Source organism: Luteimonas sp. Soil_C_5 (assembly GCF_057656615.1).
Map to the genome: position 1 here is coordinate 686,010 of NZ_JBDGKA010000003.1, position 55,788 is coordinate 741,797.

General features: G+C 68.8%; 57 protein-coding genes and 1 tRNA gene (2 of these 58 running past the window's edge). 25 read left to right on the plus strand and 33 right to left on the minus strand.

What is annotated here, in order from left to right; genetic code table 11:
* The 4 genes in view from AC3A5K_RS11465 to AC3A5K_RS11480 are tightly spaced (each overlapping or abutting the next) and all read left to right on the plus strand, a layout consistent with a single transcriptional unit that may run on beyond the window.
* On the plus strand, positions 1 to 760 hold the final stretch of the coding sequence (locus AC3A5K_RS11465) for a monovalent cation/H+ antiporter subunit D (RefSeq protein WP_487617645.1). The gene continues 770 nt to the left of window position 1, outside the view; only the last 760 of its 1,530 coding nucleotides appear in the window; its start codon lies beyond the left edge, outside the window; the stop codon is at positions 758 to 760.
* Positions 757 to 1,242, plus strand: a complete 486-nt coding sequence (locus tag AC3A5K_RS11470) for a Na+/H+ antiporter subunit E (protein WP_487617646.1) — start codon at positions 757 to 759, stop codon at positions 1,240 to 1,242. The genes AC3A5K_RS11465 and AC3A5K_RS11470 overlap by 4 nt, the downstream gene beginning before the upstream one ends.
* Positions 1,239 to 1,508: a K+/H+ antiporter subunit F gene (locus tag AC3A5K_RS11475; RefSeq protein WP_487617647.1), complete on the plus strand. Its 270-nt coding sequence runs from the start codon at positions 1,239 to 1,241 to the stop codon at positions 1,506 to 1,508. Before AC3A5K_RS11470 ends, AC3A5K_RS11475 begins: the two co-directional genes overlap by 4 nt.
* The gene (locus tag AC3A5K_RS11480) at positions 1,505 to 1,891 is read left to right on the plus strand and encodes a monovalent cation/H(+) antiporter subunit G (protein ID WP_487617648.1); all 387 of its coding nucleotides are present in this window, start codon (positions 1,505 to 1,507) and stop codon (positions 1,889 to 1,891) included. Before AC3A5K_RS11475 ends, AC3A5K_RS11480 begins: the two co-directional genes overlap by 4 nt.
* A 12-nt stretch (positions 1,892 to 1,903) precedes the next feature.
* Here AC3A5K_RS11480 and mnhG read toward each other — a convergent pair whose 3' ends face one another.
* The 10 genes from mnhG to AC3A5K_RS11530 form a co-directional block, all read right to left on the minus strand.
* Entirely contained in the window at positions 1,904 to 2,236 is a 333-nt protein-coding gene (gene mnhG / locus AC3A5K_RS11485; RefSeq protein ID WP_487617649.1) for a monovalent cation/H(+) antiporter subunit G, read from the minus strand.
* Position 2,237: 1 nt separating this feature from the next.
* On the minus strand, positions 2,238 to 2,516 hold the full coding sequence (locus AC3A5K_RS11490) for an MrpF/PhaF family protein (protein ID WP_487617650.1): 279 nt from the start codon (positions 2,514 to 2,516) through the stop codon (positions 2,238 to 2,240).
* Entirely contained in the window at positions 2,509 to 2,856 is a 348-nt protein-coding gene (locus tag AC3A5K_RS11495) for a Na+/H+ antiporter subunit E (RefSeq protein ID WP_487617651.1), read from the minus strand. Before AC3A5K_RS11495 ends, AC3A5K_RS11490 begins: the two co-directional genes overlap by 8 nt.
* On the minus strand, positions 2,853 to 4,313 hold the full coding sequence (locus AC3A5K_RS11500) for a proton-conducting transporter transmembrane domain-containing protein (RefSeq protein ID WP_487617652.1): 1,461 nt from the start codon (positions 4,311 to 4,313) through the stop codon (positions 2,853 to 2,855). Before AC3A5K_RS11500 ends, AC3A5K_RS11495 begins: the two co-directional genes overlap by 4 nt.
* Complete coding sequence (locus tag AC3A5K_RS11505) at positions 4,310 to 4,699, minus strand: sodium:proton antiporter (protein WP_487617653.1); 390 nt, start codon at positions 4,697 to 4,699, stop codon at positions 4,310 to 4,312. Before AC3A5K_RS11505 ends, AC3A5K_RS11500 begins: the two co-directional genes overlap by 4 nt.
* 11 nt (positions 4,700 to 4,710) lie before the next feature.
* Positions 4,711 to 5,142: an MnhB domain-containing protein gene (locus AC3A5K_RS11510; protein WP_487617654.1), complete on the minus strand. Its 432-nt coding sequence runs from the start codon at positions 5,140 to 5,142 to the stop codon at positions 4,711 to 4,713.
* Entirely contained in the window at positions 5,139 to 7,424 is a 2,286-nt protein-coding gene (gene mbhE, locus AC3A5K_RS11515) for a hydrogen gas-evolving membrane-bound hydrogenase subunit E (RefSeq protein ID WP_487617655.1), read from the minus strand. Before mbhE ends, AC3A5K_RS11510 begins: the two co-directional genes overlap by 4 nt.
* A gap of 123 nt (positions 7,425 to 7,547) precedes the next feature.
* Complete coding sequence (locus AC3A5K_RS11520) at positions 7,548 to 8,225, minus strand: potassium channel family protein (RefSeq protein ID WP_487617656.1); 678 nt, start codon at positions 8,223 to 8,225, stop codon at positions 7,548 to 7,550.
* The gene (locus AC3A5K_RS11525) at positions 8,218 to 9,468 is read right to left on the minus strand and encodes a TrkH family potassium uptake protein (RefSeq protein WP_487617657.1); all 1,251 of its coding nucleotides are present in this window, start codon (positions 9,466 to 9,468) and stop codon (positions 8,218 to 8,220) included. Before AC3A5K_RS11525 ends, AC3A5K_RS11520 begins: the two co-directional genes overlap by 8 nt.
* A 209-nt stretch (positions 9,469 to 9,677) precedes the next feature.
* Positions 9,678 to 10,316: a hypothetical protein gene (locus AC3A5K_RS11530; protein WP_487617658.1), complete on the minus strand. Its 639-nt coding sequence runs from the start codon at positions 10,314 to 10,316 to the stop codon at positions 9,678 to 9,680.
* A 129-nt stretch (positions 10,317 to 10,445) separates the two neighbouring features.
* Between AC3A5K_RS11530 and AC3A5K_RS11535 the strand changes: the two genes are divergently transcribed.
* Positions 10,446 to 11,003, plus strand: coding sequence for a hypothetical protein (locus tag AC3A5K_RS11535; protein ID WP_487617659.1), 558 nt, complete (start codon positions 10,446 to 10,448; stop codon positions 11,001 to 11,003).
* Here the strand turns inward: AC3A5K_RS11535 and hmgA are convergent.
* Positions 11,000 to 12,313 carry a homogentisate 1,2-dioxygenase gene (gene hmgA / locus AC3A5K_RS11540; protein ID WP_487617660.1) on the minus strand — a complete coding sequence of 438 codons (1,314 nt, stop codon included), beginning with the start codon at positions 12,311 to 12,313 and terminating at the stop codon, positions 11,000 to 11,002. The two genes, AC3A5K_RS11535 and hmgA, sit on opposite strands and share 4 nt — an antisense overlap.
* Before the next feature lie 102 nt (positions 12,314 to 12,415).
* Here hmgA and AC3A5K_RS11545 point away from each other — a divergent pair, with 102 nt between their 5' ends.
* Positions 12,416 to 12,760, plus strand: a complete 345-nt coding sequence (locus tag AC3A5K_RS11545) for a DUF5362 family protein (RefSeq protein ID WP_487617661.1) — start codon at positions 12,416 to 12,418, stop codon at positions 12,758 to 12,760.
* Positions 12,761 to 12,841: 81 nt separating this feature from the next.
* On the opposite strand, the gene hppD is transcribed toward AC3A5K_RS11545, so the two are convergent.
* Entirely contained in the window at positions 12,842 to 13,951 is a 1,110-nt protein-coding gene (gene hppD, locus AC3A5K_RS11550; RefSeq protein WP_487617662.1) for a 4-hydroxyphenylpyruvate dioxygenase, read from the minus strand.
* Between the two features lie 95 nt (positions 13,952 to 14,046).
* Here hppD and AC3A5K_RS11555 point away from each other — a divergent pair, with 95 nt between their 5' ends.
* Complete coding sequence (locus AC3A5K_RS11555) at positions 14,047 to 14,550, plus strand: MarR family winged helix-turn-helix transcriptional regulator (protein ID WP_487617663.1); 504 nt, start codon at positions 14,047 to 14,049, stop codon at positions 14,548 to 14,550.
* A gap of 85 nt (positions 14,551 to 14,635) precedes the next feature.
* On the opposite strand, the gene AC3A5K_RS11560 is transcribed toward AC3A5K_RS11555, so the two are convergent.
* The 3 genes from AC3A5K_RS11560 to AC3A5K_RS11570 all read right to left on the minus strand — a co-directional run bounded on the left by AC3A5K_RS11560 (position 14,636) and on the right by AC3A5K_RS11570 (position 21,668).
* Positions 14,636 to 16,213 carry a peptide MFS transporter gene (locus AC3A5K_RS11560; protein WP_487617744.1) on the minus strand — a complete coding sequence of 526 codons (1,578 nt, stop codon included), beginning with the start codon at positions 16,211 to 16,213 and terminating at the stop codon, positions 14,636 to 14,638.
* A gap of 158 nt (positions 16,214 to 16,371) precedes the next feature.
* Complete coding sequence (locus AC3A5K_RS11565) at positions 16,372 to 17,946, minus strand: AbgT family transporter (protein WP_487617664.1); 1,575 nt, start codon at positions 17,944 to 17,946, stop codon at positions 16,372 to 16,374.
* A gap of 158 nt (positions 17,947 to 18,104) precedes the next feature.
* Positions 18,105 to 21,668: a Calx-beta domain-containing protein gene (locus AC3A5K_RS11570; protein WP_487617665.1), complete on the minus strand. Its 3,564-nt coding sequence runs from the start codon at positions 21,666 to 21,668 to the stop codon at positions 18,105 to 18,107.
* A 137-nt stretch (positions 21,669 to 21,805) separates the two neighbouring features.
* On the opposite strand from AC3A5K_RS11570, the gene AC3A5K_RS11575 reads away from it, so the two are divergent.
* From AC3A5K_RS11575 to AC3A5K_RS11605, 7 genes are all read left to right on the plus strand, one after another.
* Positions 21,806 to 22,678 carry a tryptophan 2,3-dioxygenase gene (locus AC3A5K_RS11575; protein ID WP_487617666.1) on the plus strand — a complete coding sequence of 291 codons (873 nt, stop codon included), beginning with the start codon at positions 21,806 to 21,808 and terminating at the stop codon, positions 22,676 to 22,678.
* A gap of 111 nt (positions 22,679 to 22,789) precedes the next feature.
* The gene (gene pdhA / locus AC3A5K_RS11580) at positions 22,790 to 23,863 is read left to right on the plus strand and encodes a pyruvate dehydrogenase (acetyl-transferring) E1 component subunit alpha (RefSeq protein WP_487617667.1); all 1,074 of its coding nucleotides are present in this window, start codon (positions 22,790 to 22,792) and stop codon (positions 23,861 to 23,863) included.
* Positions 23,860 to 24,891, plus strand: coding sequence for an alpha-ketoacid dehydrogenase subunit beta (locus tag AC3A5K_RS11585; protein ID WP_487617668.1), 1,032 nt, complete (start codon positions 23,860 to 23,862; stop codon positions 24,889 to 24,891). Before pdhA ends, AC3A5K_RS11585 begins: the two co-directional genes overlap by 4 nt.
* A 6-nt stretch (positions 24,892 to 24,897) precedes the next feature.
* Entirely contained in the window at positions 24,898 to 25,275 is a 378-nt protein-coding gene (locus AC3A5K_RS11590) for an SH3 domain-containing protein (RefSeq protein WP_487617669.1), read from the plus strand.
* An 11-nt stretch (positions 25,276 to 25,286) separates the two neighbouring features.
* A complete protein-coding gene (locus AC3A5K_RS11595; RefSeq protein ID WP_487617670.1) occupies positions 25,287 to 26,732 on the plus strand; it encodes a dihydrolipoamide acetyltransferase family protein in 1,446 nt (481 codons plus the stop codon).
* Positions 26,733 to 26,736: 4 nt separating this feature from the next.
* Positions 26,737 to 27,507 carry an SDR family NAD(P)-dependent oxidoreductase gene (locus AC3A5K_RS11600; protein ID WP_487617671.1) on the plus strand — a complete coding sequence of 257 codons (771 nt, stop codon included), beginning with the start codon at positions 26,737 to 26,739 and terminating at the stop codon, positions 27,505 to 27,507.
* A 48-nt stretch (positions 27,508 to 27,555) separates the two neighbouring features.
* Positions 27,556 to 27,939 (plus strand): VOC family protein, encoded by a 384-nt coding sequence (locus tag AC3A5K_RS11605; protein WP_487617672.1) that lies wholly within the window; start codon positions 27,556 to 27,558, stop codon positions 27,937 to 27,939.
* Positions 27,940 to 28,022: 83 nt separating this feature from the next.
* Here AC3A5K_RS11605 and AC3A5K_RS11610 read toward each other — a convergent pair whose 3' ends face one another.
* From AC3A5K_RS11610 to AC3A5K_RS11620, 3 genes are all read right to left on the minus strand, one after another.
* Positions 28,023 to 28,958, minus strand: a complete 936-nt coding sequence (locus AC3A5K_RS11610) for an MBL fold metallo-hydrolase (RefSeq protein WP_487617673.1) — start codon at positions 28,956 to 28,958, stop codon at positions 28,023 to 28,025.
* Positions 28,959 to 29,145: 187 nt separating this feature from the next.
* Positions 29,146 to 29,454 (minus strand): hypothetical protein, encoded by a 309-nt coding sequence (locus tag AC3A5K_RS11615; RefSeq protein ID WP_487617674.1) that lies wholly within the window; start codon positions 29,452 to 29,454, stop codon positions 29,146 to 29,148.
* Positions 29,451 to 30,770 (minus strand): tryptophan--tRNA ligase, encoded by a 1,320-nt coding sequence (locus AC3A5K_RS11620; protein ID WP_487617675.1) that lies wholly within the window; start codon positions 30,768 to 30,770, stop codon positions 29,451 to 29,453. Before AC3A5K_RS11620 ends, AC3A5K_RS11615 begins: the two co-directional genes overlap by 4 nt.
* 134 nt (positions 30,771 to 30,904) lie before the next feature.
* On the opposite strand from AC3A5K_RS11620, the gene AC3A5K_RS11625 reads away from it, so the two are divergent.
* Positions 30,905 to 31,750, plus strand: a complete 846-nt coding sequence (locus tag AC3A5K_RS11625) for a hypothetical protein (RefSeq protein ID WP_487617676.1) — start codon at positions 30,905 to 30,907, stop codon at positions 31,748 to 31,750.
* 62 nt (positions 31,751 to 31,812) lie between these two features.
* On the opposite strand, the gene AC3A5K_RS11630 is transcribed toward AC3A5K_RS11625, so the two are convergent.
* The 7 genes from AC3A5K_RS11630 to birA form a co-directional block, all read right to left on the minus strand.
* Positions 31,813 to 32,016 (minus strand): CsbD family protein, encoded by a 204-nt coding sequence (locus tag AC3A5K_RS11630; protein ID WP_487617677.1) that lies wholly within the window; start codon positions 32,014 to 32,016, stop codon positions 31,813 to 31,815.
* A gap of 238 nt (positions 32,017 to 32,254) precedes the next feature.
* A complete protein-coding gene (locus AC3A5K_RS11635; protein ID WP_487617678.1) occupies positions 32,255 to 32,413 on the minus strand; it encodes an entericidin A/B family lipoprotein in 159 nt (52 codons plus the stop codon).
* A 156-nt stretch (positions 32,414 to 32,569) separates the two neighbouring features.
* A complete protein-coding gene (gene rocF / locus AC3A5K_RS11640; protein WP_487617679.1) occupies positions 32,570 to 33,493 on the minus strand; it encodes an arginase in 924 nt (307 codons plus the stop codon).
* 110 nt (positions 33,494 to 33,603) lie between these two features.
* Positions 33,604 to 33,679: transfer RNA gene (locus AC3A5K_RS11645), tRNA-Thr, on the minus strand.
* A gap of 31 nt (positions 33,680 to 33,710) precedes the next feature.
* The gene (locus tag AC3A5K_RS11650) at positions 33,711 to 34,445 is read right to left on the minus strand and encodes a hypothetical protein (protein ID WP_487617680.1); all 735 of its coding nucleotides are present in this window, start codon (positions 34,443 to 34,445) and stop codon (positions 33,711 to 33,713) included.
* Between the two features lie 9 nt (positions 34,446 to 34,454).
* A complete protein-coding gene (locus AC3A5K_RS11655) occupies positions 34,455 to 35,198 on the minus strand; it encodes a type III pantothenate kinase (protein ID WP_487617681.1) in 744 nt (247 codons plus the stop codon).
* On the minus strand, positions 35,195 to 36,190 hold the full coding sequence (gene birA, locus AC3A5K_RS11660; protein WP_487617682.1) for a bifunctional biotin--[acetyl-CoA-carboxylase] ligase/biotin operon repressor BirA: 996 nt from the start codon (positions 36,188 to 36,190) through the stop codon (positions 35,195 to 35,197). Before birA ends, AC3A5K_RS11655 begins: the two co-directional genes overlap by 4 nt.
* A gap of 257 nt (positions 36,191 to 36,447) precedes the next feature.
* Between birA and AC3A5K_RS11665 the strand changes: the two genes are divergently transcribed.
* A complete protein-coding gene (locus AC3A5K_RS11665; protein WP_487617683.1) occupies positions 36,448 to 36,723 on the plus strand; it encodes a hypothetical protein in 276 nt (91 codons plus the stop codon).
* Positions 36,724 to 36,739: 16 nt separating this feature from the next.
* Positions 36,740 to 37,492 carry a M90 family metallopeptidase gene (locus tag AC3A5K_RS11670; protein ID WP_487617684.1) on the plus strand — a complete coding sequence of 251 codons (753 nt, stop codon included), beginning with the start codon at positions 36,740 to 36,742 and terminating at the stop codon, positions 37,490 to 37,492.
* Positions 37,493 to 37,656: 164 nt separating this feature from the next.
* On the opposite strand, the gene AC3A5K_RS11675 is transcribed toward AC3A5K_RS11670, so the two are convergent.
* The 5 genes from AC3A5K_RS11675 to dusA all read right to left on the minus strand — a co-directional run bounded on the left by AC3A5K_RS11675 (position 37,657) and on the right by dusA (position 42,294).
* Complete coding sequence (locus AC3A5K_RS11675; protein ID WP_487617685.1) at positions 37,657 to 39,075, minus strand: ATP-binding protein; 1,419 nt, start codon at positions 39,073 to 39,075, stop codon at positions 37,657 to 37,659.
* A 77-nt stretch (positions 39,076 to 39,152) separates the two neighbouring features.
* Positions 39,153 to 39,839, minus strand: a complete 687-nt coding sequence (locus AC3A5K_RS11680) for a response regulator transcription factor (protein ID WP_487617686.1) — start codon at positions 39,837 to 39,839, stop codon at positions 39,153 to 39,155.
* A gap of 55 nt (positions 39,840 to 39,894) precedes the next feature.
* Complete coding sequence (locus AC3A5K_RS11685; protein ID WP_487617687.1) at positions 39,895 to 40,383, minus strand: PepSY domain-containing protein; 489 nt, start codon at positions 40,381 to 40,383, stop codon at positions 39,895 to 39,897.
* Positions 40,384 to 40,390: 7 nt separating this feature from the next.
* Positions 40,391 to 41,302, minus strand: coding sequence for an arginine deiminase-related protein (locus AC3A5K_RS11690; protein WP_487617688.1), 912 nt, complete (start codon positions 41,300 to 41,302; stop codon positions 40,391 to 40,393).
* Positions 41,299 to 42,294 (minus strand): tRNA dihydrouridine(20/20a) synthase DusA, encoded by a 996-nt coding sequence (dusA, locus tag AC3A5K_RS11695; RefSeq protein WP_487617689.1) that lies wholly within the window; start codon positions 42,292 to 42,294, stop codon positions 41,299 to 41,301. Before dusA ends, AC3A5K_RS11690 begins: the two co-directional genes overlap by 4 nt.
* A 150-nt stretch (positions 42,295 to 42,444) precedes the next feature.
* On the opposite strand from dusA, the gene AC3A5K_RS11700 reads away from it, so the two are divergent.
* The 3 genes from AC3A5K_RS11700 to AC3A5K_RS11710 all read left to right on the plus strand — a co-directional run bounded on the left by AC3A5K_RS11700 (position 42,445) and on the right by AC3A5K_RS11710 (position 48,204).
* On the plus strand, positions 42,445 to 42,852 hold the full coding sequence (locus AC3A5K_RS11700; protein WP_487617690.1) for a hypothetical protein: 408 nt from the start codon (positions 42,445 to 42,447) through the stop codon (positions 42,850 to 42,852).
* 328 nt (positions 42,853 to 43,180) lie between these two features.
* Positions 43,181 to 45,979 (plus strand): TonB-dependent receptor, encoded by a 2,799-nt coding sequence (locus tag AC3A5K_RS11705; protein WP_487617691.1) that lies wholly within the window; start codon positions 43,181 to 43,183, stop codon positions 45,977 to 45,979.
* A 152-nt stretch (positions 45,980 to 46,131) separates the two neighbouring features.
* Positions 46,132 to 48,204, plus strand: coding sequence for a metallophosphoesterase (locus AC3A5K_RS11710; protein WP_487617692.1), 2,073 nt, complete (start codon positions 46,132 to 46,134; stop codon positions 48,202 to 48,204).
* A 45-nt stretch (positions 48,205 to 48,249) separates the two neighbouring features.
* Here AC3A5K_RS11710 and AC3A5K_RS11715 read toward each other — a convergent pair whose 3' ends face one another.
* Positions 48,250 to 48,702, minus strand: coding sequence for a hypothetical protein (locus AC3A5K_RS11715; RefSeq protein WP_487617693.1), 453 nt, complete (start codon positions 48,700 to 48,702; stop codon positions 48,250 to 48,252).
* Positions 48,699 to 49,472, minus strand: a complete 774-nt coding sequence (locus tag AC3A5K_RS11720; RefSeq protein ID WP_487617694.1) for a hypothetical protein — start codon at positions 49,470 to 49,472, stop codon at positions 48,699 to 48,701. Before AC3A5K_RS11720 ends, AC3A5K_RS11715 begins: the two co-directional genes overlap by 4 nt.
* Positions 49,473 to 50,047: 575 nt before the next feature.
* On the opposite strand from AC3A5K_RS11720, the gene prmA reads away from it, so the two are divergent.
* The 5 genes from prmA (at position 50,048) to AC3A5K_RS11745 (ending at position 55,336) form a co-directional block, all read left to right on the plus strand.
* Positions 50,048 to 50,962 carry a 50S ribosomal protein L11 methyltransferase gene (gene prmA, locus AC3A5K_RS11725; RefSeq protein WP_487617695.1) on the plus strand — a complete coding sequence of 305 codons (915 nt, stop codon included), beginning with the start codon at positions 50,048 to 50,050 and terminating at the stop codon, positions 50,960 to 50,962.
* A 39-nt stretch (positions 50,963 to 51,001) separates the two neighbouring features.
* Complete coding sequence (locus tag AC3A5K_RS11730; protein WP_487617696.1) at positions 51,002 to 52,087, plus strand: DUF3426 domain-containing protein; 1,086 nt, start codon at positions 51,002 to 51,004, stop codon at positions 52,085 to 52,087.
* Between the two features lie 118 nt (positions 52,088 to 52,205).
* The gene (gene fis / locus AC3A5K_RS11735) at positions 52,206 to 52,475 is read left to right on the plus strand and encodes a DNA-binding transcriptional regulator Fis (RefSeq protein WP_487617697.1); all 270 of its coding nucleotides are present in this window, start codon (positions 52,206 to 52,208) and stop codon (positions 52,473 to 52,475) included.
* 274 nt (positions 52,476 to 52,749) lie between these two features.
* Positions 52,750 to 54,351, plus strand: coding sequence for a bifunctional phosphoribosylaminoimidazolecarboxamide formyltransferase/IMP cyclohydrolase (gene purH, locus AC3A5K_RS11740; protein ID WP_487617698.1), 1,602 nt, complete (start codon positions 52,750 to 52,752; stop codon positions 54,349 to 54,351).
* 91 nt (positions 54,352 to 54,442) lie between these two features.
* The gene (locus AC3A5K_RS11745) at positions 54,443 to 55,336 is read left to right on the plus strand and encodes a hypothetical protein (RefSeq protein WP_487617699.1); all 894 of its coding nucleotides are present in this window, start codon (positions 54,443 to 54,445) and stop codon (positions 55,334 to 55,336) included.
* A gap of 85 nt (positions 55,337 to 55,421) precedes the next feature.
* Here the strand turns inward: AC3A5K_RS11745 and AC3A5K_RS11750 are convergent, their stop codons facing one another.
* A protein-coding gene (locus AC3A5K_RS11750; RefSeq protein WP_487617700.1) for an alanine/glycine:cation symporter family protein crosses the window boundary here: on the minus strand, positions 55,422 to 55,788 show its 3' end. Its footprint extends 1,109 nt past the window's final position; only the last 367 of its 1,476 coding nucleotides appear in the window; its start codon lies off the right edge, out of view; the stop codon is at positions 55,422 to 55,424.

The window sequence follows — 55,788 nt, forward strand, 5'->3', positions numbered from 1 at the left end:
GCTGCGCGTCGGCACGCTGGTGTTCGGCGCGGGCGCAGGCCTGCTCGCGGATTTCGCCTGGTCCTGGCTGTTGCCCGCGGGTGCGGCGACCCTGGTGCTGGCGGCGCTCGGCGTCGTCGGTGCACCGCGGCTGCGCATTGCCGTGGCTTATCTCGTGCTGATGTCGGCAGGCATGCTGTTCGTCGCATTCTCGCTGGGGACGGCGGGCGGTATCGCGGCCGGCCTGTACTACCTGCCGCACAGTGTCTTCGTCACCGCAGCGCTTTTCCTGCTTTCCGACATCATCCAGCGCCACCGTGGCGGTACCGGCGACTACTTGATGCCGATCGCCTCGATGCCCGGCAAGACGCTGCCTGCGATCCTGTTTCTGGTCGCCGCGGTGTCGGTAACCGGCCTGCCACCGCTGTCCGGGTTCATCGGCAAGCTGCAGCTGCTCAATTCGGTGCCTGAAGCCGTCATCGGCTGGGTCTGGGCCGCCGTGCTCGGCAGCGGGCTGATGGCGCTGATCGGGCTGTCACGCAGCGGTACGCGCCTGTTCTGGCGCGTCGACCCTGCGCCCGTAGGCGTCAAACCGCCGCCGCTGCGTCGCTCCGAGCTCGCCGCGACGATGCTGCTGATCGGCTACGGCATCGCGATGACGGTATTCGCGAGTCCGCTGCTGCGCTACACAGAAGCGACGGCGGCGCAGTTGCTCGACACGGATGCGATCATCGAGCGCGTCGGCGGCACGACACCGCTGCTGCGGGAGCCCTCGCGATGAGACGCCTGTTTCCCTCCATCCCGCAGAGCCTCATGGTCTTCGCCTTCTGGCTGCTGATGGCCGAGGACTACAGCCTCAGCGCCATCGCCATGGGGACGCTGCTCGCGTTCCTGATGCCGCTGGTCGCTGCGCGTTTGGAACGTGAATTCGCACAACTGGGGCGCCTGGGCATTCTGCCCCGCCTCGGTGTGATGCTGATCGGCGACATCATCAAGGCGAACGTGACGGTGGCGCTGCAGGTGCTCAACCGCGAGTCCAGACTCAAGTCAGATTTCGTCTGGGTGCCGCTGGACCTGACCAACATTCACGCCATCTCCGCACTGGCGGCGGTCATCACACTCACGCCCGGCACCGTCACTGCGCAGCTTTCGGCCGACCGGCGTTATCTGTTGATCCACTGCCTCAACGTGGACGATCCGGAGGCCACGATCGCCGACATCAAACGGCGTTACGAGGCACCGCTGAAGGAGGTTTTCCCATGATCGAGATCGCCATCGTGGTGGCGCTCCACGTCGTCGGGCTGTCGATGCTGCTCGCGCTGTGGCGCCTGCTGCGCGGCCCCACCGCGCCGGACCGCATCCTTGCGCTGGACACGCTTTACGTCAGCACCATCGCGCAGCTGATCCTGTTCGGGATGCACCTCAACACGGAGATCTATTTCGAGGTCGCGTTGATCATCGCCATGCTCGGCTTCGTGGGCACCGTGGTACTGAGCAAGTACGTGATCCGCCGGGACATCGTCGGATGAGCACGCTGGTCGACATCCTGCTGGTCCTGATGCTCGCGGCCGGCTCGTTCTTCATCTTGCTCGGCGCGTTCTCGCTGGTGAAGCTGTCGAGCTTCTTCCGCCGTATCCACGGCCCGACGAAGGCGAGCGTGCTCGGCGTGGGCTGCATCCTGATCGTGTCGATCGTCTATCACATGCTGCACGGTGCCGGCTTCCATCCGCGCGAATTGCTGATCACGCTGTTCGTGTTCCTGACTGCGCCGGTCAGCGCGATCCTGATGTCACAGGCCGCGCTGTCGCGGATGGACAGCGACAAGCCACTGGATCCGTCGCACACGCCCGATCCGGAGGCGCCGGTTAAGGAAGACGCCGACAACCGCAACCGGCGACGCGACGGCCACTGAGCGACTGTCGCGTCAGTCGGCGCGGTCGTTCGTTACCGTACCGGTTTCGGCATCCACGACCTTGCGCAGATCCTCAGGCCGATATGCGTGACGCGTGGCCGCTCGGGCCAACATGTGCGATGCGACCGGCAATGTAATCAGCAGCATCAGCAGAATCACGGCGATACGCCCCCACCAGGCGGCGTCGTTGAACTGCACACCCACGCCCAGCAGGATCAGGCCCAGCGCGAGGGTCGCGGATTTGGTCGCCGCGTGCTGGCGCGACAGCGCATCGCGGAGCAGGAACAGGCCCAGCGCCGACACCAGCAGCAGCACCACACCGAGCACGATCAGGACGGCGGCCATCTCAGTCTCCGTCCACAGGCGAGGCATCGATCAATCGCGACCAGACGATGGTCGCGACGAAGCCGACGACCGACAGGCCGATCGCCACGTCCAGGAACAGTACCCGGCCACTGACCAGCGCCGCAGCGGCGGCCAATGCGATCGAGGCGGAGAAGACAACGTCCAGTGCGACGACGCGATCCGCCTGAGTCGGGCCGCGCAGCAGGCGCGCGAGCGCGAGGAACAGGGCGCCTAGCGCACCGGCCACGATCGTCGTGGTCATCCAGCCTCCCTCAAACATGGTGCTGCTCCTTTGCGGGAAACATGCGCTGCAGCGGCGCTTCGAATTCCTTGCGGATACCGGCCACCGCGCCGGCCGGATCCGAGGCGTCGAGCATGTGCAACAGCAGCTCGCCGCGCGCCGTGTCGACATCGACCGTGGTCGTACCCGGTGTGAGCGTGATCAGGCAACCGAGCACGGTGACGCCAACATCGTCGAGATTCGAGTAACGCATTCGTACGAGGGCGGGAACCGGCCGACGACCAGGCCGGACGATCCACCACGCGGTGGTGAAGCCGGACACGACCACTTGCCACAGGAAGCGTGCGGCCAGCTTCAGCAGCTCGATGACGAACCTCACGGCGTGCCTCCCATCGCACGCGCAGCCGCCTCGGCGAACATGTAAAGCGGCTGCGGCATCAGGCCGATCGCCACGGTGATCAGCGCCAGGCCGATCGTCACGCACCACGCCGGGCCCAGGCGTACGCCCCCCGGCAGCGCCCAGTCGCGGTCCGGGTGCGGCGACCAGAAGGCTTGCATCCAGATCTTCATCATCGAATACAGGGTCAGGAACCCGACCAGCAGTGCGGCTGCCGCCCACACCGCATGCCCTTGGGTGATCGCTTCACGCACGACGATGTACTTCGCCCAGAAGCCCGACAGCGGCGGAATGCCGACCAGCGACAGCGCCGGCACGAGGAACAGGACGCCGAGCCACGGCCGGGTCTTCCAGAGGCCGCCGACCCGGCGCAGGTCATAACTGCCCGCGAGCGCGAACACGATCGCGCCGATCAGGAACAGGTTCGCCTTCACCACGATGTGGTGGAGGATGTAGAACACCGTGCCGATGGTGCCCTGCGTCGACGCCAGCGCGATACCTAGCAGCATGTAACCGATCTGGCTGACGATGTGGAACGAGAGGATGCGCCGGATATCCCAGTGGTACGCCGCGCCAAGCACGCCGGTGACCATCGTCGCCACCGCGACCCAGCCCAGCGCTTCGTAGGCAATGGCCGGCGTCACGACGAACACGTCGGCGAGCATGCGAAGCACCGCGTAGACGCCGACCTTGGTGAGCAGGCCGGCGAACAGCGCCAGCAGCGGCGCCGGCAGGGTGTGGTAGCTCGAGGGCAACCACGCGAACACCGGGAACGCGCCGGCCTTGATCAGGAACGCCAGGCACACCAGCGCGATCACCGGCATCAGGCGCATCGGCTCGACGCCCGCGGCCGCGCCTGCGAGCGCGTCGTAATTGACGTGCCCCGTTAGCGCGTACACACCGGCGATGCCGATCAGGAACAGCAGCGTGCCCACTGCGTTGAGCACGAAGTACTTCAGGGTGGCCTCGAAGTGCCGTCGCGCCATGCCCAGTGCGAGCAGGCCCAGTGACGCCAGCAGCATCACTTCGAACCACACGTACAGGTTGAACAGATCGCCGGTCACGAACGCGCCGCCGACGCCGGCCAGCAGGGCGTGCACGAGCGGGTGCAGGGTCGGCCCCTCCGGCGCGGGATCGGCGTCCGAGCGCTGGAACACCAGTGCCGCGACACCCATCAGCGCGGTGATCACCGCCATGCTCGCGCTCAGCGGATCGACGACGAACTCGATGCCGTACGGCGCATCCCAGCCGCCGAACGCACTGCGCTGAGTGCCGTGTTCGATCACCGTCACCAGAAGAGCGAGGGTCGAAACCAGTAGCGCGGTTGCGCCGACCAGGCTCAGCTGCGCCACAAACCGCGGACGGGTATGGAACAGCGTTGTGAGCAGCGCGAAGGCTAGCGGCACGACCACGGGCGCGGCGACGAGGAACCCGTTCATGCGCGTTCTCCGTCGTCATCGCGGTCATCGAGCACTGACGGCTTGCCGTCGGCGCCAGACGGTGGTTCGGCCACGTCGAGTGCATCCGCATCGCTGCGGCCGCCGGACTGGCGCACGACGAGCGCCAGGATCAGCGAGAAGCACGTCAGCGCAAAACCGATGACGATTGCCGTCAGCACCAGCGCCTGCGGCAATGGATTCGTCCCGCCGACCAGCGCGACCGATCCAGCCTCGATCACCGGCGGAGCGCCGCCCAGTCGGCCGGACACGAATAGCATCAGGTTGGCGGCCGCGCCGACCAAGGAGACGCCTACTACGATACGCAGCAGGTTGCGCGACATCGCAAGAAACAGGCCGGCCGCAAGCACCGCGCCGATGGCGATCACCAGCACCCAGCTCATCGCGCGTCCTCGTCGATCGCGACCGCGCCCGCGCACAGCCCGCCGAGCGCGCCCCAGACCGCCGCGAACACACCGATATCGAACAGCAGCACAGTCGAAAGCTTCAGATCGGTGAATCCGAGCGGCACGCTCGCCCACAAATGGGTCATGTACGGCATTCCGAGCCACAGCGCCGGCACGCCACTGAGCAGCGCCAGCAGGACGCCCGCGCTCGCCATGCGCATGGCACCGCCGGGCAGTTTGCCGAGTGCGGTATCCGCGCCATGCGCGACCGCCAGCATCGAGGTCGCCGAGACCGCGACCATCCCGCCGATGAAGCCACCGCCCGGTTCGTTGTGCCCGCGCAGCAGGATCCACACCGACATCAGCAGCATCAGCGGATAGATCATCCGTGCCGCGACGACCAGAATCAGCGCGCGCGGCGTCACGGTGTCTCTCCCTTCGGCGCGCGCCGACGCAGCAGCGCGAGCAGCGGCAGCAGTGCGAGCAGCGCGATCGCGACCACTGCGATCTCGCCCATGGTGTCAACCGCGCGGAAGTCCACAAGGATCACGTTGACCACGTTGCGCCCGTGCGCCTCCGGATAACTGGCGGTGGCGAAGAAGTCGGGCAGCGTCGTGTCGAGCGGACCGGCCATGCCGCTGAGCAGCACCAGCATCAGCACGACCGCGCCCGCGACCGCCACCAGCGCCCGCGGCCAGACCGGCGCATCGTCGCCCGCGTCGACACCGAGGCGCCGCATGCGCAGCAGCACCGCGGCGATCACGACCACGAAGGCCACCTCCACCGCGAACTGGGTGAACGCCAGATCCGGCGCCGCGAGGAACAGGAACATCAGCGCCGAACTCAAGCCGACGAAGCCGGACACCAGCAGCATCACGAATGCGTCGCGGATCAGGCACACCCCGATCGCGGCGACGATCATGGCCACCGCGGCGCCCGCGACGGCCAGCGACGGCGTGTCCATGACCGGCATCGACAGGGGCGCCGCCCACCAGAGCGGCAGCGCGACCGCGGCCAGCAGCGACAGCACGAGCAGCAGCATCGCCGTGGTCATCCGCCCGTTCTGCAGACGACGGGTGCTCGCGGCGGCGAGCGCAGGGATCGCGGCCATCAGGCGGTCGTACCAGGCGATGGCCGATACGGTGTCGACGCGCAACAGGATGCGTTCGATCAGGCGATGCAGGCGATCCCAGAACAGGAACACCACCGTACCCAGCGCCGCCGCGATCGCGATGGCGGTCCAGGCATGGAAGTGCGTCACCGCCATCTCGACGCCGTCAAAATCGGCGGTGGGATCACGCGACGTCACGGTGCCGCCGATCAGCGGATCGAGCAGCCAGGGCAGAATGCCGAGCGCGATGCCGAGGGCCGCGACGATCAGCGGCGGCCAGCGCATCGCGAGGCCGGCCTCGTGGATGTCACCCGGAATCCGTTCACCACCGCGGTGCCAGAACACGCGGATCGCCGCCACGGCGGCCACGGCCACGGTGACCGCGTTGACGAACACACTGCTATAGCTGATCCAGAACAAGGCACCGCCGTCGGTCTTGGCGATGTCGATCAGGTCCTTGGCCACGAAGCCCATCGAGAACGGCATGCCGGCCATCGAGACCGCCGCCAGGGCCGCCGCAGCCGCGGTCCACGGCATCCGCGGTGCGAGGCCGGCGATGCGACCGATGTTACGGGTGCCGGTGCAGTGATCGATGTTGCCGGCCACGAAGAAGAGCGGGGCCTTGTACAGGGCATGCGCCAGCAGGAACGTGCCCATGGCGGCCGCCGCGGCGTCGCCCGGCAGCCCGACCAGCATCACCAGCGTGCCGAGCGCCGACACCGTCGACCAGGCGAGGATGCGCTTGAGGTCGCGTTCGCGCAGGGTGAGCAACATCGCCCACGCGGCCGTCGCAGCACCGACCGGGACCAGGATCTGCTGCCACAGCGCGAGGTCGTCGAACGCGGGATCCAGCCGCGCGAGCAGGTAAACGCCCAGCTTCACCATCGTCGCCGAATGCAGGTACGCACTCACCGGCGTCGGCGCCGCCATGGCGTTCGGCAGCCAGAAATGGAAAGGCAGCTGCGCCGACTTGGTGAACGCGCCGATGCACACCAGCACGATCGCCGTGGCGACGCGCGGATCGTCGCGCCATTGCGGCGCGGTTGCGATCAGCTCGGAAATCGTCAGCGTGCCTGCGATGTTGCCGAGCACGATGAACCCTGCCAGCAGCACCAGACCGCCACCTGCGGTCACCATGAGCGCCTGCTGCGCGGACCTGCGCGACGCCTCGTACTCGTGCTTGAACCCGACCAGCAAGAAGGACGTGAGGCTGGTCATCTCCCAGAACAGAAACAGCACCAGCAGATTGTCACTGGTGACGCAGCCCAGCATCGCCACCATGAACAGCAACAGGCACACGAACAGGCGCTCGCGCTGTGCCATGCCGGCCATGTATCCCCCCGCATACACCATCACCATCGTGCCGATACCGGTGATCAGCAGGACGAACTGGAGCGCGAGCCCGTCGAGAAGGAAATGGAGGTCGATTCCGGCAGAAGGAAACCAGCGCGCTTGGAGCGTCAAGGCAGGCTGGTCGCCAATCAGCTGGTAGAGCGCCAGGCCGAACAGCGTCAGCGGCAGGAGGGCCAGCCAGCCGAGCCGCGACGCGCGATGCTGGGGCGGCGACGAAGCGCTGTGGGTCTCGGCCTCGGCCATAGGTCTCCAGACACGGATGTAAAAGAAAAGCGCCCGGACGGGGCCCGGTCAAGCAACCGATGGTACCAAACGTGCTGTTTTTGCAGGAAAGCGCGACATCAGCGTCGGGTGTTCGCGATGCGCTCAGGTCAACGCGGCGAAGCGTTCCACGCGGTCGGTGGCGCCAGACACGATCAGGATGTCGCCCGATTCGATGATGGTGTTCTCGCGGGCATACGCGAAGTCGGCCCGACCGCGCTTGTATCCCACGATGGTGACGCCGTAGCGCGTCCGTAACGCTGATTCAGTCAGGGTCTTGCCGGCGGCTTCGCGCGGCGCACGCGTCTTGGCAATCGCGAATCCGTCATCGAATTCAATGAAGTCGATCATCTTGCCGGTCACCAGATGCGCGACCCGCTCACCCATCGCCGCTTCCGGATACACGACATGGTGCGCGCCGGTGCGCTGCAGGATCAGCCCATGCTTGTCGCTGTTGGCCTTGGCCCAGATGTCGGGCACGCCGATTTCCTCCAGGGCAAGAACCGTCAGCACGCTGGCCTCGATGTCGGAGCCGATACCAACGACGGCACGTGCGGTCTCGTGAACGCCGAGCTGGCGAAGGGCCTGCACGCTGGTGCTGTCGGCCTGCACGACGTGAGTCAGACGGTCAGCCCATTTCTGGACGGTATCAGCGTCCTCGTCGATACCCAGAACCTCGTGACCCAACCTCAACAACGACGTCGCCACCGCGCTGCCGAACCGGCCGAGTCCAATGACCACGACGCCATCGTCGCGCCTCACATTCGAGTTGCGATTAACCAACGATGGGTTGCTCCTCTGGATAGCGATAGGCAGTAGGCGCCCGGCGGAGTGCCAGTGCGGTTACCAGCGTCACCGAACCGACACGGCCGACGAACATCAGCGCGACGAGAATAGCCTGCCCAGCCGGTGGCAGGTCCGCGGTGATGCCTGTCGACATGCCTACAGTCGCCGACGCGGAGATGGCTTCGAAGATTGCATCTTCGACCGCCACATCCGTCACGCTCAACAGGCCGAGCACGCCGAACGCCAGCACCGTGAGCGCCATCAGCACCACCGCCAGCGCCAGCCGCAGCGTCTGATGCGGCACACGGCGCCGGAAAACCACGGTGTCCCGGCTGCCGCGCACCTCGGCCCAGACTGCATAGCCCAACAGCATGAATGTCGTGATCTTGATGCCGCCGGCAGTGCCGGCACTACCGCCACCGATGAACATCAGCACCCAGTTGACCGTCTGCGTCTCCACCTGCATCGCGCCCACATCGACAGTGTTGAAGCCTGCAGTACGGGCCGCGACCGAATGGAACATGGCACCCAACACGCGTTCCGCTCCCTCGAGTCCGCCGAAGGTGGCGGGATTGCGCCACTCGTAAAGCCCGATCAGCAGAGCACCTCCGCCGAGAAGCAACCCGCTGCCATAGAGGGTGAGACGGGTGTGCATCGACCACCGGCGCCAGTCGAGCGGGCGCCGCCGCAACTCGTTGAGCACGGGGAAGCCGAAGCCCCCGAGCAGGACCGTCACGGTGATGGGGACGATCACGAAGGCGTCGCCCGCCCATCCCGTCAGACTGTCGGATCGGGTAGAGAACCCAGCGTTATTGAACGCGGAGACCGCATGGAAAAATCCGTCCCACAACGCCTGACCCCAGGATGCGTCGTAGCCAAATCTGAAGCGGAGCGTCAGCATCAAAGCAAGAACTGCTTCCACGACCAGGGTCAGCAGCAGGACGAGGCGCAACACGTCGCGCAGATCGCCAAGTTGCACACCGCGCGTCTCAGATTGCACCGCAAGCCGCGACTCCAACCCGAGGCGACCGGCCACAAAAAGACCCAGCACGGTAGCCCCGGTCATGATGCCGAACCCGCCAACCTGGAACAGCCCCAGAATTACCCATTGACCGAACAGCGACCAGTACATCGATGTATCGACGACCACAAGGCCCGTCACACACACTGCCGACGTCGCGGTAAACAACGCGGTGAGCCAAGGCGCAGCTTCCTCGCCCGCGCGTGACACGGGCAGCATCAGTAGACAGGTGCCTAGCGCGATCAGCGACGCGAAACCCAGCGGAACCAGACGCGCAGGATGGCGTAAACCTCGTGGCAAGGGCTTGTCCGTGACGACGCGACGATTCGTGCGGCATGCATTGTAGGCCGGTGATGCCAGGCACTTCAGCGCCCCCTCCTACAGCCAGCTGCCCTGCGATGCTGCCTGGAGGGCTTGCACCTGCGATTTCAGCCGCAGCCTTCGACGTAATCGACCTGCGGCGGCGTGCCGACGCGCCATTCGGTGACCTTGCCCGACGGGTCGGTCTCGAACACCAGCGCGTTGTCGCCGTCGCGCACGCGCAGGTACTGGGCACCATCGACGTACTTGTGCGGGGTGGCCTCGAGTCGACCGGTGTACAGGCGCTCGATCTCCGCGCGGTCCATGCCGACCTTGCCGCCACCCGGGGCCGCGTAGCCGTCATTGCGTACGTCGATCCGCGAGAAGCGGTCGCCGTCGATCATGAAGGCGATGTTGTAGCCCGCCGTGCCCAGCGGCTGCGGCGTCAGGTAATAGCAGCCGCCCGGCTCGGCCGGCTGCGCATCGCCGAGGTCGTTGCCCCAGGCCATGCGGACCTGTTCCTGGTCGGCGCCGAATGTGGCCGGGCCGAACCCCTGGAAGGTGATGACGTCCTCGACGACTTCCGGAATATTGCTGCCGGCCGCGTTCGTGGGCGGAACCGGTGCGTCCGTGGCCGAGACCGCAGGCGCGGGTTCGGCCTGTGCGGTGGGCGCAGGGACGCCGGGATCGGCGGGTGGCGCGTCGCGCTGGCAGGCAGCGAGGGCCAGGACGGCGATGGCAGGCATGATGAGCTGGGCACGGCGCATGGGCATCTCCTCGAAGGGGTCGGCTGCGAGACTAGCGCGGGCGCGTGAACGGCCGGTTCCGGCGCCGCGGCTGTCATCGGGGTTTCATCGCGGCTTCCCATGCTGCAACACCTCTGCAGGAATGCCGCCGTGCCCGCGCACAAGACCGATCTCGCCCGTCAGGCCCTGGCCTCGCATGGCGCGGCGCTGGACCTCCGGCAGCGCCGCGCGCTGATCCTGTGCGACGGGCGGCGCACCGACGCCGAACTTGTCCGCCTGCTCGGCACAGATACGCCCGCGCTGTTGCAGCAGCTGCGCAGCGCCGGCTATCTCGAAAGCCTCGAGTCCGCGCACGAGGTGCCGGCGGCCGTCGCTGCCGCCCCGACGGCTGTTGTGATGCCGACACCCACCGCGTCGGCACCGGCCGCGCGTCGCCGCTCGCTCAGTGCGGCGCGCATCTACCTGCAGGGCATGCTCGACCTGCAGCGCGCGCCCGCGGCGCAGGCGCTGCGCACGCAACTGGTCGGCGCGACGGACGAAGCCGCGACGATCGCGGCGATCGTCGATATCCTCGCGGCGTTGCCGGCGATGACCCGGCCCGGTTACGCGCAGCGGGTCTGCGAGCGCGTGGCCGAAGTGATGCCGGAAGCCCATCTGCCGGCACTCGCGGCGCTCGACCTGATGCCCGCCGCCAGCGACGTCGCCTAGCGCGTCCGGAAGTCCGGACGCAGCCCCTGCCACACCGCCTGGTAGTCGACCTGGCGATGCGCGGCCGCCAGTGCCTGCAGGGTCGGCCGGATCACCGCACGCGTCTCAAACATGAAGGCCATCGTCTCGGCAATCACGTCGGGCTTCGACAGGTCGGCGGCGCTGGCCTTGTCGAAGGTCGCCGCGTCCGGACCATGCCCGCTCATGCAGTTGTGCAGCGAACACGCGCCGGGCGCGAAGCCGTCGGCCTTGGCGTCGTACTGGCCATGCACCAGACCCATGAACTCGCTGGCGATGTTGCGGTGGAACCACGGCGGCCGGAACGTGTGCTGCGCGACCAGCCAGCGCGGCGGGAAGATCGCGAAATCCATGTTCGCGGTGCCCGGCGATTCGCTCGGCGAGGTCAGCACGGTGAAGATCGACGGATCGGGATGGTCGAAGCTGATCGAGCCGATGGTGTTGAAGCGGCGCAGGTCGTATTTGTAGGGCGCGTAGTTGCCATGCCAGCCGACGACATCGAGCGGCGAATGGTCGATCGGCGCCTGCCACAGGTGGCCCTGGAACTTGGCGATCAACTTGAAGTCGCCGTCGATGTCCTCGTAGGCCGCCACCGGCGTCAGGAAGTCGCGCGGATTGGCCAGGCCGTTGGCGCCGATCGGACCGAGATCCGGCAGGCGCAGCGCGCGGCCCTGGTTCTCGCACACGTAGCCGCGGCTCGGCCCGTCCGGCAGTTCGACGCGGAAGCGGATACCGCGCGGGATCACCGCGATCTCCTGCGGCTCGACCTCGAGCACGCCGAGTTCGGTCGCCAGCACCAGGCGTCCCTGCTGCGGCACGATCAGCAGTTCGCCGTCGGCGCTGTAGAAGAAACGATCGGTCATCGACGTGTTCGCCGCATAGACGTGGATGCCCACGCCCTCGTGCGCGCCGGCGCCGCCGGTGCCGGCCACCGAATACAGGCCGTCGATGAAATCGACCGGCGTTTCCGGAATCGGGATCGGGCTCCAGCGCAGCTGGTCCGGCGACACCGGGCCGCGATCGAAACCGTCGTGGAAATGTCCCGCGCAGCCGGGCGCCTGTTCGAACGGCACGAAGCCGCCGTGCATCACCGCAGGACGGATGCGGTAGAGCCAGCTGCGCCGGTTTTCGCCGCGCGGCGCGGTGAATGCCGTACCCGACAACTGTTCGGCATAGAGCCCATGCGCCACGCGCTGCGGCGAGTTCTGACCGACCGGCAGCGTGCCGGGTTCGGCCTCGGTCGCGAATTCGTTGCCGAAGCCGGACATGTACGCCGGAGTGGATGGAGTCATGGCGCGTTCCTTTCAGACAATGCAGCGGCTAACCTGCGCGGACCGCCGAAGGAAAGGCGGCATTCAAGGGGAAAACATTTGATAGACACGACGGACAACGCCGTGCGGGCAATCGTGCGTCCGCTGTTGAACGGCAAGCTGTGGATGAAGTTGCTGGGCGTGATGCTGATGATCTCGGGCGCGCTGCAAGTGCTCAGCATCATCGGCATCCTCTGGGCCTGGGTCCCGATCTGGTTGGGCGTGCTGCTGTTCCAGGCAGCCAGTGCCGCGGAAGAAGCCGCCGCGACAGGACGGCTCGATGCCGCCGTCCGTTCGACCGACAAGCTGCGCCTGTTCTTCATGATCCAGGGCATCCTGCTGCTGATCGCACTGCTCATCATGGGTGCGTTCTTCCTGCTCGGCGGTGCGGCACTGCTGGCAGGTCTGGCGGGCATGGCGAACGCCTGATCGCCAGCACCGGCGCAGCGCTGTCGCGCTTCATCCGAAGGCGGCTCCGGCACGTTCCGGGGCCGCCTTGCCTGCACTGCGTCAGAGCACGCCGCGCTGCATCTGGTCGCGTTCGATGCTCTCGAACAGCGCCTGGAAGTTGCCTTCGCCGAAGCCTTCGTTGCCCTTGCGCTGGATGATCTCGAAGAAGATCGGGCCGAACGCGTTCTTGGTGAAGATCTGCAGCAGCTTGCGCTGCTTGGTTTCGGGATCGGCGTCGATCAGGATCTTGTTGCGCTGCAGACGCGCGACGTCTTCGCCGTGGTCCGGAATGCGCTGGTCGATGACGTCGAAGTAGGTCTCCGGCGTGTCGAGGAAGTCGATGCCCTTTTCGCGCATCTGCTCGATCGACGCATAGATGTCGTCGGTGAAGCAGGCGATGTGCTGGATGCCCTCGCCCTTGTAGGCGTCGAGATATTCGTTGATCTGCGACTTGGGATCATTCGACTCGTTGAGCGGAATGCGCACCACGCCATCCGGCGCAGTCATCGCCTTCGACTTCAGGCCGGTCTTCGCGCCCTTGATGTCGAAGTAGCGGATCTCGCGGAAGTTGAACAGCTTCTCGTAATAGTCCGACCACTTCTGCATGTTGCCGAAGTAGAGGTTGTGCGTGAGGTGGTCGATGAAGGTCAGGCCGAACCCGGTCGGGTTCTGGTCGGCGCCTTCGATCGCGACATAGTCGTCGCCGTAGATCGAACCCGACGCGCCGTAGCGGTCGACCAGATACAGCATGCAGTCGCCGATGCCCTTGACCACCGGCGCGTCGACAGCCTTGCTCGATTCGCGCGCACCGATCGCTTCGCCGCCATTGCCCAGCACCTTGCCGTAGACATCGCCTGCCGGCTGCTGGAAGCGGATCGCGAAGCCGCAGGCCGAGGGGCCGTGCGCTTTCGCGAAATCGGCCGCGAAAGAATCCGGATCCTCGTTGAGCAGGAAGTTCACCCCGCCCTGGCGGTACACGGTGATCGCCCGCGTCCTGTGCTTGAGCACCGCGGAAAAGCCCATGTTGCGGAAGTACGCATGCATGAAATCCGCCTGGCCTGCGGGCGCGGCGAACTCGACGAATTCGAAGCCGTCGATGCCCATCGGGTTCTCGAACGTGGTCACTTCCATGCCGAGATTGGGACCGGGATTCTGTGCTTGGGCGCTCATGGGATACTCCGTCGCGATGGGGCCGCGGCAGGGGACGCGGCTTCAGACCTTCCTTTGTAGTTTCACGTGCAACCAATTGCAAGGCGCACCGCACCATGACGCAGCCGGCTTCCACCGCGTCCGCCTCCGCCGCTCCGGCAGGGCGCGACCACGCGGGTCACGACCACGCAGAACTCGATCTCGACCAGTTCCTGCCCTATCGCCTGAGCGTGCTCACCAACCGCATCAGCGGCGGCCTGGCCGAACTCTATTCGGAACGCTTCGGCATCAGCGTCACCGAATGGCGGGTCATCGCGGTCCTCGGGCGGTATCCGGGCCTGTCGGCGAACAAGGTGGCCGAGCGCACGGCGATGGACAAGGTCGCGGTGAGCCGCGCGGTGGCGCGCCTGCTGGAACGCGATCTGCTGCTGCGCGAGATGCACGACACCGATCGCCGTCGTTCGGTGCTGGAACTCAGCGAGGCCGGCTACGCGGTCTACGACGTGATCGTGCCGCTGGCGCTCGACTACCAGCGCCGTGTGCTGGCGCCGCTGGATGCGGACGAGCGCGCGCAGCTGGTGGACCTGATGGCGAAGCTCGAAGGCCCGCTGTCCGACTGAGCCCGCCTGCCCGGCGCCACGTCCGGACCGCACAGACGAAAACAGCGCCCGAGGGCGCTGTTTTCGTGTCGGAACGACCGTCCCGTTACGGACGGCGTTCCTGGTCCAGCGTGGTTCCGGCCGCGATCGGCTCGCCGATCCCGTCCTGGCCCGCCAGCGACGGCTCGTCGTCCTTGAGCGTGTCGAGATGCATCAGGCGACGGATCAGCGGGGAGACGAGCATCATCAGGATGCCCACGCCCACCGCCAGCCAACCCACGTTCGAGTAAACCTCAAGCACGCGGCCCGGACCTGCACCTTCACCGCCTGTGGCGGCCGAGATCAGGCCCGCGGCGAAGTTGCCGGTCGCCGAGGCGAAGAACCACGTACCCATGATCAGGCTGGCCATGTGCGCCGGAGCCAGCCGGTTCATCGCCGACAGACCGACCGGAGACAGGCACAGCTCACCCGTCGTGTGGATCAGATAGATCAGGAAGATGAAGACCACCGGCGTCATCTGGCCCGGGCCGACGCTGTTAGCGCCCCACACCAGGATCAGGAAGCCGAGGCCGACCTGCACCACCGCGAACGCGAACTTCATCGGCGTCGACGGTTCCCAGCCGCGGCGGCCAAGCCACAGCCACAGCATCGCGAACAGCGGCGCAAGCAGGATGATGTAGATCGAGTTCAGCGCCTGGAACATCGCCGCCGGAACAGGCCAGCCGAAGAGATGACGGTCCACCGAGCGATCGGTGTACAGATTCAGCGACGCACCCGCCTGTTCGAACAGCGCCCAGAACAGGATCGAACCGACGATCAGGATCAGGGCCGCGAAGATGCGGTTGCGCGCCTCGCGCTCGAGCTTGAACACGGCCGTGTACAGCACGTAGCCCATCAGCAGCGCACCGGTGCCCATCAACAGGCCGCCGACCAGCTTCTGATACTGGATGAGGAACCAGACCACGCCGACGGCCAGCACGCCGAAGACGTACAGCAGCCACTCGAAGCGGATGCCCATGACCGGCGCCGCGAGACGCTCGGGCACCTTGGACTCGCCGCGGCCCATCAGCAGCGGCTTGCCGAGCACGAACACGATCAGGCCCAGCAGCATGCCCACGCCCGCCGCGCCGAAGCCGTAGGCCCAGCCGTAGGTCTGGCCGAGATAGCCGGCGATCAACGCGCCCATCGCCGCGCCGAGATTGATGCCCATGTAGAAGATCGTGTACGCCGGGTCCCGACGGATGTCGGTACGCGGATACAGCTGACCGACCATCACCGAGATATTGGCCTTCAGGAAGCCCGAACCCACGATGATGAAAGCCAGCGCCAGCCAGAAGATGTTGATCTCGGCCGCGGACTGGCCGCCGTCACCTTCGAACGCCATCAGGAAGTGACCGAACGTCAGCAGCACGGCGCCGAACACCACCGCCTTGCGTTGTCCCAGATAACGGTCGGCCAGATAGCCGCCGACCACCGGCGCGATGTAGACCAGCGCCGTGTAGGCGCCGTAGATCACCGACGCCTCGGAGTCCGAGTACATCCAGTGCTGCACGAGATAGAAGATCAGCAGCGCGCGCATGCCGTAGTAGGAGAACCGCTCCCACATTTCGGCGAAGAACAGCACGAACAGGCCGCGCGGATGGCCGAGGATGGTTTTCTTTTCCTCGGCGGCGTACGGATTCATTGACACGTAGGGCGACTCCTGACGTTGATCGATGCCACGGACCGGGCCGGGCGACGCGCTAACTTAGCCGCGCCCGGACCGCATGGAAAGTGACCATTGCCACCCCTGCCCCGTGATCGCGTGCCCGCCCGGCGACGCGATCCGACGGTGTTGCGTATTCAGACTGCCGGGTAGACGTAGCTCGCGCCAACGCCCAGCGGCAGGCCGAGCGCCCAGAAGCCCAGCAGGAACGCCGACCACACGATCAGCAGCGTGATCGAGAACGGCAGCATCAGCGCTAGCAATGTGCCGATGCCGCTGGACTTCACGTAGCGCTGGCAGAACACCACGATCAGTGGAAAGTACGGCAGCAGCGGCGTGATGATGTTGGTGCTGGAATCGCCAACGCGATACGCCGCCTGGGTGAGGTCGGGCGAGATACCCAGCTGCATCAGCATCGGCACCATGATCGCGCCGATCAGCGCCCACTTCGCCGATGCCGAGCCCACCAGCAGGTTGACGAAGCCCGACAGCAGCACGATGCCGATCAGGGTCACGCCGGTCGGCATCCCCAGCGCCTGCAGGCCATTCGCTCCCTTGATCGCCAGGAGCGCGCCAAGATTGCTCTGGCCGAAGGCATAGATGAACTGCGCCGCGAAGAACGCCATGACGATGTAGTAGCCCATGCCGCTCATCGCCTTGCTCATGCCGGCGATGATGTCGCGATGTGATTTCACCGCGCCTGACGCGTAGCCGTAAACGATGCCGGGCACAACGAACAGGATGAAGATCAGCGGCACGATCGACTGCATCAGCGGCGCGTTGGCCACCAGGAGTTCACCGGCCCCGGTCGCCGCGTCCGCAGGCGCGCGCCACGCCGAACCGGCACCCAGTGCCGTCGTCGCGACCGCAACCGCAACCATGACCATCGCCAACACCGCCAGCCACAAACCACGACGCTCGCCCGCGGTCAGCGCCGACATCGTCGGCATGTCGCTGGCATCGCCGTCGACGATCGTGTTGCGCAGGCGCGGCTCGATGACGCGATCCGTGAGGAACCAGCCGACCAGCACGATCAGGCCGGTCGAAGCGGTGGTGAAGTAATAGTTGTTGAGTGGGTTGACGATCACCGACGGGTCGATCAGGTTCGCCGCTTCTTGGGTCAGGCCCGCCAGCAGCGGATCGAGACTCGAGGGAATGAACGTCGCCGAGAAGCCACCCGACACGCCGGCGAACGCGGCCGCGATGCCGGCCAGCGGATGGCGACCGGCGGCATAGAAGATCACCGCGCCCAGCGGGATCACCAGCACATAGCCCGCGTCCACTGCGACGTGGCTGAAAATGCCGACTGCAATCAGCATCGGCGTCAGCAGCATCTTCGGGGTCACCGACAGCACCGCGCGCAACGCCGCGTTGATGAAGCCGGTGTGCTCGGCGACACCCAGGCCCAGCATCGCAACCAGCACCACGCCCAGCGGCGCGAACGTCACGAAGGTGCGGACCATGTCCGCCATGAACGTGGTGAAGCTGGTGCCAGCGAGCAGGTTGCGGATCTGCAGCGGATCGCCGCTGCGCGGATCGATCTCGGCAAAGCTGACATTGGCCAGCAGCGCGGAGACCACCCACACCAGCAGCATCAGGCCCAGGAACAGCACCGCCGGATCCGGCAGTTTGTTGCCGACCCGCTCGACGGCGTCGAGGAAGCGGGCGACGGCACCGCGCGGGGCGGCGACTTCTGGAGTGGGCTGACTCATTCGGCGGGATCCCCTGCTGGCATGCGATGCGACCCCGAATCCTACCAGCACGAAACCGGCGCCCGCCCCGGCGCGGACGGCGCGCGTAGCCGGATCCGCCTCGCCCGAAACGCAAAACCCCCGGCACCGGGCCGGGGGCCTGCGTCGCGCCGCGTGGCTCAGGGCGTGTAGCTGGCGCGGATCAACAGCCGCTCGAATGCACGCTCGCCCTGCACGCGCACATACCAGGTGCCCGCCTCCGGCACCGCGCGCTGCACGACTTCGTTGTTGCCCGGCCGCTGCGAACGCAGCTGCCAGGCATCCGCGGTCGGCAGCGCCTCGTGGCTGGCGTACAGCGTGACGTCGCCGCTGCCGCCCGCGGTCAGGATGCGCAGGTTGCGCGCGCCGGTCGGCACCTCGATGCGGAACAGCAACGACCCGCCGGCATCGGCCGACAGGCCGGTGACCTGTTCGCCGTTGACCAGCGGCTGCGCGGCCGACTGCGGGTCCTCGACCACCGCGATCGCCGCGACCGCGCTGTTGTCGGACGCATCCGGATCACCGGTCTGCGATGCGGCGGCGACGGTCATCGTCACCGCACGCCCGATCGCGGCCTCGGACGCGGTCGCCGTCAGTGCGAACAAGGCCTCCGCGTCGGCCGCCAGCGTGTCGTGGCTGCAGGAGACCGTCGTCGTGCCGTCGGCGACCGTCGGTGCATCGCAGGTCCAGCCGGCCGGCGCCGAGATCGCGAGATCGTCGACCTCGAGATCCAGCACCGCGCCCATGCCCGGGAAGCGCGCGGCGTCCGGACCGGCATTGCGCAGGGTCGCCGAGAACGCCAGCGCGTCGCCCGCGAACACCTCGGCATTGGCCGCGGTCGCGGTGATGCCCAGATCGGCGATCTCCACCGGCGCAAGCCGCAACAGCAGCACCGTCGGGTCGTGATCCGAGAGGCGCGTCGGCGTGGCCGCATCGTTGCGCGCGACTTCGGGGAAGTCGGCATTGATGCGCGCGTGGCTGACGTCGAGACCGACGACCAGCGGCGAGTCGACAACGGCCTGGTTCACCAGCACGTGGTCGAGCGACTGCGCCTGGTAGTCGAAGACGAAGGAATAGCGTTCGTCGTTGGCCGCTTCCAGGGTCATGTTGAGCAGCGAGGGCGACACCAGCACCGCGCCGTCGCCGTCGATCGCGGTCTCGCCGTCGGGCGACGGCAGACCGGTGACCACGCCCATCGCATCGACATAGCCGTCGTTGAACTCGAAGGCGTTGAAGTCGCCCAACACCACGATGTGCCGCGCCGGGTCGGCCTGCTGCATGCCCTGGATCAGCGTGGCCAGGAATTCGGCCTGCTTCTGGCGCTTGTCGCGCACGCGGGCGCCGCCGCTGGGCCAGCCGTTGCTGCCGCCGTCGTCGGCCTCGATGCCGCTGAGCGAACGCTGGTGCACCACGATCGCGGTCAGCGGGAAGGTGCGGCCGTCGGCGAAATGCGCGACGCCGTCGAGCACCAGCGGCGGCCGGTCGTTGAGCACGCTGGTCGAGCCGTTCGGATTCTGCAGCAGCGCGTCGGCGCCTTCCTGGACGACGCGGGTGACCGCGATGCGGGCCACACCCGCGCCTACTTCAGCGGTGCGCACCAGGAAACCGACATCGATGCCGCCGACGTCGAAGCCTTCCTCCAGATACGCGACGTAACGCGGATCCGGCTGCCCGGCCGCGACCGCATCGGCATTGATGCGCGTCGCCAGCGTCTGCAGCACCGACAGGTTCTCGACCTCGGTGACACCGACGATGTCGGGCGCGTGCAGATAGGCGCGGATGCCCAGCGAGGCCTTGGCCAGCCGGCGCTCGAGCGCTTCTGCGGTCAGCGTCGGCCCGCTGTTGGCGTCGTTCACCGTGTCGAAGAACCGCTGCAGGTTGTAGGTCGCGAACGTCACGTGGTCGGGGCCCGGCGCCATCGACGGCCGCACTTCGCCCGCGCCACTGCAGTCGCTCTGCAGTTCGCCTTCGGGATAGATCGTGTAGCGGCGGAAGGTGTAGTCCAGCGGCCCGGTCAGCGAGCCGTCGACGATGCGGCAGCCGGCGGCGAGATCCGCGGCCGGTGCGCCGATCGTGCTGCTGTTGACGACGATGGTCTCGGGATTGAAATCCCAGCGCGGGATCGACGGCGCGCTGCTGCCCAGCGGATCGGGATTGGGCGTGGCGATGCCGGGCTCGCGGAACGGCCGCGGCGTGCCGGTGACGACGACCGCGAACCGGCCGTTGCTGGTCGCCGTGGCCTGGGCCTCGTTGACGTTGCCGCCGGTCGGCGCGACCACGGTGAAGCTGGGCGCGGTCACGCGCATGCCTTCCAGATGTTCCAGCTGGCCGAGGCCGCCGTCGGCGCTGGGCATCGCGGTGGTGAGCACCACCGGCGCGGGCAGCGCATGGCCCTGCGACAGCATCACCACCGAAGCATCGGTGATCTCGGTGAGCGGCAGCTGGTGCGGATCGGCGGCCGGCACGTATTCGATGACCGTGCCCTGCACCAGCACCTGGTTGCCGACCGCGGCATCGGCCGGCGGCGCGCTGCCGGTGAACACGAACAGGCCTTCGGACGTCGCCGGATCGCCATCGTCCTCGCCGTCCGGCGTCTGGATGAAGAAGCCGTTGTTCTTGCGGCCGGTCACGATACCGGTCGTCGCCACCGGCTGGTTCTCGTAGGGCGAGCGCTCGCCGCTGCCCTGGATGGCGTGGATCGCCAGCGTGGTCATATCGTCGTTGACGATCGTGCCGGTGCCGCGCGCCTTGGCGATCAGCGCGCCGTCGGCGTTGTCGAGATCGACGTAGAACACCTCGTCCGGTTCCACGGTCTCGTCGCCGACGACCTCGACGTGGATCGTCATCTCGCGCTGGCCTTCGGCAAAGGTCACCGTGCCGCTCTTGGCGATGTAGTCGTTGTCGGCCACCGTCGCGGTACCGTCGGCGGTCGCGTAGTCCACGCGGACGCCTTCGGCGCCGGCAGGCTGGTTGAGGCTGACGGTGAAGAAGAACGGTGTCGTGCCGCTGTCGCCCTCGGCGCCGCTGGCGTCGCCGATGCTCAGATACAGCGTGCCGCCGCCACTGCAGATGTTGGGGACGCTGGCGCCATTGCGCGGCGCCGGTGCGCCGGCGCTGAAGTCGGCCGCGTTGTTGTCGGTATCGGTGCAGCCGTCGCCGGCGCGGAACACGGCCGTGGTGTTGCTGGCCGCCGGTGCGGGCGCGGCGCCTTCGAAGAAGTTCGCACTGCCGAAGCCGACCAGATCCAGGATCAGCGCCTGCTGCGCAGGCGTACACGCGGTGCTGCCGCCGTTGCAGCCGAGGCTCGACGTGGTGTTGGCCAGCGCGACCTTGCCCGCGGTGCCGGACATGTTGATGGTGCCGCTGGCGTCGGGTGCCGGCAGCGGCACGCCATTGGCGCCGCCGGCCAGGCCGACGAGGAAATAGCCGCCCGCGGGAATCTCGACCCCGGGCAGCACCACGATCTGGCCGGCGGACGCGCCGAAGTTCCCGGTGCCGCTGGCGCTGGTGTACTGGACCGATGTGCCCGCCAGCGACACCGGCAGGTCGCCGGTGTTGAACAGCTCGACGTAGTCCGCGTTGTAGGGCGCACCGCTGTTGCCGCCACCGCCGTAGACCTGGCTGATGACGACCTCCGCGTGCGCCAGTCCCGCGCCCCCGCACAGCAGCAACGCCGACAGCAGCCGGCCGTGGAATCTGGTCATGTCGTGTGTGTCCCTTCGCGCCCCGGGCCCGATGCCCCGGACCGAGTGTGCCGCCATTCCGTGTCGCTTGCATGACGCGCAGCGACACATGTCGCCGCCCGGGGTCACCCGCTCGGACCATGGAGTACGCTTGCCCGATGACGATCGATCGCAACCAGCGCCCGCTCGAAGCGGGCATCCACCGCGACCTCTCGGGCCGCGTGACCTACGGCGGTTACCTGCGCCTGGACCTGCTGCTGGCCGCCCAGCAGCCGCTGTCCGATCCGCCGCAGCACGACGAGATGCTGTTCGTCGTCCAGCACCAGGTGTCGGAGCTGTGGCTGAAGCTGATGATCCACGAACTGTCGGCGGCGATCGGCCACCTGCGGCGCGACGAGGTCTGGCGCTGCCGCAAGGTGCTGGCGCGCTGCAAGCAGGTGCTGCGGCAGCTGACCGAGCAGTGGTCGGTGCTGGAGACGATGACGCCGGCCGAGTACATGGAATTCCGCGACGTGCTGGGTCCCTCGTCCGGCTTCCAGTCGCTGCAGTACCGCACGGTCGAGTTCCTGCTGGGCAACAAGAACGCGGCGATGCTGGACGTGTTCGCCCACGATCCCGAGGGCCAGGCGGGCCTGGCGGCCGCGCTGGACGCACCGGGTCTGTACGACGAGTTCCTGCGCTATCTCGGACGCTGGGGGCACCCGGTCGACGCCCGTCATCTGGAACGCGCCTGGCGCGAGCCGCATGCGCACGACGAGGCCCTGGTGCCGGTGTTCGAAACCATCTACGAGGACACCGACCGCTACTGGCGCGAGTACGCCCTGTGCGAGGACCTGGTGGATCTGGAAACCCAGTTCCAGCTGTGGCGCTTCCGCCACATGCGCACCGTCATGCGGATCATCGGATTCAAGCGCGGCACCGGCGGCTCGAGCGGCGTGGGCTTCCTGAAGCAGGCGCTGGAGCTGACGTTCTTCCCGGAGCTGTTCGAGGTCCGCACCCACATCGGCCCCGGACGCGGCAGCGACGCCTGAACGCCTCGCGCATACGCGATCGACGGCACCGCCGTCATGCGGCAGCGCGCAACGGGCGTTAACGGGCCCGCCGGTATCATCGGCAACCATTGTCCCTGACCGGTTTGCACGATGACCGTTGTCGCGAAATTCGAAATCGAATACCTGCAGTACCTCGGTGCCGACGGCACGCCCGTCGCCGAGTTTCCCGAGGCCTTTTCCGATCCCGCCACGCTGCTGCCGCTGTTCAAGCAGATGCTGTTCGTGCGCACCTTCGACAGCAAGGCGATCGCCCTGCAGCGCACCGGCAAGCTGGGCACCTATGCCGCCTGCCTGGGCCACGAGGCGACGCACGTCGGCATCGGCGCGGCGATGCGTCCCGAGGATGTCTTCGCCCCCAGCTACCGCGAGTACGGCGCGCAGATCATGCGTGGCGTGCAGCTGCGCGAGATCCTGATGTACTGGGGCGGCGACGAGCGCGGCAACGACTTCCAGCACCAGCCGCACGATTTCCCGTGGTGCGTGCCGATCGCCACCCAGTGCCTGCACGCCGCCGGCGCCGCGCTGTCGTTCAAGCTGCGCAAGGAACCGCGGGTCGCGGTGACCTGCTGCGGCGATGGCGGCAGTTCGAAGACCGACACCTACGCCGCGATCAACTCGGCCGGTGCCTACGCGCTGCCGTTCGTGCAATGCATCATCAACAACGGCTGGGCGATTTCGGTACCGCGCAAGTCGCAGACCGGTGCGCCGACGCTGGCGCAGAAGGGCCTGGCCGGCGGCCTGCACTGCCTGCAGGTCGACGGCAACGATCTGATCGCCGTGCTCGAAGGCATGCGCCGCGCGCTCGAGCGCGCACGCAGCGGCGAAGGCGGCAGCGTCATCGAGTTCATGACCTATCGCCTGCACGACCACACCACCGCCGACGACGCGCGCCGCTACCGCGACGATGCCGAGGTCAAGGACGCCTGGACGCGTGATCCGATGACGCGCCTGCGCACGTATCTCACCGCGCGGAAGCTGTGGGACGAGGACCAGGAGAAAGCCTGGATCGCCGACTGCACCCAGCGCATCGACGTCGAGATCAACGCCTATCTGGAACTGAAGGTGCAGCCGGTGGAAGCGATGTTCGATTACCTCTACGCCGATCCGCCGCCGGACCTGCTGGAACAGCGCGCCAAGGCGATCGCCGCGGAGGGCCGCGCATGAACGTCGCCGTCAGCAAGACCACGGCCGCCGTCGCGAAGTCCGACACGCCCGCCGCGATCACGTTGATCGAGGCGATCACCCAGGCGCTCGCCTACGAGCTGCGCGCCGACGATTCGGTCGTCGTGCTCGGCGAGGACGTCGGCGTCAACGGCGGCGTGTTCCGCGCGACCGCCGGCCTGCAGGCGCAGTTCGGCGCCGAGCGCGTGCTCGACACGCCGCTCGACGAGACCACAATCGCCGGCCTGACCGTCGGCATGGCCGCGATGGGCATGAAGCCCGTCGCCGAAGCCCAGTTCGACGGCTTCATGTACCCGATGGTCGACCACATCATCTGCCACGCGGCGCGCTTCCGGTACCGCACCCGCGGCCGCCTGACCTGCCCGATGGTGCTGCGCGTGCCGTGGGGCGGTGGCATCCGTGCGCCGGAGCACCACAGCGAGGCCAACGAATCCATCTTCACCAACGTGCCCGGCCTGCGCGTGGTCATGCCCTCGTCGCCGGCGCGTGCCTACGGCCTGCTGCTGGCCGCGATCCGCGAGCCGGATCCGGTGATCTACTTCGAGCCCAAGCGCATCTACCGCCAGTACAAGGAAGTGGTGCCGGACGACGGCGAGGCATTGCCGCTCGACGTCTGCTACGTGCTGCGCGACGGCACCGACGTCACGCTGATCAGCTGGGGCGCGCAGGTCAAGGAAGCGCTGGAAGCGGCCGAGAAGCTGGCCCAGGACGGCATCAGCGCCGAGGTCATCGACGTCGCCACGCTGAAGCCGCTGGACTTCGCGACGATCGCCGAATCGGTGTCGCGCACGGGCCGTTGCGTCATCGTGCACGAGGCCCCGAAGACCGCGGGCTTCGGCGCCGAGATCGCCGCGCGCCTGGCCGAGGAGTCGATGTACGACCTCGTCGCGCCGGTCGAGCGCGTTACCGGTTACGACACGCACATCCCGCTGTTCCGCCTGGAAATGAAATACCTGCCGAGCGTCGAGAAGATCGTCGCCGCGGCGAAGCGGGCGATGGCGGCGGGCTGAGACGCGATGGCCGCGCCGGTCGTTGCCCGTGTCGCCACTGCGCACCGCGCCCCCGGTCACCCGCCGATCCGGGTGACCGCCGGCGAGGTGCTGACGCCGGGGCGCGTGGACACCGACTGGCCGGCTTTCACCTGGGTCGTCCGCGCGGACGGCGCAGGGGGCTGGATGCCCACCGCCCTGCTGCAGCGCGCGCCCGGCACGCCGGCGCATGCGGTCGCGAGCGCGGATTACGACACGACGGAACTGGAAGTGGACCCGGGCGACCGGGTCCGGCTCCATCGCCTGCTCGCCGACTGGTGGTGGGCGGAAGACGACACGGGCACGCGCGGCTGGCTTCCCGCCCGCGTGCTCGCACCGCCGGCCCCCGCCGGCACGACCGATTGAGGACTGCACGCATGGCCAACACGACTTCCTTCCGCCTTCCCGATCTCGGCGAAGGTCTGCCCGATGCCACGATCGTCGAATGGGCGGTCAAGGTCGGCGACACGATCCGCCTCGACGATGCCCTGGTGTCGATGGAAACCGCGAAGGCGGTCGTCGACGTGCCGTCACCGGTCTCTGGAAAAATCCTCAGGCTCGCGGGCGAGGCCGGCGACATCATCGAGACCGGCGCCGTGCTGGCCGAGTTCGAAATCGACGCCTCGGCGCCGCAGCGCGCGGAAGGCCAGGACACCGGCCACCACCACGGGCCGCCCAAGGACGCGCCCGGCAAGAGCGTGGGCAGTCAGGATCCTGCGCCGGACGACAAGGTCGTCGCCTCCACCGAAGGCGGCGCGATCGCCGAAGGTGACGGCGCCCAGCCCGAAGCCAAGTCCGAAGCCGGCGGCCAGCGCGCCGACACCGGCACCGTGGTCGGCGCGATGCAGTCCTCGGATACGGTCCACAGCGAACAGGCCAGCTCGGCCGGCGGCGTCAAGGCGATGCCGGCGGTGCGCGCACTGGCGCGCAAGCTCAAGGTCGACATCGCGCGCGTGCGCGGCACCGGCGCCGATGGCGTGGTGACGATGGCCGACGTCAAGCAGGCCGCCGCGGACGGCTCGGCCGTGCCCGGCACCGGCGCTGCACCGGCGCCGCGTGCGGGGGAACTGCGGGTCACCCAGGCCGCGCCCGCGCCGCGCGCCGAGACGCGCCAGGCCGGCGAGCGCACCGCGCTGTCGGCCTCCGGCAAGCCGATGCGCACGCAGCCGCCGTCGGTCAGTGCATCGGGCCAGCCCGAGCCGCTGAAGGGCGTGCGTCGCAACATGGCGCGCGTCATGGCCGATGCACATGCCAAGGTCGTGCCGACCACGCTCAGCGACGATGCCGACATCCACGCCTGGGCACCGGGCAACGACGTCACCGGACGGCTGATCCGCGGCATCTGCGTCGCCGCGCGCGCCGTACCGGCCCTCAATGCCTGGTTCGACGGCGACAAGCTCACGCGCACGCTGCATCCGCATGTCGACATCGGCATCGCGGTCGACACCGATGACGGCCTGTTCGTGCCCGCACTGCGCAATGCCGACGTGCTCGATGCCCGCGGCGTGCGCGAGGGCATCAACCGCCTGCGCGCGCAGGTCGAGGACCGCAGCATTCCGGCCAGCGAACTGAGCGGCTACACGATCTCGCTGTCGAACTTCGGCATGTTCGCCGGTCGCTACGCGACGCCGGTCGTGGTGCCGCCGTGCGTGGCGATCGTCGCCGCGGGCCGCGGCCGTCACCAGATCACTCCGGTGATCGGCGGTTTCGAATCGCACAAGGTCATTCCGCTGTCGGTGACGTTCGACCACCGCGCCGCGACTGGCGGCGAGGCGGCGCGCTTCCTCAAGGCGCTGATCGACGATCTCGCGCTGCCGAACTGAGCCGATGACCGACGCTGCGGCCACGCCCTCGTTCACCGGTCGCCGCGTGCTGGTGGCCGGCGGCAGCCGCGGCATCGGATTCGCGATCGCCGATGCGTTCGCGCAGGCAGGCGCCGCCGTATCACTGTGCGCGCGTGATGCGAACCGGCTGCGGGACGCGTCCGATGCGCTGTCCCGCCACGGCGGCACCGTCCACCCGGTCGTCTGCGATCTGGCCGATGCCGCGCAGATCGACGCCTGGATTGCGGAGGCCGCCGACGCGCTCGGCGGCATCGACATCGTGGTCAACAACGCATCGGCGCTGTCGCACGCGCAGGGCGATGCCGCGTGGCAGGCCGGCTTCGACGTCGACCTGATGGCCGCCGTACGCTGCAACCGCGCCGCCCTGCCGCACCTGCAGCGCAGCCGAGCGCCGGCGATCCTCAACATCAGCTCGATCAACGCCCTGAATCCGACGCCGCGCGCGCCGGCCTATTCGACGTTCAAGGCCGCGCTGAACTACTACACGACGACCCTGGCCGCGGACCTCGCGCGCACACGCATCCGCGTCAACGCCATCGCCCCCGGCTCCATCGAATTTCCGGACGGCCTGTGGGAACGACGCGCCGACAGCGACCTGGCGCTGTACGCACGCATCCGCGACTCGATTCCCTTCGGCGGCTTCGGCGCGGTGGAGGATGTCGCTGGCGCCGCGCTGTTCCTGTGCGGGCCGCAGGCGCGCTGGATCACCGGCCAGGTGCTCGCGGTCGACGGCGGGCAGTCCCTGGGCGTGTAATGGCCCTCTGCGGCGGCCGGTGCCGTCGCGCGCGCCAGGAGACCCGCCATGCCGCATCGCAGCCGCCTGTCCACGTTCGTCCTCGACTGCGAGGTCGACGATCTCGCACCCCATGTCGAATTCTGGAGCCGCGCGCTCGGCAAGCCGGTCAAGGCCGCCGACGAGGACGGCGACGGCCGCTACGCAGTGCTCGACACCGCCGACGACGAACCCATCCTGCTGCTGCAGAAAGTGGACCACGCGTCGCGCATCCATCTCGACATCGAGGCCGACGACATCGATGCCGAGGCCGACCGGCTGGCGCGCCTGGGCGCGAAGAAGATCGCCTTCGTCAAACGCTGGTGGGTGATGGAAGCGCCCAGCGGCCATCGCTTCTGCGTGGTGCGCCCACAGCGCGCGACCCTCGGGCCGCACACCAACCACTGGGATTGACGCAGCGATCGCGCCGCACCGGTGCGTCGACGCGCCGCCGCAAACCGGGACGTCCGCGCGTCACGCCGCGGACGCCGAAATGCTCAGCGCGACGCGCGATCCAGCCACACCGCCAGGCCCTGGGCGTTGATCTCGATATCGTTGCCCAGCACCTCGGCCACACGCGCGGACGCGTCTTCGACGCCGTGGTCGCGGGCGCGCCCGGTGTAGAGGCTGGTCAGCCCGTCGACGATGCGCGCGTGACGATCGGCGTGCCCGTGCGCGGCGCGGGCGATGGCGACCATCGCATCGATCTGTTCGTGCAGGTCCGCGCCCAGGCGCACGCAATCGTCGACTTCGCCGTAGTGCGCGATGCGGATGGTCTCCGGCGCACGCGCGAGCAGCGTCTGGATGGAGTCGTGCATCTGCTGCGGATCGAACTGCACCGGCGAGGTCGTCGGCACCGTGAACGCACCGGCCGAGGTATCGAGTTCCCGGTACGACAGCCCGAAGGTGTCGCCGGCGAACCAGCTGCGCGTGGCGGCGTCCCAAACGCTGTAATGGTGCAGTGCATGGCCGGGCGTATCGACGCACAGCAGCGGACGCCCGGCGAGTTCGACGACGTGGCCGTCCTCGGCGATCACCACGCGCGCCGCGTCGACCGGCAGCATGCCGGCGTGGTCGCGCTCGAACATCGCCTCGCCGTACACCGCCTTCGCGCCGGCGATGAGCTTGGTGGGATCGATCATGTGCGGCGCACCGCGCGGGTGGACGACGAGCCGTGCGTTCGGCAGCGCCTGCATCAGCGGCCCCGCCGCGCCGGCGTGGTCCAGGTGCACGTGCGTGACCATCAGCCAGTCGACCGCATCGCGCGCGACGCCGGCGGCGTCGATCGCATCGAGTACCGTCTGCGCGCAGGTCGCGGTGCCGCAGTCGATCAGCGCCGCGCGCCCGCCGGATTCGACGAGATACGCCGCGCACAGGTTCGGACGGACATAGCCGGTGTCGATGATCGTGATGGCGTGTGTCGGATCGGTCATCGCATCGCTCCTGCTGACTGGACCCGCAGTCTAGGCCGGGGATGCGCGCGGGCGAACCCGGCTTTGGTCGATGGGCCGCAGTCCCGTCGAACGCTGGTGCAGCGCAGTGGGAGCGGCCTTGGCCGCGATTCCCGCATTGCCGTGCGCGGACACGCCTGCGGAATCGCGCGCAAGCGCGCTCCCACGGTCAGTGCGCGCGCAGTACGCGTCGGCGCAGCGCGAAGGCGGTACCGAGCACCGCGAGAAACACGCCGTAGCCGGTGGCCGTCGCCAGGATCTGCGCCCACATCGTGCCGTGACCGCGGTCGGCGACCGCGTGCGCCCAGTGGATCGATAGCAGGAACGCGATCACCGACAGCGCAAGACTGACGAGATCGAACAGCACGCGGCGCGCACCGCGCGGCTGGCGCGGATACACCCAGAACAGCACGCCCAGAATCAGGAACCATGGCAGGAACAGCAGCAGCGCCAGATTCTGGGCGACAGTCGGGTTCACGAGGCGGCCTTCTCGGCATCGGCGGCGGCCAGCGCATCGAATGCGGCCTGCACGGTCGCGGCGTCGACGCCGTCGCCGAGCGTGGCCGGTGCGTCGGCGAGCGCGAGTTCACCGCGGCGCAGGCGCGCGATCGTCTGGCCCGCATCGCGCGGCGCATCGAAGGCCGCGCTCTGCAGCAGCACGCGTTCGCCGTCGACGAGCTTGAAATAGAACTTCCCGTCGGCTTCGCGGTACTGCTTGAACACCGGCGGCGCAGCCTTGGCGGATGCCGGCGCATCCGATGGAATCGACGCCGCGCTGCCGAGGTTGCGCAGGCCGACCGCGTCGCGCAGTTCGCGCAGCAATGGAATTGCATAACGCTCGCGCAGGCGCTGGCCGCCATCGCGCAGGATGTCCTCGATGTCACCCGGCTTCGCGATCAGGTCTTCATAGCGTTCGCGCATCGGCGCGATCTCGCGTTCGACCACATCGAACAGCTGCTGCTTCGCATCGCCCCAGCCGATGCCGTCCGCGAATGCCGCCGCGAAACCCGCGGTTTCGTCCGGCGTCGCGAAGGCCTGGTAGAGCTGGAACAGCGCCGAGCCGTCGGTCGATTTCGCTTCGCCCGGCATCTTCGAATCGGTGAGGATCGAGAACACCAGCTTCTTCAGCTGCGCCTGCGGCACGAACAGCGGAATGGTGTTGTCGTAGCTCTTGCTCATCTTGCGGCCGTCGAGACCCGGCAGCGTCGCCACGTTGTCGTCGATCGCCGCTTCCGGCAGGTTGAACCAGTCGCGGCCGTAGACGTGATTGAAGCGCTGGGCGAAATCGCGCGCCATCTCGATGTGCTGGATCTGGTCGCGACCCACCGGCACCCGGTCGGCGTTGAAGATCAGGATGTCGGCGGCCATCAGCACCGGGTACATGAAGAGGCCGGCCGTCACCGCGGCATCGTCGTCCTCGCCGTCGGCGCGGTTCTTGTCGACCGCGGCCTTGTAGGCGTGCGCGCGGTTGAGGATGCCCTTGCCGGCCACGCAGGTCAGCAGCCACATCAGCTCGGTCGTCTCCGGCACATCGCTCTGGCGGTAGAACCAGACCTTCGACGGATCCAGTCCGGCCGCGAGCCACGTCGCCGCGATCTCCAGCGTCGAGCGCTGGGTACGCGCCGGGTCCTGCGCCTTGATCAGGCTGTGCAGGTCGGCGAGGAAGTAGAAGCTCTCGGTGTTGGGCGCGCGGCTGGCGTTGATCGCCGGACGCACGGCGCCGACGTAGTTGCCGAGGTGCGGCGTGCCGGACGTGGTGATGCCGGTGAGGACGCGCTGGGGACGCTGGGACATGGGTGGCGAACGGCTTGAAAAACAGGCGTCCAGTCTAACCGCTGGGGTCGATGGACCGGCCCCGCCACCCGCGCCTCGACCCCGCGCGCCGCGCCCGGGCGTTCAAGTCAGGACCCGCCACCCGGAGCACCGCCATGCACCCTCGTCCCCTCCGCCGCCCCGTCTTCACCGCTGTCGCCGTCCTGGCCCTCGCCCTGCTGCTGCCGGCCGCGACCCAGGCCCGGCGCCCGATGCCCGAGCCCGATCCGCTGGTCGCGATGACCCTGATCGATCGCGACACCGGCGCGTCGCTCGTCACCGCGTCGCAGCGGGGCACGCACTGGGTCGCCGGCGAACCCGGCCGCCCCTATGCCATCCGCCTGACCAACACCACCGATGCACGGCTGCTGGTGGTGCTGTCGGTCGACGGCATCAATGCGGTCTCGGGCGACACCGCGGATCCGTCGCAGGCCGGCTACGTGCTGGCGCCGCGACAGACGACCGAAATCGCAGGCTGGCGCAAGTCCTATGACGACATCGCGGCCTTCGTCTTCACCGCCCTGCCCGACAGTTATGCCGCCCGCACCGGGCGTCCCGACAACGTCGGCGCCATCGGCATCGCGGTCTTCCACGAACGGGCGGTGCCACGCCCCGCAAACCCGGCGCCGATCGCGCGTGGACAGGCGGACGCCATGCGCGCGCCTGCCCCGGCGTCCGAAGCCGCATCGGCTTCGCAGCCATCCGGCGATGCGCGTATGGAACGCGCGATGCCGGCCCAGCGCATCGGCACCGGCCACGGCGCGCGCGAATGGGCCCCGGTCACGCAGACCGCCTTCGTGCGCGCGACGCGTCACCCGGCACAGGTCTCCACCCTGCGTTACGACGCCCCCGATGTGCTGGCACGCATGGGGCTGCAGCCCTGGGCACGCGACCGCACCTCCGTCGCGGCGCCGCGCGCGTTTCCCGGCGGCTTCGTCGCCGATCCGCCTTCGCGCTACTGAGCCCCGGAACGCAAACGGGCCGGCGTAAAAGCCGGCCCGTCTGGAGGGATCAAACAGTCGCGTCAGTCGTTGAGCGTCTTCTCGAAGTCCGCCACTTCCTTCTCGGCGCGATCGCGTTCCCAGCCGTACTTCTCCTGCAGCTTGCCCGCGAGATACTTGCTGTCGCCGGCTGCGACATCGAACACGTCGTCGGTGAGGTCGCCCCACTTGGCCTGCGCCTTGCCTTTCACCTGGGTCCACTTGCCGGCAATGATGTCTTTGTTCATGGCGATTTCGTCCTGTCTTGGATTGAAGGGCAACGCGGGCGCTGGAAATGCGCACTGCGACGTCGCGATGCCATCCTTGCGCACGCACCATCAAACGGGAGTCGTGGAAACGTAAGGCGGCTCGTCACCTCGCTGAGCAACGTCGTCACGCTCTGCAGTCCGCAGCCGAAGACCTTCCGGGCGCGCAAAGAAAAAGGCCGGCAATGCCGGCCTTTTTCATGCGATGAATTGCGTTGGATCAGGGGCGCGTGGTGGTGCCGCCGGTGTTGTTGGCGCTGTCTTCCACCTTTTCACCCACCTTCTGAACGTCCTGGCCAGCACCCTTCATGGTGTTGCAGGCACTCAGGGTGCCAACGGTGAACAGGGCAAGCAGCATCAGTGCGGTCAAACGCTTCATTGGATTCTCCAGGGATTCCGGTTTTCGTTGCGAACAGCTGCGGACCTCCGCAACCATGGCGCGACTATAGGAACCTGCCTCGTGAAAGCCGCGTGCATCGCACGCCGTGCGTGGCGCCCTGTTCAACCAGGCGCGCACCGCGTGAAGCCGAGGGCCTCAGTCGCGCATCAAGGTCGACTTGCCGAACAGGCTTTCGACCAGGTCGACCGCCAGTTCCGCCGTCGTATTGCCATGGTCCAACGCGGTGTTGACCTCGACGATGTCGAGCGAGCCCAGACGACCGGTGTCGGCGATCATCTCCATCACCAGCTGGGCCTCGCGATAGTTGATGCCGCCCGGTACCGGCGTGCCCGTGCCGGGCGCGATCGTCGGATCGAGGATGTCGACGTCGAAGCTGACGTGCAGATGCGTGTTCGCATCCATGCCGTCGAGTGCCTGGGTCAGCACCTGGCGCATGCCGACTTCGTCGATGTAGCGCATGTCGTAGATGTCGAGCCCGTGCGCCTTGACCATGCGCTTCTCTTCCGGATCCACCGAACGGATGCCGATCTGCCGGATCTGCCCCGGCGTGATCGCCGGCACGTGGCCGCCGATGCGGGTGAGCACGTCCGGTCCGATGCCGCACAGGCAGGCGACCGGCATGCCGTGGATGTTGCCCGACGGGGTGATCTGCGAGGTGTTGAAATCCGTGTGCGCATCCAGCCACAGCACGCGCAGCGTCTTGCCCTGCGCGCGGCAGTGGTTGGCGACCGCCGCGATCGAGCCGATCGCCAGGCAATGGTCGCCGCCCAGCATCACCGGCATCCGGCCCTGGGCGAGTTCGGCCGTCGACGCCTCCAGCACCGCGGTGTTCCAGGCGATGACCTCGTCGAGATGCCGGTAGCCGGCATCCGGACCCAGCCAGGGATTCTTCGGCCCCTTGAGGTCGCCGCGGTCCACCACGTCGACGCCGCGCGACGCCAGCGCCTCGACGAGGCCGGCCACACGCAGGCCTTCGGGGCCCATCGATGCACCACGGCGGCCGGCGCCGACATCGGTGGGCACGCCGAAGATCGAAACGGGTCGGTAGGACTGCTGCATGGCGTCTCCTCGGAATGGGGCGCTGACGCAGCAGGCGCCGTCGACTGGACGGCGGGCATCGGTGGGCGATGCGGCGCGCCAGGTGCGGCACGCGTAGGGCTGCGTCGGAATGGTGCCGGCACCCGGATTCGAACTGGGGACCTACCGCTTACAAGGCGGTTGCTCTACCAACTGAGCTATGCCGGCGTCGACATGCGGCCGGAGCCGCGCGGGAATTCTAACCCGCAAGCCAGGATGCGTTGCAGTCCCGCGACTCGACGCGCGCGGCGCCGACCTGCGACCGCAGGGTTTCCGCGGACGCGCCTTCGGCGGCCATGACGTCGAGCCAGTGGCGTACGAGCACGCTGCCCAGCGGCTGCGCCTCGGCTTCGAATCCGGCGTCGCGCAGTGCCCCGGCGCGCGACCGCGCGGGGGCCTCGCTGCCGAAACGGCCCAGCGCGACGCCATTGGCTTCGTCGCCGTCGCCGATCACGTAGTAGTCGTTGAAACCGGCCGCGAGCAGACGCACGACCACCGCATCGGCCGCGGCGCGATCGGGCAAGGGCGCCATCCAGACCCGCCAGCCGCGCGGCGTCTCGCTGACGTCGCGCAGGGCCGTCCGCACGGCGATGCCGTCGAGGCGATCGCGGGCGGCCGCCTGTGCGGTGGCATCGGCGAACGGGCCGAGGGCGAAACATCGCGGGGGATCGGCAGCGACGCGGGCCGGCACCGGTTCGGGCGCTGGCGCAGGGGGCGGCTCCGCCGCAGTCGCCACATCGGCGGTGGACGCGTGTCCAGCCGCGTCCGTCGGCCCGGGCGTTGCGACATCGACCGGCTCGCTGGCCAGCAGCAGCGTGCCCGGATCGCTGGCGGCGAGCGCATGCGCATCGCCCGCGTCGCCGCGCACCGCCCACCAGGCGGCGACACCGAAATTGAGGATGACCAGCAGAACGAGCAGCGCGCGCAGCAGCATGTGGCGATCCTAGGCCGTGGCGGCGGGGTTGGCGCGGTACCAGCGAGCCAGGCCGTCGAGCACCAGATCCGGGCGCATGCGCGCGGTCGGCAGATGCGCATGCAGCTCGCGGGCACCGCCGCCGTGCAGCAGCAGCGCGGGACGCCCGCCGACACGCGCGGTCGCCTGCACCAGGCTGCGTTCGACCAGCGCGACCGCCGCGCCTTCGCAGCCGGACGCGAGCGCATCGTCGGTGTCGAGCGCGAACTCGGCATAGGCGCCGCCCGCCGGCGCCAGTTGCGCGACGCGGCGATGCAGGGCTTCGCGCATCAGCGTCGGCGACGGCGCGATGCGTCCGCCGAGATGGCGTCCGTCGACGTCGACCAGATCGATCGTCAACGCGGTCCCGACGCCCGCCACGACGACGGGCCCCGGCGATTCGGCGCGCGCGGCCAGCAATGCGAGGAACCGGTCGACCCCCAGGCGCGCGGGATCGGCGTAGGCGATCGTCAGGCCATCGAGGACAGCGTGGGTGCGGGCAGCGATCACCTGCGCGCCGCGCGCGGCGAGCGCATCCAGCAGCACCGCACGGAGCGCCGGCGAGGCCACGCTGGCGACCACCGCGGTGTCGACCCGCAGCGGCAGCGCCTCCAGCCACTCCGGATCCAGGCCACCGGCGGCATGCGCCGTGCCGGACACCGGGCCGATGCCGTTTTCGTGCAGCGGCGCGTACTTCAGCCGCGTATTGCCCAGATCGAACAGCCAGACCGTCATTCCCGAACTCCTGTACGGACACTCACTTCGCCGGCGTGGAACGCCTGCACCTCTCCATCCGGACCGCGCAGCGCGAAGGCGCCATCCACCGCGACGCCCGCCGCCACACCGACGATGTGCCCGCGCCCGGTCTGCACCGTGACTTCGCGCCCCTGCAATGCATCGATGGCCGCGAACCGCGGCAGGAACGGCGCCAGGCCTTCGCGGTCGAACTGCGCCAGCGCCGGCAGCCACGCACCGAGCAACGCGGCAACCACTGTATTGCGCGGTGGCGGCACACCGCCGCCCAGTGCCGACAGATCGATCCAGGGCTGATCGATCGCCGCCGCGTCCGCCTGCGGCATGCGCACGTTGAGGCCGATGCCGAGCACCGCGCGTACAGGGCCCGCATGTTCGCCGCCGCCTTCGACCAGCACACCGCCGAGCTTGCGCAGCGTGGTCCCGTCAGCCACGACCAGATCATTGGGCCACTTCAGTCGCACACTATCGATACCGAGCCCGTGCATCGCCTCGACGGCTGCAATGCCGGCGACCAGGCTCAACCCGCCCAGCCGCGCCAGGCCGCCTTCGAAACCACGCTGCACCGACAGATACACGTGCGCGGCCAGCGGCGATTGCCAGTGGCGCCCGCGGCGACCGCGGCCACCGGTCTGGCGTTCGGCCAGCAGGACTTCGGCCTGCGCACCCGGCATCGGCCGGCGCAGCAATTCGGCATTGGTCGAATCGAGCGTCCAGGCGACTTCGAGCCCGGTCATGGCAGCACGGGCATCATTCGACATCGCAGCCCGGATCGCGTCGGCATCGAGCAGGTCCAGCGGATGCTGCAGTGCGTACCCGTGGCCACGCCGCGCGACGATCGCCACGCCCGCATCGCGCAGCAGCGCGATGCGCTTCCACACGGCGGCCCGGGTCTGCCCGCTTTCTTTCGCAAGCGCATCGCCCGACACCGGGCCATCGATCAGACGCTGCAGCAGCGCGCGTTCCGCATTCACCCGCGTCGCTCCAGGCGCGGCGCGACACGAAGCTGCGCGGTGACGCGCGAGGGCGGAAGACGGACAGGCATGGCCCCGATTATCGACGAGTGGGCGCGCGCTGTCGCCGGCGCGGCAGGCGCGACCGGGCGTGTCTCCGATCCGGATCGCGGCCCGGGCCAGGCCTTGCACGTCCGCTTCGCGACGGACCTGCGGGTGCAAGCGGCCTGCGCTATAGTGCCGGGCTGTACGCGCTCGTTCTCTCGCCGGGGTGCTCGATGTCCGTTCGACCGATCTTCTGCGGATTGCTGCTCGCGGCCTGCCTGCCGGCCGCCGCACGTGATGCGCGTGCCCCCGACGCGGCCGATGCCCCGCCCTGTCCGTCGGGCTCTGCCAATGTGGCCGACGCCAGCGAGCCGGCGTTCTCCGGCCATCGCCGCGCCCCCGCAGGCAGTGCCTCCAAGGCCCGACCGGCCGCGAGCGGTGGCGTCGACGGCGAAAGCCCGACCCGCGGTCCGCGCTGGCACAGCTTCCTGCCGGGCATGTTCCGCTGATCGAGGCTGTGGCGTGGTGAGGTCCCTGTTCCGTCGGCTGTGGTCCAGCGCGCCGCCCGCGATCGCGCCGCAGGACTGGTCACCGGTCGTGCGTCGCCTGCCCTGGGTTGCAGCGCTGGATGCACCGCGCGCGGCGCGACTGGCGACCCTTGCGGCCACGTTTCTGCATCGCAAGACGATCACGCCGATCGGCGACCTCGTGCTGTCGGACCAGGACCGCATCGCACTCGCCGCGCTGTGCTGCCTGCCATTGCTGGAATTCGGCGAGGAAGGCCTGCATGGCTGGTCGCAGCTGATCGTCTATCCCGACGCCTTCCGCGTGAACCGCACCCACGTCGATGCGGCCGGCGTGATGCACGAATGGGACGACGAACTGATCGGCGAATCCTGGGACAGCGGACCGCTGGTGCTGTCCTGGGCCGACGTGCAATCCGACATCGCCGAGCCCGACGCGGGCTTCTGCGTGGCGGTGCACGAGATGGTGCACAAGCTCGATGCGCTGGACGGCCTGCTCGACGGCACGCCGCCGCTGCCGCGCGACTGGCAGAGCACCTGGGCGCGGGATTTCCAGCAGGCCTTCGATGACTTCGTCGCCCGGGTCGATGCCGGCGAGACCCCCGCCCTCGATCCCTATGCGGCCGAGGCGCCGGAAGAATTCTTCGCCGTGTGCAGCGAGTATCACTTCAGTGCGCCTGCTGTGCTGCGCGAAACGCTGCCGCAGGTCGCCGCGCATCTCGAACGTTTCTACGGGCCGTCGTCGCTGGCTTGATGGGGCCGCGCATGTTCCTGCGGCACGTCTATCTCCGCGCGCTCGCGCTGCCCTCGGCAGAAACGCTGGACGGCCTGGTCGATTCGTGGATGACGCGTTTCCGAGCGCACGCCAATGGCTCGTCGTCTGCGCGGGAATGACCTCCCCGCCGACGCAGCGTTGCCTCAGAAGCCGGGCGGCAGACGGACCGAGAAACAGGCGCCGCCGAGTTCGTCCGACCGTCCGACCTGCAGTTCGCCGCGGTAGCTGTGCACGATGTCCTGCACGATCGACAGGCCGATGCCGTGACCCTGCACGCGTTCGTCGCCGCGCACACCACGCTGCAGCACCGATGACACCCGGTCCGCCGGAATGCCCGGACCGTCGTCCTCGACGATCAGCACCAGCCCCGGCCGGCGGTTCGGCGCGCTCTCGCCTTCCTTGACCGTCAGCAGCACCCGCCCGCGCGCCCACTTGAAGGCGTTCTCGAGCAGATTGCCGAGCAGTTCCTGCAGGTCGCCGGCCTCGCCGTGGAAGCGCGCGGCAGGATCGATCTCGAACTCGCAGACCGCGCCCTTGGCCGTATAGATCTTCTCCAGGCCGCGCACGATCTGCTCGGCATGCGGCTCGATCTCGATCGCCGCCGAAAACAGTTGATGGCCGCTGGAGGCCGCGCGCGCCAGCTGGTAGGTCACCAGATCGGTCATGCGCTGCAGCTGCGCTTCGACTTCCTCGCGCAGCTCGGCTTCGCCGGTGCCGGCGTCGAGGCGCGAACGCAGTACCGCGAGCGGCGTCTTCAGACTGTGCGCGAGGTCGGACATCGTGTTGCGCTGACGCGCGAGGTGCTCGCGCTCGCTTTCGATCAGCGCATTGATGCTCTCGGTCAGCGGCTGCAGTTCGCGCGGATGCTGCATGCCCATGCGATCCGCCTGGCCACGCTGCACGCGCACGAGTTCGTGTTCGACCCGGCGCAGCGGCCACAGGCTCCAGCGCACGATCAGCGCCTGCAACAACAGCAGGATCACGCCGGCGATACCGAGGTTGACCCACAGCGCCGCGCGGAACACGCGCACCTGGCGCGGCACGATGCCCGCATCCTCCATCACGTAGATCGTGTAGGCGAATTCGGTATCCGGGCGTCCTTCGGGCGACCACAGCAGGCCGATGCCGTAGCGATAGACCTCGCCGGCCGTGCCATCGCTGCGCACCATCGGCAGCGGGCCGTCGAAGCGTTCTTCGCGGGCGCCCAGCATCACCGCCTCGGGCAGTTCCTGGCCGGAAGCCGAGCGCGACGACCAGGCGTCGTTCGGCAGCACTACCTCGGCATAGAGGCCGCTACCGGGCCGCGAGAAGCGATCGTCGGGCGGGGATTCGGAGGGATAGATCTCGCCGCCACGCAGGAACTCGATGTCGCCTGCGTAGGCGTACACGTAGTTCTTCAGTCGTTCGCGCTGACCTTCGCCAGCCACGTCGATAAAGGCCCGGTCGAGCGCGTAGCCCGCCAGCGCCAGAAACGCGAGCAGGCCGACACTGGCGGCCAGCACCTGGCGCGCCTGCAACGAACGGGGGCGCCAGCGCGAGGGGCGTCGTCGATCACCAGCCATGGGACATCATAGTCCGGCCGCCGCACGCGCTGCCGATGCACGCGGCACGGCAGACGCGGTGGCACACCGGAATGCGATCAACCCTCGGTATTGCGCGGGATCGCGAAGCGATAGCCGCGGCCGCGCACGGTCTCGATCGGCTTCAGCGCGCCATCGGGATCCAGCTTCTTGCGCAGGCGACCGATGAAAACTTCCAGCACGTTCGAATCGCGATCGAAATCCTGCTGGTAGATGTGCTCGGTCAGATCGGCCTTCGAGACCAGCTCACCGGCATGCATCATCAGGTACTCGAGCACCTTGTACTCGTAGCTCGTCAGATCGACGTTCTTGCCGTCGACGCTCACGGTCTGCGCCGCGAGATCCAGCGTCACCGTGCCGCATTCCAGCGTCGGCTTGCTCCAGCCGGCAGCGCGGCGGACCAGCGCGTTGATACGCGCCAGCAGCTCTTCGACGTGGAAGGGCTTGACCAGATAATCGTCGGCGCCCTGCTTGAGGCCGTCGACCTTGTCCTGCCAGCTCGAACGCGCGGTCAGGATCAGCACCGGAAACTGCTTGCCTTCCTCACGCAGGGCCTTGATCAGCTCCATGCCCGACATTTTCGGCAGGCCGAGATCGATGATGCCGACGTCGAACGGCACCTCGCGTCCCATGTACAGGCCTTCCTCGCCATCCTGGGCAGCATCGACGGCAAAGCCTTCGCGCTTCAGGCGCGCGGCGAGCGTTTCGCGCAGTGGGGCTTCGTCTTCGACGAGCAGGATACGCATGAGTCAACTCCGGTCGAACGGCCGAACCGGCCGTGAATGGGGCGAGAATGCAGGATCAATCGTCGTCGCCGCGTGCACGCACCGCACGGCGGCGCTGCTGCGGGTCATCGACGTAGATCCTGACGCGGCCGCTGTCGTCCATCACCTTGACCCGGTTGAGGTCGCGCCCTTCGGAGTGCATGCGCTCGACGCTGAGGACGCGTCCGCGGGTGCTGCGCTCGATGCGCCGCACCGAGTCGGACATCGAGTCCTGCACGCGTCCGCGGCCGGCATCGGGTCGCGACATCGAGGCGCGCATGTCCGGCGTGGTCCGCGCACCTGCCGGCGGCGGCGTGTCGAAACCGGCCGCCTGCACCGCTCCCGATGCCACGAGGAGGGCGGCCAGCAGACATCGGGACGACAGATGGCACGACGGGACGGGCACGGCCGCTCCTGGGAAATGACGGAGATAACGTATTGAATGGTCGAGCAAAAGCGGTGAATCCGTCCTTAACTTTTCGTTGACATTGCTGTCCTCGTTCAGCTTCGGCCGCGATTCGATCATGTGCGCCTCAGTAGATTTCCGCAATGCAGCACCGGAGCGAGCCGCCGGCGGCCTCGATCGCATCCAGCGGCACCGCCTCGATTTCGAAGCCGGCGGCAGCGATCGCCTGGCGCGTCCCGGCATCCAGGGACGCCGCTGCGCCGGCGCTCATCCATACCCGCTCCGGAGTGAGCGCGATCGCATTGGCGGCGAACGCCGCCTGCTGGCGGCCGTCGAGTGCGATGCCATGCGGCGCGTAGCCGTCGACGATGGCGTCGGCCACCGCCGGATCGGCGAAGCCGTCGCGGCAGACCAGCGCCGCGCGCCCGGCCAGTACCGCCAGGACGACATTGGTGTGGTATTCGCCCGGCGCCAGATCGAACACCAGCGTCGCGCGCAGGCCGAAGGCGTCGTGCATCAGACGTGCGCCCTCGGCATCGCAGCGCGATGACAGTCCGCAGAAGCCGAGTCCGCGGGCACGGTCGACGACCAGCGAACCCGTCAGTTCGCAGGCGTGCGGCTGCTGCGACAGGTCGATCAGCCGGTAGCTCATCAGCTCGCGGAGGAACCCGCGGATGTCCTCGCGTGCGGCTTCGCGCTGTCGCACCGGGTGATGCATGCGGCCGACGATCGCATGCCCGGGCACGGTGGCGAACACGTTGTTGGGAAACAGGCCGTCCGGCGCATCGTCCGCGCCGGGAAAACAGAGCGTCGGCAAGGCGTCGGCCATGCGGCGATGCAGGGCGCGGTGCTGGGCGTGCGCACTGCCGGCGTCGAACGCCGCGGCCTCGGCCATGTAACGGTTGTCGCGCGCCGAATCGTCGGCGCGGACGAAGCGGTCCGGAGACACCAGAAAAGCGCCTCGCGGTGTCGCCGCCGCGGCATCGGCCGCGAGGCCTGCGGCGACGGCGAAGAACGCGACGGGATCGCGCGTGATCATGCGGCGGTGCGCGTGCGCACGTCTTCGGTCGCCGCGATGGCGCGTTCGACCAGTGACCAGTCCGCGCCGGGACGGTGCCCTCCTTCGCTGAGCACCTGGCGGAACATGCGGCCGCCGGGCTGACCCTGGAACAGGCCGAGCACGTGACGGACGATGTGCTTGAGCGCGACGCCTTCGGCCATCTGCGCCTCGGTATACGGGCGCAGCGCGCGCAGCAGATCCGCGCGCGGACGCGGCGCACGTCCGGTCATCGTCGCGTCCGCCACATGCAGCAGATAGGGATCGTGATAGGCCGCGCGCCCCAGCATCACGCCGTCGACGAGACCCGCCTGCGCCTGGATGGCTGCCAGCGTCGCGATGCCGCCGTTGAGCACCACCGGCAACGCCGGACGCTCCTGCTTGAGTCGATACGCCCAGTCGTAGCGCAGCGGCGGCACGTCGCGGTTTTCCTTCGGCGACAGGCCCTGCAGCCAGGCGTTGCGCGCGTGCACGACGATCATCGCCGCGCCGGCCGCCACGGCGCCGTCTACGAAGGCGCGGAATACGGTGTAGTCGTCGTCCTCGTCCACGCCCAGCCGGCACTTCACGGTCACCGGCACGTCGCTCGCGGCCGCCATCGCCGCGACGCAGTCGGCGACCAGGGCCGGCTCGCGCATCAGACAGGCGCCGAAGCGCCCGGCCTGCACCCGGTCGGAGGGACAGCCGCAATTGAGGTTGATCTCGTCGAATCCGTGCTCGGCCGCGATCCGCGAGGCTTCGGCCAGCGACGCCGGCTCGCTGCCGCCGAGCTGCAGCGCCAGCGGCGCCTGCTCGGGCGTGGCGGCCAGCAATCGCGAACGGTCGCCATGGATCACCGCCCGGGCGTGCACCATTTCGGTGTACAGCCGCGCCTGCGGCGCGAGGATGCGGTGGAACTGACGGCAGTGCACGTCGGTCCAGTCCATCATCGGCGCGACCGAGAGCCGGATCGTTTCGAGGTCCACCACGTTCATCGGTTTCCTGGTTCCAGAGACGAGATCCGCACGGACGACACGCCCGGCGATGCCTCGGGCACACCCGGTGTGGCAGGGTGCCCGCGCGCCGGACGTCCGGCGCAGGCGGCCCGGATGGCGGCCTGCAAGTCTGCGACCCGGGAGCTGTACATGGTATTTCTCTACGCCTTTGCTGTGTTCGCCCTCGTCTGGAGCCTGGCTGCGATCCAGCTCGCGCCGCGCGTGCGCAATGCCGGCACGCTGCTCGCGTGGGTTGCCGGTGGACTGGCCCTGGCCACGGCCGCCTGCGTCGTCTACGGCGCCTACGGCATCGCGCGTGACGGCGACTGGCTGTCGATCTCCACGGCCCAGGCGCTGCACACGTTGCTCGGCGAAGGCAGCCTGGCCATGCGCCGCTCCGGCTGGACCGCGCTCAATCGCGCCGCCGGGATCTATCTCAACGCGAACATCGGCTGGACGCTGCTGGCGCTGTGCCTCGTGCAGTTCCAGTCGATCGGCTTCTGGTCGCGCATCGCCGAAGCGCGGCGTACGCGTCGACGTCGCGCAGCGCGCGGCTGATCCCGACAGCGCCTGCGCGTCGGCGTCACCGCTTGGCGCATCGCGCATCGCGCATCCACAACAGATGGCGGCCTGCGCCGATAGCCGCCCGCTCCGGCGATATCCCACAGATCCATCCGGGCCCTCATCCCGCGGCGGGACGCAAAGACCGCGTCGACGGACGCTGCGCGTGCGCACGCCGGGACGTCGCCGTGCGCGGAACCGACATCCGCGCGAAATCAAACCAACACATTCGGTCTCTAGGCTGCGCGGCTTCACGCATGGCGGGCCATCCGGACACGTCCGGACGCGGCCTGCTGCGCGGTCCTTCGACTTCCACGAGAGCAGCATGACGTATCGCCACCGCCCGTCCCTCCGATCGATTCCGAAAACCCGCGTGCTGAGCCGGCTGATCCAGGGCGTGATCGCCGCGGGCGTGACCGCGCTGCCGATGCAGGCGATGGCGCAGGACGCCGGGGATGCGCAGGCCGGGATCCACCATCTGGACACGGTGCAGGTCACCGGCACCTACAGCCGCAGCCTCGAGCAAGCGGTGGACCTGAAGCGCGACAACGTGGGTTTCTCCGATTCCATCGTCGCCACCGACGTGGCCGATTTCCCCGAACAGAACCTCGCCGAGGCGCTGCAGCGCATGCCCGGCGTGACCATCGAGCGCAACAAGGGCTTGGGTTCGCGCGTCAACGTGCGCGGCCTGCCGTCCGACTACACGCATGTCTCGATCAACGACCTGGCGACGGCGTCGGGCAGCGGTGGCCGCGAGGTCGAGTTCGACATCTTCGCATCCGAAATCATCCAGCAGGTCACCGTGCAGAAGTCGCCGACCGCGGCCGACGAGGAAGGCGGCATCGCCGGTTCGGTGAAGATCTCCACCGCGCGTCCGTTCGACTACAGCACGCGTCAGCTGGTCGGCTCCATCGAAGGTGCGCACAACTCGATCTCCGAGGAAGTGGACCCGAAGGTCTCGTTCCTCGCCTCCGACACCTGGGGCGACTGGGGCGCGCTGGTCTCGTTCTCCAAGGCCAAGCGCACCAACCGCACCGATGCGACCTCGGGCATCAATTTCCGTCCGATGTCGCGCTTCCTCGGTGCCTCGGGCGTGCGCGGCGCACAGGCCGAAGCCGTGATCGAGCGCGATACCGGGCGCCAGATCGGCAACCGCAACGACAGCGCGGAATCGAATCTGATCGTGTTCCAGGACAAGGTCGGCGATCGCGTGTTCCTCAACGAGCAGGACAAGTGGGGCGCGACCGCGTCGCTGCAGTACCGGCCCAGCCGCGACTTCAGCCTGACCTTCGACGCGCTGGTCGGCGGCTACGACACCACCGAAGACGAATACGACGCCGCCGCGTATTCGGCGTCGAGCCGCAGCACGCTGGAGACCATCCACGAATACGACGCCACCACGCTGGCCGAGCACGGCATCCTGGTGCTGCGCGACGTGTCCTACACCGCCACCCAGCACGAGTTCCTGAGCAAGGAACGCCGCAACGAGACCGACTTCCGCCAGTACAGCGCGGCGCTCGACTGGCGCGGCGACACCTGGTCCGTCGACGCCCTGCTCGGCTATTCGGGCGCGGAGAAGTCGCTGGACTACGCCAACCTCAAGCACGTCGCCTACGCGCCGTCGCGCACGCGCTGGAACGGGCGCAGCGGCGAGACGATCCCGAGCGCGTCGTCGGGCGGTTTCGACATGTATGCATCGCCCGAGCGTTATCTGTTCGAGGCCTACGAGACCACGCTCGAGCACATCACCGACGACAAGTACGCCGCCCAGGTCAACGTGCGCAAGACGCTGGACCTGCCGTTCCTGCCGGCGCTGCGCGACGTGCAGTTCGGCGCGCGCCACACCGACAAGTCCAAGGAACGCCGCTACGGCGAAGCCAAGATCGGCGGACCGTCGGCCGGCGACAACAGCTGGGTCAACACCCGCACGCTGGACGACAGCACGCTGCGCCCGATCGGCGACATCGTGCCGGGCGGCGCCTACACCGCGCGCGATCTCGACTGGCGCATGGTCGACAACGAAGAGGCGCGCAGCACCTTCCGCTACGCCGGCTTTTCCACGCCGTTCGACGACGCGCAGTACTACCGCGTCGACGAGCAGGCAACCGCGCTGTACGCGATGGGCAACCTGGCGTTCGATCTGGGCCGCGTGCCGGTCAGCGTCAACGGCGGCGTGCGCTACGTCGACACCTCGGTGACCTCGTTCGGCTACCACCCGGTGCAGAACCCGGATGGCACCACCGGCTACACCGATACGCCGGTGTCGATGGACGGCAGCTACAGCGACGTGCTGCCGAGCCTCAACCTCACCGCCGAACTGCGCGACGGCCTGCTGCTGCGCGCGGCCGCATCGGAAACGCTGATCCGCCCGGCGATGACCGACATCGCCTACAAGCGCACCGCGAGCTGGAGTTCCTACCGCTTCACCGACGGCAATCCCGAACTGAAGCCGACCTACGCCGACCAGTGGGAAGTGGGCCTGGAGCAGTACCTCGGCAACGGCGGCCTGCTGGCGGCCTCGTACTTCCGCAAGAAGATCGACGGCGTGGTGATCAACGCGCTGACCGGCGTGGTCGAGGACGTGCCGGTCTACAACGCCAACGGCACGCTCAACGGCATCTTCGATTTCGACGTCTACCAGCCGGTCAATGCCGCAGGCGCCTACGAGGTCGACGGCATCGAACTGATCGCCCAGCTGCCGCTGACGATGCTGCACCCGGCGTTCGAAGGCTTCGGCATCAATGCCAACTACACGATGCTCGACAGCTCGCTGGCCGGCGAATCGGATCTCGGCATCCAGACGCCGATGCCGGGCCTGGCCGAGAAGACCTGGAACCTGACCGCGTACTACGAGAATCCGCGCTTCGACGCCCGCGTGTCCTACAACCACAAGAGCGAGTACGTGGAATCGATCGGCTACAACATGTATCCGATCTATCGCGACGGCTACGGCCAACTGGACGTGTCGATCGGCGTGCGTCTGGCCGACAACCTCAAGCTCAGCCTCAAGGGCATCAACATGACCGACGAGGCGACGACCGGCTACACCATGGATCCCTCGTTCCCGACGATGTACGAACTGTCGGGCCGCCGGATCAGCCTGGGCCTGCGGGCGGACTTCTGAGCCCGCTGGACGCGCAACCGCGAACGCTCGTCTGCAGGAGGCCGCCCGCACAGGGGCGGCCTTTTGCGCATGCGCATCGCCTGACGGGCCTGCTGGCGGCGCTGGCGCTGTGGCTGCCGCTGGCAGCGGCGGCCGACACCGCGGGCAGCGTGGTGCCCGCATCGGGCCTGCAGGCACCGGTGCAGGTCGCCTTCATGCCGGACGTGCACTTCCACGACGTGTACGCGCAGTTCGATGGCGACGGTTTTCCCGGCATCGCCCTGCCCGGCAGCGGACACCACGCGACCATCCGCACGATGGACGCGCAGCTCTCGTCCACCCGGCTGTTCAACGAAAACCACTTCGCGTTCCTGGCCGCGCTCGACGATGCGGTCGCGCGCGGCGTGCGGCTGATCGTGTTGCCCGGCGATTTCTCCGATGACGGCCAGCCGGTGCACATGCGCGGCCTGGTGCGGATCCTCGACGACTACGCGGCGCGCCATGGCGTGCGCTTCTTCGTAGTGCCGGGCAATCACGATCCGGTCCGCCCGCTCGACGAACCCGGCGGCAAGCCGGATTACCTCGGACGCGATCCGGTCAGCGGCCACATCGGCCCGCATGCCGTCTACAGCCGCGGCGGCCATCCCGGCTGTGACGGCACAGCGCGTGCGCGGCGCGACCGCCCCGACACGCTGCACTGCACCGAAGACGTGCGCCACATGGGCTACGCCGGCATCACCGCCGCGCTGGCCGGACACGGCTTCATGCCGCGGCCGCAGGACCGTTACTACGCCACGCCCTACAGCCGCTACGGCGTAGCCGACTACACGCTCGCCACCGCGCGGGCGCAGGCCGACTGGACGACGCGCAGCGCGCGGATCTGCGCGGACGTATCGAATGCATCGGCCCCCGGTCTCTGCCGGGATGTGATCGATACGACCTATGTGGTCGAACCGGTCGACGGGCTGTGGCTGGTCGGACTCGACGCCAACGTCTATGTGCCGAACGGACCGGGCGCGAACGACTTCACCGGCTCCGGCAACCAGGGCTGGGACGCGGTGCTGCGCCACCGGCCGCACGTCGTCGACTGGCTGGCCGGCGTGGTCGCCGAGGGCGCCGCGCGCGGCAAGCAGGTGGTGGCCTTCAGCCACTTCCCGATGGCCGAGTTCTACAACGGCGCCTCGGACGGCATCGCCGGACTGCTCGGCCCGGGCAGCATGCAGATGGCGCGCCGGCCGTCCGACGCCACGACCCGCGCGCTGGCAGCGACCGGTCTGCGCGTGCACGTCGGCGGCCACATGCATTTCAACGACATCGCCGTGCGCGGCCGCTTAGGAGAGGACGTGCTGTTCAACATCCAGGCGCCGTCGGTGGCCGCCTACGTGCCGGCCTACACGCTGATGACGCTGGACGGCAGCCCGACGATCGACGTACGCACGGTGCGGCTGGACGCCGTGCCCGGCTTCGACACCTTCTTCGATCTCTACCGCGCCGAGCACGCCGGCAGCGCCGCGCCGCGCTGGGACGCCGACATCCTCGAGGCAACGGACTACCGCGATTTCGTGCGCCGCTATCTCAGCCAGCTGGTGCAGCGGCGCCTGCTGGATGCCGACTGGCCGTGCGCCTTGCGCGGCCTGGCGCGCAGTCCGCTGAGCGGCGCCGACCTGCTGACGCTGTCGCAGTTGCGCACGCCGGTCACGCTGGGGGCGCTTGCCAAAAGTTCCTCGCGCGCGCTGTTCGCCGACGACGTGTACACGTGTCTGGCCGACACCGGGTTGCGCGCAGGCGATGCAGACGCGTTCGACGGCGACCTGGCGGAAGCGCGTCTCCGCGCGGAATCGCTGGCGCAGGCCCACGGCCTGGCGCTGGATGCTTTCGCGAAGTGGCAGGCCTTCGATCTGGCGGTGGATTTCGTGCGCATCGCCCAGGCCGGAGACCTGGCCTTCGCCGATGTTCCGCAGGCGCGGGCCGCGCACTACGCCGTGCTGGCGTCGGCGCTGGGACCGGGCACAGCGGCCGCGCCCACGGACGATGCACGCCTCGATCCAGACACACCCGTCGGCGACTTCGTCCGCAGCCGGTTCGGGCCGCTGATGACGCTGATGGCGCGCGTCGCAGCAGGCGCGCCGACGCTGCATGTCGAACTGGATCTGGCCCGCGACCAGCTGATCGATCGCGCGCCGGCTGGCCCAGAAGCACCGACACGGATCCTGCCGGTGCCGTTCGCGGATCCTGCGCAGCGCTGATCCGCGGACCGACCCGTCGCGTCCAGCGCGACGCCCGGCCGGCGATCAGCGGTTGAAGGTTTCGGCCATCAGCGACGGATCGCGTCGCGGCGCATCGGTCGACACCGGCTGCACTTCCAGTTCCAGCCGGCCGAGCGGCAGGCCGTCCGCATCGCGTGCACTGCCGTCGACCACCCGGGCGCCGTGCGCGTCGGACTGGTCGACGATGCGCACGATCTCGCTCGAACCGTCGGGCCAGACCACGCGGAAGGTCTCGCCGGCCGGCAGGGTGCGGAAGGGTGTCGCGCTCTGCGCGCGGTGCAAGGCGGCGATCTGCGCGGCGCCCAGCGCCCGCTGCGCCTCGGGCGCCTCGGTGGTGGTCAGGGCGACCTGGGTGAGCTTCCGGTAGTTGTCGCCGATCGCATCCACGACCACACCGGCCACGGCGACCGAGTAGCCGCAGAACAGCGTCACCCAGAACCAGAAGCGCACGCGGCGCGACGTCATTCGCTTCGTCATTTCATCACCATTCCGACCCGTTGCCCGTCCACGAGCGCGTTCACCATGTGGTCCACCTCGTCCGCTTCGCCGGGCGACAGGGCCGCCTCGCGCACGAACGTCGAAAAATCCTGATCCGCGGTCTGTGCGCAGATGCCGCCGCTGGCGCAGTAGGTCGTCATCAGCGCGCCCTCGGGCGTGCAGTCCAGGCCAAGCCTGCAACCGGCGATCCGCCAGCCGAGTTCCGCAGCCTGGGTCCCGGCGAAGCGGCCGGCGAGCGCGACGTCGTCGACGGCCGCCAGACCCATGGCCGGCGCCAGCGCGGCATAGGCCTCCGGATCACGCGCGCTCTGCACGCGGGCGACCAGGTCGCGCCGGTACGCCGGGTCGTCTTCCAGCGGTTCGCCCATCGTCAGCAGCGCCGCTTCGGCCGCCAGGCTGCCGGCCGCGGCCGCGGCCTTCCGCAGTTCCACCAGCTGCACGAAGCTCAGCGTGTCGTCGGGCACGAAGCGCCCGCAGCGCGCGGCGACCCGGCTGCGGGCATCGCCCAGCGGGCGCGCGGCGCGCAGGGCCAGACTGTCGATCAGGGCGGTGTCGCGGTCGTAATCCGCCGGTGCGCGCGCGTAGCCGTCGCAATATTCGTGGACCCGGCTGACCAGCCAGCGCGCCTCGCCATCCCCGGCGTCGGCCGCGGGCTGCAGGCGCTGGGCGAATGCGAACAGGTCGCCGGTGCGTTCGAACTCCTGCTGCCGCGACACCCAGGCGCGCGCGGTCTGCGGGGTGGTGCGCACGGGTGACGGCGCGGTGTCGCCCGCGTCCAGGCCACGATGCGCAGCGCCCCGCCGCGGCGTGGATGACTCGGCCTGCGCTGCGATCGCAACGGGTTCCGACGCGTCTGCAACAGGCAGCGCAGCACCGCGCCAGCTCGACATCGAAGTGACGACGGCTCCCACGATCGCGATGAGGGCGAACACTCTGACCAACACGTGCGGTCCTGCGGCGGGCGGCCACGCGCCGGAAACGGCGCCAGCGGCGGCGAACGGGCGGAATTCTAGCCGATCGACGCGGCCGTCCGCCGGTCGGCACAGAGGAACCGTGCGCGCGGTCGCGTCCCGGCGCTCGTCCCGGGTCCGGGCCGGAACCTTGACGTCCCGCATGCAGGCGCTTGCCCAGGGTGAGGCTCCTCCTGCCCAGGCGCGCCCATGCCGACCCAGCCGCGATCTCCCCGCCTCGCGATGGCCGTGCCTCCGAAGGCCGCCCATGTCCTGCCGGAACCCGACTCCGCGCGCGCGCGGGCCGCGGGGCTTTACGTGCCCGCCCCCGGCCGCCACCATGCCGCCCCCTTCCCCCCGTCCGGAACGCCTCGATGCCCCACCTCGAACTGAGCCTGCAATGCAGCGAAGACGAGCAGCCGCGCTACGCGCGCGCACTCGAGGAGGTCGGCGCGCTGGCGGTCACGATGCTCGACGCCGATGCCGACACCGGCAACGAGCAGGCGATCCTGGAACCGGGCGTCGGCGAGACCCCGCTGTGGCATTCGGTCGTGCTGACCGCCCTGTTCGAAGCCGATACCGATGCGCTGCAGCTGCTGGCCGCGCTGGACACCTGCGACAGCGGCCTGGACTGGACCCGTGCGGGATTCCGCACCGTCGAGGACCAGGACTGGGAGCGCGTGTGGATGGACCAGTACACGCCGCTGCGTTTCGGCGCGCGCACCTGGATCGTGCCCTGGAACCATGCGCTGCCCGACGAGGCCGGCGACGACGCGGCCGTGGTGCGCCTGGATCCCGGTCTGGCCTTCGGCTCCGGCACGCACCCGACGACTTCCCTGTGCCTTCAGTGGCTGGACACGCTCGCGGCCGAAGGTGCCTTGCAGGGCCGCACCGTGCTCGATTACGGCTGCGGCAGCGGCATCCTCGCCCTGGCGGCACTGAAGCTGGGCGCCGCGCACGCGGTCGGCGTCGACAACGATCCGCAGGCGCTGCAGGCCTCGGGCGACAACGCCGAGCGCAACGATGTCGGCAACGCCCTGAAGGTCTTCCTGCCGGCCGAGGCGCCGCAGGCCACGTATCCCGTGGTGCTCGCCAACATCCTCGCGTCCGCGCTCGACGCGCTGGCCGAAGTGCTGGCCGAGCGCGTCGAACCGGGAGGCCGGATCGCGCTGTCGGGCATTCTCGACGGCCAGGAAGAGGACCTGCTGCGCCGCTACCGGCCCTGGTTCGAGCAGCTTGCGGTGACCCGCGAAGGCGACTGGGTCAGGATCGACGGCGTCCGCCGCTGACGGGCGCGCGACGCCCGGATGCCGTGATTCAATAGCGGCATGTTCATCAACTGCAAGCACTGCGGCACGCTCGTCGCCACCGATCCGGTGAGCGACCTGCCGCCCGAGCGCTGTCCGCGCTGCCGCGGTGCCTTGCGTGCCCCGGCGCCGTCGACGCCTTCGGTGGCCACGCTGCTCAGGCAGGCGCCTCCTGCGCCTGCGCCGACCTCCGAGCGCGCTACGCCTGCGGTGCCGGCCGGCTCTGTGGCGGCGTCACCCGCTCCGGCAGTTCCGCCCACCACGCCCACCACGCCTGCGACGCCCTCGCCCGCCGCGGCGACACGCGCGCGTCCCGAGGCGCCGGCGGTCGCGCCTGATGCCGCACCGGCCGTGGCCACCGCGCCTGCAGCCGGAGGCACGCCGCCTGCAGACCCCGCGCCGCCCGCCGCGCCTGCGCCGAAATCGACGCCGGCTCCGACTCCGGAGGCCGCCGCGACGCTGGCTGCCGCCGGACCGCCGGCATCGCCCGCCACCCCGGACGCCGCGGCCGAATCGCCTTCGCCCGTCGCCACGCCCATGCCTGACCGGCGTTCGGCAGGACGCCTGCCCGGGCCTGGCATCGCGCGCACTTCGCCGAGTTTCGCGCGGCGCGTCCGCGCGGCCGGCGCCACGGATTCGCTGCGGCAGCGCCGGCTGTTGCTGGGCGGCGTGGTCGCGCTGTCGCTGATGCTGGTGCTGCAGGTCCTGCTGGCCGACCGCGCCCGTCTCGCCCGTGATCCCGGCTGGCGACCGCTGCTGACCACGGTCTGCGCCGTCCTGCGCTGCAGCCTGCCGCCCTGGCGCGAACCGGCCGCGCTGACGCTGCTGGCGCGCGACGTGCGTCCCGATCCCGACACACCCGCGCATCTGCTGGTCCACGCGACCTTCCGCAACGACGCGCGCTGGGCACAGGGCTGGCCGCATCTGCGGCTGACGCTGTCGGACGTCGACGGACGCGCGGTCGGCACCCGCACCTTCGCGCCCGACGACTACCTGTCCGACCCCGATCGCGGCGAGACGCTGGACGCGGGCCAGAGCGCCGACGTGCGGCTGGTGCTGCGCGAACCGGACGGCCGCGCGGTCTCGTTCGCCTTCGATTTCATCTGAGCGCACACACCCGCGATCCGTTGTTCCGATCTCCGCGCGCGCGATAGACTGGCCCGCCGTTCCGGACCGTCGGCGCCTGCGCCGGCCGTACCGTCGACGCCCTCCGCCGAGATCCGACTTGAACGCAGACCGATCCGAACCCAGCACGGTCGACGTGGCGCGCATTCCGTTGCGCGAACACGTCGCGACCTCGATCCAGCGCTATCTCGGCGATCTCAACGGCAACGACACCGACAACCTCTATGAGGTCGCGCTGCGCGAACTCGAGATTCCGCTGTTCGTCGAAGTGCTGAATTTCTGCGATGGCAACCAGAGCCGCGCTGCGGCGATGCTCGGCATCCACCGCGCCACGCTGCGCAAGAAACTGCGCGAATACGCGCTGGTCTGAGAACCGGCTCAAGGCCCGTCGCGAGCGCAGTCGGATGGCGCGTGGCGGCGCGCAGGAAGCGCAGCGTATGCGCGATACGTGCGCATTGTGTCCGCCATCCATGGCGTCCACCCTTCGGGCCAGCGGCAAGCGCTGTCGGGAATCGCCATCCGGCGATGCCTTCCGAGCACCGCCCGCGCGCCAGCCTGCAAGCGCAGCAGGGCATTGCGCCGGTCCGGAGCCGCCGGCGCACGGCCGTTATAATTCCCGGCTCCCTCGCCCGCAGTCGACTCCCATGACCGTCTCCGTTCCGTCCGGCGCGCCCACCGCGATCCGCCGCGCCCTGTTGTCCGTGTCCGACAAGACCGGCCTGCTCGATCTGGCCCGCGCGCTCGCCGCGCGCAACGTCGAACTGCTGTCGACCGGCGGCACCGCGAATGCGATCCGCGAGGCCGGCCTGCCGGTACGCGACGTCAGCGACGTGACCGGCTTTCCCGAGATCATGGACGGCCGGGTCAAGACCCTGCACCCGAAGGTGCACGGCGGCCTGCTCGGGCGCCGCGGCACCGATGACGCGGTGATGGCCGAACACGGCATCGACGCAATCGACCTGCTGGTGCTCAACCTCTATCCGTTCGAACGCGTGGCCTATGCGCCCGACGCGAAGTTCGACGACATCGTCGAAAACATCGACATCGGCGGCCCGGCGATGCTGCGCGCGGCGGCGAAGAACTTCGCCCACGTCGCGGTCGCGACCGATCCGGCGCAGTACGACGCGCTGCTGGCCGAACTCGATGCGAATGATGGCGCGCTGTCGGCGCAGACGCGCTTCGCGCTGTCGGTCGCCGCGTTCAACCGCGTCGCGCAGTACGACGCGCGCATCAGCGACGTGCTGTCGTCGATCGCCGAACCCTCCGATGCCGGCGCCGCGCAGCGCGCGCCGTTCGGCGGCCAGAGCAACGGCAGTTTCGTCAAGGTCATGGACCTGCGCTACGGCGAGAACCCGCACCAGCAGGCGGCGTTCTATCGCGACCTGCATCCGGCGCCGGGCACGCTGGCGACGTTCGAGCAGCTGCAGGGCAAAGAGCTTTCGTACAACAACATCGCCGATGCGGATTCCGCGTGGGAATGCGTGCGCCAGTTCGATGCGCCGGCCTGCGTGATCGTCAAGCATGCCAATCCCTGCGGCGTCGCCGTGGGCGCGGCGTGTGGCGATGCCTACGAGCTCGCCTACGCGACCGATCCGACCTCGGCGTTCGGCGGGATCATCGCGTTCAACCGCATGCTCGATGCAGCGACGGCGAAGGTGATCCTCGACCGCCAGTTCGTCGAGGTGCTGATCGCGCCCGACTACGAGCCGGGCGCACTGGATTACGCCACGAAGAAGGCCAATGTGCGCGTGCTGCGCATTCCGCATGGCGAGGGTCGCAACACAATCGACGTCAAGCGCGTCGGCTCAGGCCTGCTGATGCAGAGCGCCGACCTGCGCGACGTGACCGCGGACGAGCTCAAAGTCGTGACGAAGATCGCGCCGACCGCCCCGCAGCTGCGCGATCTGCTGTTCGCCTGGCAGGTGGCGAAGTTCGTGAAGTCGAACGCGATCGTCTACGCGAAGGATCACCGCACGATCGGCGTCGGCGCCGGCCAGATGAGCCGCGTGTATTCGGCGCGCATCGCCGGCATCAAGGCCGGCGACGCAGGCCTGGTCGTGCCCGGTTCGGTGATGGCGTCCGACGCGTTCTTCCCCTTCCGCGACGGCATCGACGCCGCGGCGGAAGCCGGCATCCAGGCGGTGATCCAGCCGGGTGGTTCGATGCGCGACGGCGAAGTGATCGCCGCCGCCGACGAACACGGCATCGCGATGGTGTTCACCGGCGTGCGCCACTTCCGCCACTGAGTGCGGACCGCGGCTGCGTCACTCCAGTGACGCGGCCGTGCGGACCGCGCTGTTAGCGTCGACGCCTCCGCTCCGTTGTGAGGCCATCGCCATGCATCCACGCGCCGTGCCGCGCCGCCTGTTCGCGCCCTTGATGGCCGTGCCGCTCGCCCTGCTGGGCGCGTGCCAGCCGGCTGATCCGCCGGCCGCGGTCGCGCTGCCGGCAACGATGCCCGAGGCACTGCAGCCTGCCGATGCGCCGCTCGCCGTGACCGGCGTGGCGGACGCGTCGGTCGGCCTGTCCGGCGCAGCGGTACGCGCGTATCTGGTATCGCAGTACGGCGAACTCGCGCAGCTGACGGGCGATTGGCCGGGCACGCCGTTGGCCGGCCAGGACCTGGGTGAGGCGCCTGCATTGCGCGAGGTCTGCGCCCGCGCCGGCGTCGGCACCGTGGCCGCGCCTGCCGAACTCGTCGCGGTCTGCGGCATCCCGGACGGGGCCGGTCACGTCACCGCGGCAATCACTGATTTCTTCCTGCTGCGCGGCGAGCCCGCCATGCCTGCCGCGAAAGCGCATCTCCAGGTCTTCGGCAGCATGGGCGACATCGCCGACATCGAGATCCGGCGGTTCGGCCCGGACCTGCACGGCTTCGTGATCGACAGCGGATTCACCGGTCAGGGCCTGACCGTCCTCAACCGCTCGATCGTGCTGCCGCGCGCAGCGACCTTCCACGAAGCAGCGACGCTGCCGGGCGCGATCGACAACCGCGGCGCCATGCACGGCTGCGCGGAACGCGACGCGTGCTATCCCGACGCCGCGTTCGACGTCACCTTCGATTTCGTCGTCGACAACCGAGATGCCGCGGCGACGGTCTGGCCACTGCGGGTGCGCGAACGCGGCGAGGCCTGCGGCCGGCAGATCGACACCACGCATGCGGTGCCGTTCGACGCAGCCACCTCCACGTGGATGGTGCCGGCCGCCCTGCAGCGCGAAGGCTGCGACTGAACCATCGCGTTTGCGGGAGCGGGCCTGCGCGCGATGGGCGGTCTCATGACAGCGCTCGCGCGCAAGCGCGCGCCCACATGCCGCCTCAGTTTTGCTTCGAAACCGGCGCCACCGTCTTCTCCGCCGTCCAGATGCTGCGATCGATCGCATCGCCCAGCTCCGGGAAATCCGCCGCGTCCAGTCGCGGTGATGCATCACCGGCGCGGATCTTGCGGTCGTAGTCGCGGGTCAACTTGATCGCCACGCCCGACAGCAGCACGACCGCGATCAGGTTGACCGTCGCCATCATGCCCATCGCCGCATCGGCGGTATCCCAGACGATATCGAGCTTGGCGAACGCGCCCCAGGCCACCATCGCCAGACTGCCCAGGCGCAGCAGCAGGATCGAGATGCGCCCGCCGCGCAGGAACATCACCGCGCTTTCGGCATAGGCGTAGTTGCCGAAGATCGAC

Coding starts and splice junctions, on each gene's coding strand:
- AC3A5K_RS11635 (WP_487617678.1), bottom strand. CDS start 32,413: ATGAAGCGTTTGACCGCACTGATGCTGCTTGCCCTGTTCACCGTTGGC.
- AC3A5K_RS11490 (WP_487617650.1), bottom strand. CDS start 2,516: ATGTTTGAGGGAGGCTGGATGACCACGACGATCGTGGCCGGTGCGCTA.
- AC3A5K_RS11655 (WP_487617681.1), bottom strand. CDS start 35,198: ATGACGGTCTGGCTGTTCGATCTGGGCAATACGCGGCTGAAGTACGCG.
- AC3A5K_RS11565 (WP_487617664.1), bottom strand. CDS start 17,946: ATGAGTCAGCCCACTCCAGAAGTCGCCGCCCCGCGCGGTGCCGTCGCC.
- AC3A5K_RS11575 (WP_487617666.1), top strand. CDS start 21,806: ATGACGATCGATCGCAACCAGCGCCCGCTCGAAGCGGGCATCCACCGC.
- AC3A5K_RS11480 (WP_487617648.1), top strand. CDS start 1,505: ATGAGCACGCTGGTCGACATCCTGCTGGTCCTGATGCTCGCGGCCGGC.
- AC3A5K_RS11600 (WP_487617671.1), top strand. CDS start 26,737: ATGACCGACGCTGCGGCCACGCCCTCGTTCACCGGTCGCCGCGTGCTG.
- prmA (WP_487617695.1), top strand. CDS start 50,048: ATGCCCCACCTCGAACTGAGCCTGCAATGCAGCGAAGACGAGCAGCCG.
- AC3A5K_RS11530 (WP_487617658.1), bottom strand. CDS start 10,316: ATGCGCCGTGCCCAGCTCATCATGCCTGCCATCGCCGTCCTGGCCCTC.
- AC3A5K_RS11630 (WP_487617677.1), bottom strand. CDS start 32,016: ATGAACAAAGACATCATTGCCGGCAAGTGGACCCAGGTGAAAGGCAAG.
- hppD (WP_487617662.1), bottom strand. CDS start 13,951: ATGAGCGCCCAAGCACAGAATCCCGGTCCCAATCTCGGCATGGAAGTG.
- AC3A5K_RS11595 (WP_487617670.1), top strand. CDS start 25,287: ATGGCCAACACGACTTCCTTCCGCCTTCCCGATCTCGGCGAAGGTCTG.
- AC3A5K_RS11560 (WP_487617744.1), bottom strand. CDS start 16,213: ATGAATCCGTACGCCGCCGAGGAAAAGAAAACCATCCTCGGCCATCCG.
- AC3A5K_RS11500 (WP_487617652.1), bottom strand. CDS start 4,313: ATGAACGGGTTCCTCGTCGCCGCGCCCGTGGTCGTGCCGCTAGCCTTC.
- dusA (WP_487617689.1), bottom strand. CDS start 42,294: ATGAACGTGGTGGACCTCGAAACGATCCGGCTCTCGGTCGCGCCGATG.
- mnhG (WP_487617649.1), bottom strand. CDS start 2,236: ATGGCCGCCGTCCTGATCGTGCTCGGTGTGGTGCTGCTGCTGGTGTCG.
- AC3A5K_RS11730 (WP_487617696.1), top strand. CDS start 51,002: ATGTTCATCAACTGCAAGCACTGCGGCACGCTCGTCGCCACCGATCCG.
- mbhE (WP_487617655.1), bottom strand. CDS start 7,424: ATGGCCGAGGCCGAGACCCACAGCGCTTCGTCGCCGCCCCAGCATCGC.
- AC3A5K_RS11525 (WP_487617657.1), bottom strand. CDS start 9,468: ATGCTGCCCGTGTCACGCGCGGGCGAGGAAGCTGCGCCTTGGCTCACC.
- hmgA (WP_487617660.1), bottom strand. CDS start 12,313: ATGACTCCATCCACTCCGGCGTACATGTCCGGCTTCGGCAACGAATTC.
- AC3A5K_RS11745 (WP_487617699.1), top strand. CDS start 54,443: ATGCATCCACGCGCCGTGCCGCGCCGCCTGTTCGCGCCCTTGATGGCC.
- AC3A5K_RS11700 (WP_487617690.1), top strand. CDS start 42,445: ATGGTATTTCTCTACGCCTTTGCTGTGTTCGCCCTCGTCTGGAGCCTG.
- AC3A5K_RS11675 (WP_487617685.1), bottom strand. CDS start 39,075: ATGGCTGGTGATCGACGACGCCCCTCGCGCTGGCGCCCCCGTTCGTTG.
- AC3A5K_RS11625 (WP_487617676.1), top strand. CDS start 30,905: ATGCACCCTCGTCCCCTCCGCCGCCCCGTCTTCACCGCTGTCGCCGTC.
- AC3A5K_RS11690 (WP_487617688.1), bottom strand. CDS start 41,302: ATGATCACGCGCGATCCCGTCGCGTTCTTCGCCGTCGCCGCAGGCCTC.
- purH (WP_487617698.1), top strand. CDS start 52,750: ATGACCGTCTCCGTTCCGTCCGGCGCGCCCACCGCGATCCGCCGCGCC.
- AC3A5K_RS11665 (WP_487617683.1), top strand. CDS start 36,448: ATGTCCGTTCGACCGATCTTCTGCGGATTGCTGCTCGCGGCCTGCCTG.
- AC3A5K_RS11685 (WP_487617687.1), bottom strand. CDS start 40,383: ATGATCGAATCGCGGCCGAAGCTGAACGAGGACAGCAATGTCAACGAA.
- pdhA (WP_487617667.1), top strand. CDS start 22,790: ATGACCGTTGTCGCGAAATTCGAAATCGAATACCTGCAGTACCTCGGT.
- AC3A5K_RS11570 (WP_487617665.1), bottom strand. CDS start 21,668: ATGACCAGATTCCACGGCCGGCTGCTGTCGGCGTTGCTGCTGTGCGGG.
- AC3A5K_RS11475 (WP_487617647.1), top strand. CDS start 1,239: ATGATCGAGATCGCCATCGTGGTGGCGCTCCACGTCGTCGGGCTGTCG.
- AC3A5K_RS11610 (WP_487617673.1), bottom strand. CDS start 28,958: ATGACCGATCCGACACACGCCATCACGATCATCGACACCGGCTATGTC.
- rocF (WP_487617679.1), bottom strand. CDS start 33,493: ATGCAGCAGTCCTACCGACCCGTTTCGATCTTCGGCGTGCCCACCGAT.
- AC3A5K_RS11715 (WP_487617693.1), bottom strand. CDS start 48,702: ATGACGAAGCGAATGACGTCGCGCCGCGTGCGCTTCTGGTTCTGGGTG.
- AC3A5K_RS11470 (WP_487617646.1), top strand. CDS start 757: ATGAGACGCCTGTTTCCCTCCATCCCGCAGAGCCTCATGGTCTTCGCC.
- AC3A5K_RS11705 (WP_487617691.1), top strand. CDS start 43,181: ATGACGTATCGCCACCGCCCGTCCCTCCGATCGATTCCGAAAACCCGC.
- AC3A5K_RS11590 (WP_487617669.1), top strand. CDS start 24,898: ATGGCCGCGCCGGTCGTTGCCCGTGTCGCCACTGCGCACCGCGCCCCC.
- AC3A5K_RS11680 (WP_487617686.1), bottom strand. CDS start 39,839: ATGCGTATCCTGCTCGTCGAAGACGAAGCCCCACTGCGCGAAACGCTC.
- AC3A5K_RS11605 (WP_487617672.1), top strand. CDS start 27,556: ATGCCGCATCGCAGCCGCCTGTCCACGTTCGTCCTCGACTGCGAGGTC.
- AC3A5K_RS11585 (WP_487617668.1), top strand. CDS start 23,860: ATGAACGTCGCCGTCAGCAAGACCACGGCCGCCGTCGCGAAGTCCGAC.
- AC3A5K_RS11650 (WP_487617680.1), bottom strand. CDS start 34,445: ATGCTGCTGCGCGCGCTGCTCGTTCTGCTGGTCATCCTCAATTTCGGT.
- AC3A5K_RS11555 (WP_487617663.1), top strand. CDS start 14,047: ATGACGCAGCCGGCTTCCACCGCGTCCGCCTCCGCCGCTCCGGCAGGG.
- AC3A5K_RS11620 (WP_487617675.1), bottom strand. CDS start 30,770: ATGTCCCAGCGTCCCCAGCGCGTCCTCACCGGCATCACCACGTCCGGC.